This is a genomic window from Bacillus sp. F2HM, assembly GCF_019266135.1.
Taxonomy (GTDB): domain Bacteria; phylum Bacillota; class Bacilli; order Bacillales; family Bacillaceae; genus Bacillus; species Bacillus safensis.
Genome location: NZ_LRMO01000001.1, coordinates 115344 through 173014, shown reverse-complemented (window position 1 = coordinate 173014; position 57671 = coordinate 115344). Strand labels below are relative to the sequence as shown.

General features: G+C 42.7%; 58 protein-coding genes and 1 pseudogene (2 of these 59 cut by a window edge). 49 read left to right on the top strand and 10 right to left on the bottom strand.

Translation table 11 applies throughout. The annotated features are described in order from the left end of the window. Together AWT60_RS00860 and hemQ are read right to left on the bottom strand one after the other, a co-directional pair. On the bottom strand, nt 1-1070 hold the 5' portion of the coding sequence (locus AWT60_RS00860) for an MFS transporter (protein WP_056765498.1). 91 nt of this gene lie to the left of the window's left edge; only the first 1070 of its 1161 coding nucleotides appear in the window; the start codon lies at nt 1068-1070; its stop codon lies off the left edge, out of view. A gap of 67 nt (nt 1071-1137) precedes the next feature. After that, entirely contained in the window at nt 1138-1908 is a 771-nt protein-coding gene (gene hemQ, locus AWT60_RS00855) for a hydrogen peroxide-dependent heme synthase (RefSeq protein ID WP_024423793.1), read from the bottom strand. A 240-nt stretch (nt 1909-2148) separates the two neighbouring features. On the opposite strand from hemQ, the gene pta reads away from it, so the two are divergent. The 17 genes and pseudogenes from pta (at nt 2149) to AWT60_RS00770 (ending at nt 15876) form a co-directional block, all read left to right on the top strand. Then, the gene (gene pta, locus AWT60_RS00850) at nt 2149-3120 is read left to right on the top strand and encodes a phosphate acetyltransferase (protein ID WP_024423792.1); all 972 of its coding nucleotides are present in this window, start codon (nt 2149-2151) and stop codon (nt 3118-3120) included. A 130-nt stretch (nt 3121-3250) separates the two neighbouring features. Continuing rightward, nucleotides 3251-4102: a MurR/RpiR family transcriptional regulator gene (locus AWT60_RS00845; protein WP_218676735.1), complete on the top strand. Its 852-nt coding sequence runs from the start codon at nt 3251-3253 to the stop codon at nt 4100-4102. A 152-nt stretch (nt 4103-4254) separates the two neighbouring features. After that, entirely contained in the window at nt 4255-4926 is a 672-nt protein-coding gene (locus tag AWT60_RS00840) for an RraA family protein (protein WP_218676734.1), read from the top strand. 11 nt (nt 4927-4937) lie between these two features. Then, the gene (locus AWT60_RS00835; RefSeq protein ID WP_056765507.1) at nt 4938-5816 is read left to right on the top strand and encodes a prephenate dehydrogenase/arogenate dehydrogenase family protein; all 879 of its coding nucleotides are present in this window, start codon (nt 4938-4940) and stop codon (nt 5814-5816) included. A 42-nt stretch (nt 5817-5858) separates the two neighbouring features. Continuing rightward, nucleotides 5859-7193, top strand: coding sequence for a TRAP transporter large permease subunit (locus tag AWT60_RS00830; RefSeq protein WP_087976029.1), 1335 nt, complete (start codon nt 5859-5861; stop codon nt 7191-7193). A 13-nt stretch (nt 7194-7206) separates the two neighbouring features. Then, nucleotides 7207-7473, top strand: coding sequence for a hypothetical protein (locus tag AWT60_RS00825; protein WP_034281262.1), 267 nt, complete (start codon nt 7207-7209; stop codon nt 7471-7473). A gap of 175 nt (nt 7474-7648) precedes the next feature. Continuing rightward, a complete protein-coding gene (locus AWT60_RS00820) occupies nt 7649-8044 on the top strand; it encodes a YwqH-like family protein (protein WP_056765509.1) in 396 nt (131 codons plus the stop codon). Between the two features lie 4 nt (nt 8045-8048). Further along, a complete protein-coding gene (locus AWT60_RS00815) occupies nt 8049-8327 on the top strand; it encodes a YwqI/YxiC family protein (protein ID WP_056765510.1) in 279 nt (92 codons plus the stop codon). A gap of 11 nt (nt 8328-8338) precedes the next feature. Continuing rightward, nucleotides 8339-10033, top strand: a complete 1695-nt coding sequence (locus AWT60_RS00810) for a T7SS effector LXG polymorphic toxin (RefSeq protein ID WP_218676733.1) — start codon at nt 8339-8341, stop codon at nt 10031-10033. 22 nt (nt 10034-10055) lie between these two features. Then, nucleotides 10056-10388, top strand: a complete 333-nt coding sequence (locus AWT60_RS00805; RefSeq protein ID WP_041108221.1) for a hypothetical protein — start codon at nt 10056-10058, stop codon at nt 10386-10388. A gap of 220 nt (nt 10389-10608) precedes the next feature. Further along, nucleotides 10609-10881, top strand: a complete 273-nt coding sequence (locus tag AWT60_RS00800) for a hypothetical protein (protein WP_041108219.1) — start codon at nt 10609-10611, stop codon at nt 10879-10881. A 69-nt stretch (nt 10882-10950) separates the two neighbouring features. Then, nucleotides 10951-11220 (top strand): hypothetical protein, encoded by a 270-nt coding sequence (locus tag AWT60_RS00795; protein WP_041108217.1) that lies wholly within the window; start codon nt 10951-10953, stop codon nt 11218-11220. A 20-nt stretch (nt 11221-11240) separates the two neighbouring features. Continuing rightward, a complete protein-coding gene (locus AWT60_RS00790) occupies nt 11241-11636 on the top strand; it encodes an SMI1/KNR4 family protein (RefSeq protein ID WP_218676732.1) in 396 nt (131 codons plus the stop codon). A 242-nt stretch (nt 11637-11878) separates the two neighbouring features. Then, nucleotides 11879-12724 carry an octanoyl-[GcvH]:protein N-octanoyltransferase gene (gene lipL / locus AWT60_RS00785; RefSeq protein WP_218676731.1) on the top strand — a complete coding sequence of 282 codons (846 nt, stop codon included), beginning with the start codon at nt 11879-11881 and terminating at the stop codon, nt 12722-12724. A 40-nt stretch (nt 12725-12764) separates the two neighbouring features. Continuing rightward, nucleotides 12765-13251: pseudogene (locus tag AWT60_RS00780) on the top strand (tetratricopeptide repeat protein). Between the two features lie 118 nt (nt 13252-13369). Beyond that, entirely contained in the window at nt 13370-15646 is a 2277-nt protein-coding gene (locus tag AWT60_RS00775) for a glycosyltransferase (protein WP_218676730.1), read from the top strand. Beyond that, on the top strand, nt 15643-15876 hold the full coding sequence (locus AWT60_RS00770) for a DUF5970 family protein (protein WP_024426379.1): 234 nt from the start codon (nt 15643-15645) through the stop codon (nt 15874-15876). The genes AWT60_RS00775 and AWT60_RS00770 overlap by 4 nt, the downstream gene beginning before the upstream one ends. Before the next feature lie 33 nt (nt 15877-15909). On the opposite strand, the gene AWT60_RS00765 is transcribed toward AWT60_RS00770, so the two are convergent. Next, complete coding sequence (locus AWT60_RS00765) at nt 15910-16719, bottom strand: RsfA family transcriptional regulator (protein WP_024423774.1); 810 nt, start codon at nt 16717-16719, stop codon at nt 15910-15912. A gap of 242 nt (nt 16720-16961) precedes the next feature. On the opposite strand from AWT60_RS00765, the gene AWT60_RS00760 reads away from it, so the two are divergent. The 4 genes from AWT60_RS00760 to AWT60_RS00745 all read left to right on the top strand — a co-directional run bounded on the left by AWT60_RS00760 (nt 16962) and on the right by AWT60_RS00745 (nt 20223). After that, on the top strand, nt 16962-17183 hold the full coding sequence (locus AWT60_RS00760) for a YuzB family protein (RefSeq protein ID WP_003215259.1): 222 nt from the start codon (nt 16962-16964) through the stop codon (nt 17181-17183). Between the two features lie 170 nt (nt 17184-17353). Then, on the top strand, nt 17354-18655 hold the full coding sequence (locus AWT60_RS00755; protein WP_007497716.1) for an HD domain-containing protein: 1302 nt from the start codon (nt 17354-17356) through the stop codon (nt 18653-18655). A gap of 30 nt (nt 18656-18685) precedes the next feature. After that, entirely contained in the window at nt 18686-19186 is a 501-nt protein-coding gene (locus AWT60_RS00750; protein ID WP_087976037.1) for a YwgA family protein, read from the top strand. Nucleotides 19187-19410: 224 nt separating this feature from the next. Continuing rightward, on the top strand, nt 19411-20223 hold the full coding sequence (locus tag AWT60_RS00745; protein WP_025093861.1) for a zinc-dependent metalloprotease: 813 nt from the start codon (nt 19411-19413) through the stop codon (nt 20221-20223). Between the two features lie 50 nt (nt 20224-20273). Here the strand turns inward: AWT60_RS00745 and AWT60_RS00740 are convergent, their stop codons facing one another. After that, nucleotides 20274-20459 (bottom strand): 2-hydroxymuconate tautomerase, encoded by a 186-nt coding sequence (locus tag AWT60_RS00740; protein ID WP_003214939.1) that lies wholly within the window; start codon nt 20457-20459, stop codon nt 20274-20276. 113 nt (nt 20460-20572) lie between these two features. On the opposite strand from AWT60_RS00740, the gene AWT60_RS00735 reads away from it, so the two are divergent. Beyond that, complete coding sequence (locus AWT60_RS00735) at nt 20573-21229, top strand: site-2 protease family protein (protein ID WP_024423770.1); 657 nt, start codon at nt 20573-20575, stop codon at nt 21227-21229. A 12-nt stretch (nt 21230-21241) separates the two neighbouring features. Further along, the gene (locus AWT60_RS00730) at nt 21242-21760 is read left to right on the top strand and encodes a YwhD family protein (protein ID WP_024423769.1); all 519 of its coding nucleotides are present in this window, start codon (nt 21242-21244) and stop codon (nt 21758-21760) included. Between the two features lie 124 nt (nt 21761-21884). Here AWT60_RS00730 and AWT60_RS00725 read toward each other — a convergent pair whose 3' ends face one another. Beyond that, entirely contained in the window at nt 21885-23954 is a 2070-nt protein-coding gene (locus AWT60_RS00725; protein ID WP_056765528.1) for a transglycosylase domain-containing protein, read from the bottom strand. A 224-nt stretch (nt 23955-24178) separates the two neighbouring features. Here AWT60_RS00725 and speE point away from each other — a divergent pair, with 224 nt between their 5' ends. The 5 genes from speE to argS all read left to right on the top strand — a co-directional run bounded on the left by speE (nt 24179) and on the right by argS (nt 28594). Next, nucleotides 24179-25009 carry a spermidine synthase gene (speE, locus tag AWT60_RS00720; protein WP_056765530.1) on the top strand — a complete coding sequence of 277 codons (831 nt, stop codon included), beginning with the start codon at nt 24179-24181 and terminating at the stop codon, nt 25007-25009. Between the two features lie 69 nt (nt 25010-25078). Then, on the top strand, nt 25079-25951 hold the full coding sequence (speB, locus tag AWT60_RS00715) for an agmatinase (protein WP_041108199.1): 873 nt from the start codon (nt 25079-25081) through the stop codon (nt 25949-25951). A 78-nt stretch (nt 25952-26029) separates the two neighbouring features. Beyond that, on the top strand, nt 26030-26377 hold the full coding sequence (locus tag AWT60_RS00710; protein WP_056765535.1) for a hypothetical protein: 348 nt from the start codon (nt 26030-26032) through the stop codon (nt 26375-26377). Nucleotides 26378-26501: 124 nt separating this feature from the next. Beyond that, nucleotides 26502-26924, top strand: coding sequence for a YwiB family protein (locus tag AWT60_RS00705; protein WP_056765538.1), 423 nt, complete (start codon nt 26502-26504; stop codon nt 26922-26924). Further along, nucleotides 26921-28594 (top strand): arginine--tRNA ligase, encoded by a 1674-nt coding sequence (argS, locus tag AWT60_RS00700; protein ID WP_034281247.1) that lies wholly within the window; start codon nt 26921-26923, stop codon nt 28592-28594. The genes AWT60_RS00705 and argS overlap by 4 nt, the downstream gene beginning before the upstream one ends. 294 nt (nt 28595-28888) lie before the next feature. On the opposite strand, the gene AWT60_RS00695 is transcribed toward argS, so the two are convergent. Next, entirely contained in the window at nt 28889-29860 is a 972-nt protein-coding gene (locus AWT60_RS00695; RefSeq protein ID WP_076840487.1) for a S66 family peptidase, read from the bottom strand. Nucleotides 29861-29997: 137 nt separating this feature from the next. Here AWT60_RS00695 and cls (AWT60_RS00690) point away from each other — a divergent pair, with 137 nt between their 5' ends. The 3 genes from cls (AWT60_RS00690) to AWT60_RS00680 all read left to right on the top strand — a co-directional run bounded on the left by cls (AWT60_RS00690) (nt 29998) and on the right by AWT60_RS00680 (nt 34602). After that, nucleotides 29998-31515 carry a cardiolipin synthase gene (gene cls, locus AWT60_RS00690; protein WP_256928144.1) on the top strand — a complete coding sequence of 506 codons (1518 nt, stop codon included), beginning with the start codon at nt 29998-30000 and terminating at the stop codon, nt 31513-31515. A gap of 105 nt (nt 31516-31620) precedes the next feature. Further along, a complete protein-coding gene (locus tag AWT60_RS00685; RefSeq protein ID WP_041088614.1) occupies nt 31621-33336 on the top strand; it encodes an ABC transporter ATP-binding protein in 1716 nt (571 codons plus the stop codon). A 267-nt stretch (nt 33337-33603) separates the two neighbouring features. Continuing rightward, nucleotides 33604-34602, top strand: coding sequence for a S66 family peptidase (locus tag AWT60_RS00680; protein ID WP_218676729.1), 999 nt, complete (start codon nt 33604-33606; stop codon nt 34600-34602). Between the two features lie 229 nt (nt 34603-34831). Here AWT60_RS00680 and AWT60_RS00675 read toward each other — a convergent pair whose 3' ends face one another. From AWT60_RS00675 to cls (AWT60_RS00665), 3 genes are all read right to left on the bottom strand, one after another. After that, entirely contained in the window at nt 34832-35086 is a 255-nt protein-coding gene (locus tag AWT60_RS00675) for a hypothetical protein (RefSeq protein WP_041108190.1), read from the bottom strand. 73 nt (nt 35087-35159) lie between these two features. Then, the gene (uvsE, locus tag AWT60_RS00670; RefSeq protein WP_218676728.1) at nt 35160-36122 is read right to left on the bottom strand and encodes a UV DNA damage repair endonuclease UvsE; all 963 of its coding nucleotides are present in this window, start codon (nt 36120-36122) and stop codon (nt 35160-35162) included. Nucleotides 36123-36134: 12 nt separating this feature from the next. Further along, on the bottom strand, nt 36135-37331 hold the full coding sequence (cls, locus tag AWT60_RS00665) for a cardiolipin synthase (protein WP_041108186.1): 1197 nt from the start codon (nt 37329-37331) through the stop codon (nt 36135-36137). Between the two features lie 143 nt (nt 37332-37474). Here cls (AWT60_RS00665) and AWT60_RS00660 point away from each other — a divergent pair, with 143 nt between their 5' ends. From AWT60_RS00660 to AWT60_RS00625, 8 genes are all read left to right on the top strand, one after another. Next, a complete protein-coding gene (locus AWT60_RS00660; RefSeq protein WP_076840483.1) occupies nt 37475-39586 on the top strand; it encodes a heterodisulfide reductase-related iron-sulfur binding cluster in 2112 nt (703 codons plus the stop codon). A 103-nt stretch (nt 39587-39689) separates the two neighbouring features. After that, nucleotides 39690-40883, top strand: coding sequence for an acetyl-CoA C-acetyltransferase (locus AWT60_RS00655; RefSeq protein ID WP_076840482.1), 1194 nt, complete (start codon nt 39690-39692; stop codon nt 40881-40883). Beyond that, on the top strand, nt 40883-41746 hold the full coding sequence (locus tag AWT60_RS00650; RefSeq protein ID WP_076840481.1) for a 3-hydroxybutyryl-CoA dehydrogenase: 864 nt from the start codon (nt 40883-40885) through the stop codon (nt 41744-41746). Before AWT60_RS00655 ends, AWT60_RS00650 begins: the two co-directional genes overlap by 1 nt. 11 nt (nt 41747-41757) lie before the next feature. Next, nucleotides 41758-42870, top strand: a complete 1113-nt coding sequence (locus AWT60_RS00645) for an acyl-CoA dehydrogenase family protein (RefSeq protein WP_056765553.1) — start codon at nt 41758-41760, stop codon at nt 42868-42870. 16 nt (nt 42871-42886) lie between these two features. Then, nucleotides 42887-44029, top strand: a complete 1143-nt coding sequence (locus AWT60_RS00640) for an acyl-CoA dehydrogenase (RefSeq protein WP_076840480.1) — start codon at nt 42887-42889, stop codon at nt 44027-44029. Nucleotides 44030-44175: 146 nt separating this feature from the next. Continuing rightward, nucleotides 44176-44373, top strand: coding sequence for a hypothetical protein (locus tag AWT60_RS00635; RefSeq protein WP_080769525.1), 198 nt, complete (start codon nt 44176-44178; stop codon nt 44371-44373). A 216-nt stretch (nt 44374-44589) separates the two neighbouring features. Beyond that, a complete protein-coding gene (gene rpoE, locus AWT60_RS00630) occupies nt 44590-45129 on the top strand; it encodes a DNA-directed RNA polymerase subunit delta (protein WP_034281231.1) in 540 nt (179 codons plus the stop codon). A 239-nt stretch (nt 45130-45368) separates the two neighbouring features. Next, entirely contained in the window at nt 45369-46976 is a 1608-nt protein-coding gene (locus AWT60_RS00625) for a CTP synthase (protein ID WP_087976048.1), read from the top strand. 40 nt (nt 46977-47016) lie between these two features. On the opposite strand, the gene AWT60_RS00620 is transcribed toward AWT60_RS00625, so the two are convergent. Continuing rightward, entirely contained in the window at nt 47017-47547 is a 531-nt protein-coding gene (locus AWT60_RS00620) for a DUF2529 domain-containing protein (protein ID WP_202738518.1), read from the bottom strand. Between the two features lie 180 nt (nt 47548-47727). Here AWT60_RS00620 and AWT60_RS00615 point away from each other — a divergent pair, with 180 nt between their 5' ends. The 10 genes from AWT60_RS00615 to AWT60_RS00570 all read left to right on the top strand — a co-directional run. Further along, nucleotides 47728-48102, top strand: coding sequence for a response regulator (locus AWT60_RS00615; RefSeq protein WP_003214681.1), 375 nt, complete (start codon nt 47728-47730; stop codon nt 48100-48102). 178 nt (nt 48103-48280) lie between these two features. Next, nucleotides 48281-49138 (top strand): class II fructose-bisphosphate aldolase, encoded by an 858-nt coding sequence (locus tag AWT60_RS00610; RefSeq protein ID WP_024423748.1) that lies wholly within the window; start codon nt 48281-48283, stop codon nt 49136-49138. Nucleotides 49139-49250: 112 nt separating this feature from the next. Further along, nucleotides 49251-49889, top strand: a complete 639-nt coding sequence (gene fsa, locus AWT60_RS00605; protein ID WP_003215343.1) for a fructose-6-phosphate aldolase — start codon at nt 49251-49253, stop codon at nt 49887-49889. Between the two features lie 247 nt (nt 49890-50136). Further along, a complete protein-coding gene (locus AWT60_RS00600; RefSeq protein ID WP_024423746.1) occupies nt 50137-51426 on the top strand; it encodes a UDP-N-acetylglucosamine 1-carboxyvinyltransferase in 1290 nt (429 codons plus the stop codon). Nucleotides 51427-51458: 32 nt separating this feature from the next. Continuing rightward, nucleotides 51459-52424 (top strand): class II fructose-bisphosphatase, encoded by a 966-nt coding sequence (gene glpX / locus AWT60_RS00595; protein ID WP_012011567.1) that lies wholly within the window; start codon nt 51459-51461, stop codon nt 52422-52424. 366 nt (nt 52425-52790) lie between these two features. Further along, nucleotides 52791-54074: a transcription termination factor Rho gene (gene rho / locus AWT60_RS00590; RefSeq protein ID WP_008354975.1), complete on the top strand. Its 1284-nt coding sequence runs from the start codon at nt 52791-52793 to the stop codon at nt 54072-54074. Between the two features lie 132 nt (nt 54075-54206). Then, entirely contained in the window at nt 54207-54407 is a 201-nt protein-coding gene (rpmE, locus tag AWT60_RS00585; RefSeq protein ID WP_003215407.1) for a 50S ribosomal protein L31, read from the top strand. An 87-nt stretch (nt 54408-54494) separates the two neighbouring features. Further along, a complete protein-coding gene (locus tag AWT60_RS00580) occupies nt 54495-55097 on the top strand; it encodes a thymidine kinase (RefSeq protein WP_024426350.1) in 603 nt (200 codons plus the stop codon). 279 nt (nt 55098-55376) lie between these two features. Further along, nucleotides 55377-57077, top strand: coding sequence for an oxaloacetate-decarboxylating malate dehydrogenase (gene malS, locus AWT60_RS00575; RefSeq protein ID WP_024423744.1), 1701 nt, complete (start codon nt 55377-55379; stop codon nt 57075-57077). Nucleotides 57078-57167: 90 nt separating this feature from the next. Next, on the top strand, nt 57168-57671 hold the 5' portion of the coding sequence (locus AWT60_RS00570; protein WP_041108169.1) for an AEC family transporter. 453 nt of this gene lie beyond the right edge of the window; the window shows 504 of its 957 coding nt (coding positions 1-504); its start codon is at nt 57168-57170; its stop codon lies off the right edge, out of view.

The following is a 57671-nucleotide window of genomic DNA, read 5'->3' as shown; positions in this document are numbered from 1 at the left end:
AGCTGTAAATGTGTGATTTCGATAGCAAGACCGCCAAGCGCTGCACCGCCGGCATTCCCAATATTAAAGGCAGAATGGCTGAGCGTCGATGCGAGTGTCGGTGCTTCATGTGCCATGTTCATCGTGCGGTATTGCAAGGTAGGAACAAGAATAAATGAAATGATTCCCCAAACAAAAATGGTCAGCACGGCAGGCACTTTGAATTCGGAAGTGACTGTAAACAATAACAGGACAGCAATGAGCAGGATCAGTGTCACCATAATACTTGGCATCAGCCTCCAGTCAGCAAGCTTTCCGCCAACTAAATTCCCGATGGTGACCCCAAGTCCAAATAGGACAAGGATGAGCGTCACCCCATTTTCCTGAAAGCCAGTGACTTGCAGCAAGATTGGGCTGATATACGTAAAGGCTGTAAATACACCAGCAAAACCAAAGATGGTCATTGCAAAGGAAACGAGTACTTGTGGTTTTTTCAAAACGGATACTTCATTTCGAATATCGAGTACTTCTTCTTTCGACTGATTTGGGACTAAGCTGATGATACCAATTAAGGAAATGAGACCAATGACGGCAATGACTAGAAAAGACATACGCCAGCCGAATTGATTTCCGATAAAGGTACCGAACGGCACACCGAGTACATTGGCAACTGTCAGTCCTGTAAACATGAAACTGATCGCGCTTGCGCTTTTCTCTTTAGGCACAAGCCGTGCAGCCATAATGGCTCCGACGCCAAAGAAGGTTCCATGAGCAAATGACGTTAAAATACGGGCGGCCATTAATAGACCATAAGAGGTCGAGACAGCGGCAGCAGCATTTCCCGCAACGAAAAGAATCATTAACAGAATGAGGAGACGTTTCCTCGACATTTTTCCAGTCGATAACGTTAAAATAGGTCCGCCAACTGCGACACCAAGTGCATATCCAGTAATCAGCTGTCCTGAAGCAGAAATTGATACATGAAGGTCGTTTGCTACATTTGGTAAAAGTCCCATGATGACAAATTCAGTCATGCCAATCGAAAACGCACCGAGCGTTAACGCAAAAATAGCGATGGGGAAGTTTTTCATGATGTGATCACCTTTCTAAACAAATACATAAAAAAGCTTCGGAGAGATCCGAAGCCTTAAGAGTTTATCATACATGGAAATAAGACGCCAGCTGCTCGTTTGCTAATCGGTTTCCAACAAAGAAGGAACCAAATTCGCCGTAGCGTGCACTGACTTCATCAAATCGCATTTCATAAACCAATTTTTTAAATTGAAGCACATCATCAGAGAAAAGGGTAACGCCCCACTCATAATCATCAAAACCAACAGAACCTGTAATGATCTGTTTTACTTTCCCAGCATAGCTTCGGCCAATTAAACCGTGGCTTCTCATAAGAGATTTACGCTCATCCATGGAAAGCATGTACCAGTTGTCATTGCCAGAACGTCTTTTATCCATTGGATAGAAGCACACGTATTGAGAAGAAGGAAGCTCTGGATATAAGCGAGCACGTACATGCGGGTTCTCGTAAGGATCTCCGCCATCGCCGCCTCCTGCTAAGTAGTTGCTGAGCTCAACAACTGAAACATAAGAATAAGCTGGAATCGTAAACTCTGCTAGTCGTGTCTTGTTGAATTCGAGTTCAATTTCACCTAGTTCTTCCATTGTCGGACGTAAAATCATAAGCATAATATCTGCTTTTTGGCCGACAATACTATAGATTGTTTGGCTTCCAGCTTTATCTTGCTCAGCTGTTTTCCATTTTTCCAATAGACCTGTGAACTCATGAATGATGGCTTGGCGCTCATCACTTGTCAGCAGCTTCCAAGCTGTCCAGTCGATCGTTCTAAAATCATGCAGCGCATACCAGCCATCTAGTGTTTGAGCTGCTTCATTTGTTGTATGTTGTTCGCTCATTTCTTTCACTCCTATTAACAGTTTTCCATCTGTTCCAACTATAACATAGTTTGTCCAAATGGAGATGTGATCAAAACTTGAACGAAGAAAACAGCTTTTATCGAATTTGATTAAATTAGTTTGAAAAATAAGAATTTAATTTGTAAGCGCTATAATATAAGTTGGTAGTTTGAATTTAGGTAGAAGAAGAGTATGCTTAAAAGAGAACGCTTTTTTTGTAAAATCAAGGAGGGTATTGAAGTGGCAGATATTTTTTCAACAGTTCAGGAAAAGGTTGCAGGTAAAGGAGTAAAGATCGTTTTTCCTGAGGGAATGGACGAACGCATTCTAACAGCCGTTCAAAAATTAGCAGATGGCAAAGTATTGCAGCCAATTGTGGTAGGAAAAAAACAAGAAGTTGAAGCTAAAGCAAAAGAATTAGGTCTTACACTTGATGGTGTTGACGTGTATGATCCTCATACATATGAAGGTTTTGAAGAGCTTGTACAAGCTTTCGTAGAAAGACGTAAAGGCAAAGCAACAGAAGAGCAAGCAAGAAAAGCATTACTAGATGAAAACTACTTCGGTACAATGCTTGTGTATAAAGGTCTTGCAGACGGACTTGTGAGCGGTGCGGCACACTCAACTGCTGACACAGTGCGTCCAGCACTTCAAATCATTAAAACAAAAGAAGGCGTAAAGAAAACATCTGGCGTCTTCATCATGGCTCGCGGCGAAGAGCAATATGTGTTTGCTGATTGCGCAATCAACATTGCACCAGACAGCCAAGATCTAGCTGAAATTGCGATTGAAAGTGCAAATACAGCCAAAATGTTTGATATCGAACCACGTGTGGCAATGCTTAGCTTCTCTACAAAAGGCTCAGCAAAATCAGACGAAACAGAAAAAGTATCTGAAGCAGTTCGCATTGCAAAAGAAAAGGCACCTGAGCTTGTACTTGATGGAGAATTCCAATTCGATGCAGCTTTCGTTCCTTCAGTAGCAGCGAAAAAAGCGCCAGATTCCGTCATCAAAGGCGACGCCAGCGTATTTGTTTTCCCTAGCCTCGAAGCTGGAAACATTGGCTACAAAATTGCACAGCGCTTAGGTAACTTTGAAGCTGTAGGTCCAATCCTGCAAGGCTTAAACCAGCCAGTGAACGATCTTTCAAGAGGCTGTAATGCCGAAGACGTTTACAATCTTGCACTTATCACAGCAGCTCAAGCACTATAATGATTTCGACAAAGGCAGCCAGTACGATAGATTCGTGCTGGCTGTTTTTTTGATGACAAATGTGTACAATATAGGGAGAAAAGAAAAAATCTGATCGTAGATAAAGCCGATAGAATGGGCAGGTGCTATAATGGACGATTTAATACATAAGCTTCAGCATAAGGTCTCGGGATTAACCGAGGCACAAAGGAGAATTGCAGATTATATCGTGCAAAATCCAATGGAGGTTGCGTTTTTAACTGTAGATAAATTGGCGTCAAAAGTAGGGACGAGTACAGCGACCATCATGAGATTCTCTGCTGCTGTAGGGTATTCCGGTTTCTCCGAGCTTCAAAAAGAGCTTCAATCAAATATGAAGCATAAAGCTGCCCCTCAAACGAGACTTGAAGCGAACCTCAAGCATTCAAATAAAAGTAAGCTCCTGCATAATCATGTCGAGCTGCAATTTCAAAATATCCAGTACGCTTTAGACAATATCACGGAAGAAACTTTTCAGCATATTGTTGAAAAAATAGCCAGCTCCCGTCAGGTTCTGTGTACAAGTGTTCGAAGCGGAAGACCTGTCGGTGAGTATCTGTCACTCGGAATCAATCGGCTGTTGGGGAACTGTCAATATATTGATGCAGACAAAAGTGACTGGGTGGATGACCTCGTTCATTTTCAATCTGATGATTTCATTATAGCGGTCAGCTATCCCCGCTATGCAAAGCGTATGAAGGATTTGCTGGAGGCAGCGAAGTCATATGGGGTGGAAGTGCTTTTAATTACAGACAGCTACAGCTCTCCACTAACCAAGTATGCACAATATGTATTACCATGTTCCTCAGCAAGTGCGGGCTCTCATAACTCTGTCGTATCTGCTATCTTTATCGTAGATTACATTTTAAGTGCCTTAGCCATTAATGACCCTGAAAGGACAAAACCTCGTTTAGATCAAATCAATCATATGTTAACGAAAATGAGTTATCACACAACACATTAGTCGTGTGGTGACTCATTTTTTTATTTTAAAATTTTATGAAAGCGCTTTACTAAATAAAAATGAGATGGTATGATCTTATCACAAAAGTAATATATATTACTTTATATAATATTAAATGTAATGAATATAACTAAAAGGGGATGAAGGAAACAATGAGTACTGTTCAATTCGTGTCAAATGATCTAATAGATCGGGCAAGAAAGCTTAACTCAACTTTGCTGTCAGACGTGATGGGATGCACCGGTGCGATGGATCATCAAATCAAACCAGTTGCAAGAGGCATGAATGTAGCAGGTACAGCTTTTACCGTTAGCTTACGGCCAGGGGATAATTTATTTCTTCATCAAGCGATCTACTCTGCAAAAGAAGGAGATGTACTGATTGTTGATGGAAAAGACCATAAGGGTCATGCATATTTAGGGGAATTGATGGCAGGTGCTGCAAAGGCTGTAGGAATAGAAGGAATCGTGATTGACGGGCTTGTTCGCGACAAACTCGCTTTAGAGGAACTAGCGTTTCCGATCTACAGTAAAGGGTTTATGCCAAATGGACCTTTTAAAGATGGTCCTGGGGAATTGAATCAAACCATCTCGTGCGGCGGTGTCAAAGTAGCACCAGGTGATTTAGTCATTGCAGACGATGATGGAGTCGTCATCGTTCCAAAGGAAAAGGCGGAACACCTGCTGACACTAGCGGAAGAGAAACAAGCGTATGAAAATCAAAGATTAAAAACGATTCAACAGTATATGAACGAAGGAAAGCAAGACATCGGTCTTTTAGCACCGCCATGGCTGGAAGGCAGAATGAAAAAATATCAGGGATAGGGGAATTTGTGATGATGATAGGCTTTATTGGATATGGAGAAGCTGCATACGAGTTGTCAACGGGATTGAAATCAGAAGGATTAGACCAATTTTATGCGTATGATGTACTTTTACAAAATGAGAAATTGGCTGGAGCGATAAAAGAAAAAGCAGCCCGTACAGGAGTGGAATTGACAAGCAGTATCAGCGAAGTCATTGAGAAATCTGATATTGTGATTGCTGCTGTGCCGGCAAATAAAACCTTAGAAGTGGTCCAATCCGTATCGGGAAGTTTGAAAGAGAATCAAGTATATGTAGATGTATCGGCATCAACCCCAGACATCAAAAAACAAGTGGCAAACGAAATTGAAAAGCAAAAAGCTCTATTCGTAGATGCTGCCATGCTAGGGCCTCTTCCAGTCAACAAACACAAGGTTCCGATCACGGCAAGCGGCAGTGGAACTGACCAATTCATGAAAGTAATGAATGCTTATGGCATGAATATCACAAAAATCAGTGACCAGCCAGGAGATGCTTCGGCCTTGAAGCTGATCAGAAGCGTTTATATGAAGGGGATCGTTGGTCTCATGATTGAATTTTTGGAAATTTCCAAAAAATATAATGTGGAACAACAAGTGATTTCTTCACTAAGCGATACAATGGATAGCAAAAGTTTTGAAGAGACTATGAACCGTCTTGTGACAGGGAGTGCACTTCATGCAAAAAGGCGAGCGATCGAGCTTCTTGGCTCTATTGAAATGCTAGATGAAGCAGAGGTTGATGCCAGTATGTCTCGGGCAGCACAACAAAAGCTTGAGAGATTAGCAGACTTTCAATTCGTTGAACGGTTTAATGGGAAAAAGCCGGCGAGCTGGGAAGAAGTCATTGACGTGATGCAGCAGGGGCAATAAATTGTAAGCGTTTTATTTAACGAAGGGGAGGCGAAAAACGATATGGGTTTTATTGCGTTGATTGTATTCATAGCTGTCATCATTATATGGAATGTCTTCGTGAAACGGAATATGGGAGAAGCCATGCTATTAGGCTTTATTGCAACCACATTATTTGGCGGATTGGATGCATTAAGACTTTTCTGGGATGGATTAAAATTTGCATCCACATATGAGGTGCTCTATGCAGCTGTTGCATTTGTATTCATGGCCTATTTAATCGAAAAGCTGGAATTAATTCATGCACTCTTGCGAATCTTAAATTCGGTTGTAGGAAAACTTCCTGGTGGGGCGGCTTATATGAGTACGTTAGGTTCAGCAGTCTTAGGTGCTCTTTCAGGTTCAAATTCTGCAAACACAGCGGCCACTGGCTCTATCACAGCTTCTTGGATGATTAAATCAGGCTGGAGCCGAACCCATACAGCCACGATTTTAGCAGGGAATGGCGGACTTGGGGCAGCACTGCCTCCGAACTCTTCCATGTTTATCATGCTGGGGTTTGCACCAATTGCAGCCCTTGTATCTGAGGGAGATTTATATATTGCCCTGTTAATAGGAGGACTGTATCAAGTCGTATACCGATTTATTCTTGTGTATATTCTGGTGAAAAAGAATAAAATTCAAGCCATGCCGCCAGATGATATTCTTCCTTTTAGGGAAGCTGTGAAACAAGGGTGGAAGTCGATCTTTATTTTTTTCGGTGCCTTGATTCCTATCATTATCACAATAGGTCCGCTGGCAAACTACTTAAAAAGTAATCCGAACATTGGCCCAGAGGCAATGGATCAAATTTCTTTAATTACGTGGATTCCGATTCTCATGATGTTAATTAGTTTAACAATTGGAAGGAAAAAGGCGTCTGCACTAGATTGGTCTCAGTTTTTCAAGTCGGCCATTCCTAAGTTTACAACGATCGGTGCCTTGATGCTGTTTGCTGTTGCTGCTAGTCAGGTGCTTGCTGAATTAGGATTGGCAGAAGATTTGACGCAAATCACATCAGTACTTACCATTCCGAAGTGGCTTATGGTGCTCATTGTGGGAATTCTTGTCACGCTGGTGGCTGGGCCATTATCTTCTACAGCCACGTTAACAGCTGTTGGACTTGTCTCATTTTCAGCTCTAGTCTCAGTCGGAGTGGACCCAGTTGTGGCTGTTGTCGCCATTCTTGCTTTTTCATCGACAGAAGGTGCTTCCCCGCCGGCATCAGGATCGATTTTCATTGCTTCTGGTCTTGCAGGGGCCAGACCGGAGAAAACATTTATACCACTGATTCTCTACTATATGCTGCCGATCGTAGGAATTGGCTGGCTCATCGGAATGGGAATACTTCCAGTATAGAAAGGAGAAACACATGAGAGCATTGATGGAATTTTTATTTAAAGTGCTGCTTGTCCTGTTCTTAACGTCAGGAGCCCTGTTGGTATTCGGTCAAATACTAGGGATTCTTTTGCAAAAGGGAGATATGATCATTGCAAGTACGAACCTATTCAAAAACCCAACATTGGTGTTAAGTGCCTTTTTCAGTCTTGTCGGTTTCTCTCTCCATTATATTCCTGAAAAGAAAGACACCTCATTTAGCGATCATCCATCAGCAACAGCAGGTGATTCGCTCAAATAAGCAATAAGAAGCTGGATTCAGTAAATGAATCCAGCTTTTTTGTGCGCGAGAAATAGGTATTAAAACCCAATACGTACGATTCATTTTTTGGTAAATTCACTTTCAATCATATGCCTCTTGTGCTAGTAAATGGTAACATAACGGAGGACTATTTAAGGAATAGAGGTGTTTAACCATATCTGGAGCAATCATCGGTTATAAAGCAGCCTTGTATTCGTTAAAGGCAGATATATCTATTAAAAAAGAACAAATCATCGAACTTAATATGTGCCGAAAAGAAATCAAAGAGGCAAAATGGGCCCTGTCAGATGCCAGCAAAAAAATCACTCATCCAGATCTGACATCACATACATGGTTTGGCCATTTGGCAGACACGTTTGATGACATTCGAGATGGAATGGCTTCCGCCAGTCAGGAAATAAAAGGTGTACAGCTGACCAATCTATTAAATCGAATCGATGAGAAAATCAATGATTTCACATCGGAGATCCATTCGTTAGAACATGAAATTCATTCGGTTGAAAGAAAAATAGAGAAAGAAAAGCAGCAACAACTGGAAAAAAGAGGGTAGTCACATGAGCAGAGAAATTAAAATAGATGCCAGTCAGGTCAAACGAGTATTACAGCATGCAAAACAATCAGGCGCTCAAATGAATGCAGCCCTTCCAACAACCGTCAAAGGAAGAAATCAGCTCCTGACGGTAGACACAATAGAAAAGATCAATCAGCAGCTGAACGAATTAAGTACATCCTATATAGGCATTCTTCAGAAACAGCTTGTACAAACAGAACAAGCGGTGAACACCATGATTGAAACGGACAAGGCGCTTGCTTCCAGCAGTAAAAGAAAATAAAGGAGAACGCAATGAAAACCCTTGACGCCTTTGCGCTAATAAATGGAATAGATCAAACGCTGAATGCGTTAAAGCAGCAGTCGCAGCAAATCAGCTCCCTAGAAAAACAAATCAATCACATCATCTCACTCGATGGCGCACTAAAGGGAGAGGCGGGACAAGCCATCCGCGCCTTTTATACAGAATGCCATATTCCCTTCCTGCAATTCTTTCAGGTCGTCATTGAGGAATATAGCGCTGCATTAAAAAACACAAAGCAGGCTCTTCACGCATTAGAATCAAATGAGCACGGATTTATATCACAAGCATTTATCGAACATGATCTTGATCAAGGCTTAAAAAAAGCTGAACGAACGATTTCTGAAATCGTATCAGAGGTAAACCATGCCATCGGCAGAGTTGGTCATATTGTTCATTTGCCAAATGTAGACGAATCAGTGTTTCAGCAAAACTATCAAAAGGCATGGCTCGAGACATCAAGAACCATTGGTCTGCTTCATGCATTTGACCGGGAGCAGACAAGTGCTTTACATGAAACCAAAAGCTCCCTTCAAACAATGAAGCAATACATCGACACCTTAAGTACCATGTTCACCGGCCCAAAAATCGACATCACGAGCTATCAAAAGGGATCTATTTTCAAAGATGGAAAAGAAGAGAAAATAAGCAGCACCATCAGTGGATTAAAAGATAAAATAGACAACCCAAAAGACAACCCATTGATGATTATGCTGAAGAAACTTAGAGAGAAACAACAGGCGAATGTGGAGACGGTTGTTCGAAATGACACCCATAAAAACATCAGTAAACAAGTCACAGCAAACGATCCATCGCTTACGACATTGCAAAGGGAAGCAGTGAACGGGAAAAACAAGATTCATAGAGACATCAGGGTCATAAATGGTAAACTATTCAACGTAAAAGGCATTAAAAAGTTAAAAGAATTCGACATCGCAGATGAAGTCGTCACTGATCCGTCGGATATTGATTTTATTGGCGGACGATACACCGTTTACGCCAATAAACAAATCATCCGAACGTATATCGCAAACGGCGAAATAAGAATAGAAGAAGTCGACAAAATTCCAGAAAGCCGCAGCCGTGGCAACGCTAAACGCATAATAGACGGTGAAGTCGTCTCAACCACCGAAAACATCATCCTAGAATACAGCGGCATCTACGACGGCTACCGAGCCGTTACTGGCAAAGACCCAGAAACCAGCCAAAACATCAGCAGCACAGACCAAGCTCTATCCGCAGCCTCTATCATCCCAATAACGAAAATAGTGAAGGTTGGGAAATATGTTTTTAGGTTGGATCAAGGGAAGAATGTGAAGAGGGTTAAAACACCTACTTATGGTAAACAATCCGTACCAAAAGGACCGTACCGTGAAGTAAATGGTTTCCCTGCAAAAATAAAATCAGGAGCTCAAGAAAAACATATTCCAGAAACACCAAATTATAAGCAAGAAGTAGCAAATGGAAAAAAGAAAAGCATTTTTTACGGAGATAATAAAAAGGCACAAGAATTGCTGGATAAATATGCAGGGACAGGAAAAGAATTGGGTAAGAATAAAGAAAGGATAGACTTTGGCCAAGCGATAGGAAAATACTATAATATTGATACTGGAAAGTATGAAGAGACTACTAAGGGAATGATACATTATGGAAAAGATGGTGCTCACATCGTACCAGCGAGGCCTTAAAATGATAAATCGGAGGTAAAAAATGGGTTATGATTCTTTGATTGGAACATTAATAAAGTATGAAAAAAAAAATATGATTTTGGAATGGAATAGTGGATTGAAAATCTTAGGAAAACTAGATACAGTTTTTGAAACAAGTAATATGTTAGATGAAGATGATATTAATTTTACAGAATATATTGCTGCTGCTTTCCAAGTAAATGATATTCTATCTCATCCTAATGAAAGCAGTGGCAGTGTATACGATTGGTTAATTCAAGAGAAAAGCTCTTTAGTTGAGATATCTCTTTATGATGATCCACCAAATAAGATTTTGGTAGATGGTCAAATAGTATGGGAATTGGCAGATGAGTAACAATTGACAAGCCCTCGGTAAGAGGGCCTTTTTATATTTATGAGTTAGCGAAATATGCTTCAAGTTGATCGTTGGCAAAACCGGTTTCTGTAGGTTCATAACTGGGGCAGTTTGGGCTGAAATATGATAGCGCATGTGTATCATCAAAGCTCAATAAATATTATTAACAGTAAAGTACCATTGAATGATTTAAATAAAACCTTGAAAATAGGAGCGTTCAATGAACAAAAAACAAAAACTAACGAAACAAATCCAAACAGTCATCAACATCCTAGAAAAAGAATATCCACAAGAAATCAATCAAGGTGTTCTCCAATTAATATACAAAAGATATAAAAATGCACAAAGGATCATTCAGAACAATGAAGATCTCCAAAAGATTTTGATCATTGGCGGGGTGAGAGCTTATTTGGATAGTTATAATGACTATCTAAACCCCTTTCTAGATGAATTACATAAAGCAGAGAGTTTGCTTAAAGAAATGCTGTCATAGATAGGACGGTTGTCTGTAGTACTGGAATCAAGTCTTGTATCGGGCAGCAAAACAGAGAAAGGAATGCCTATGGAACATAAACAATACAAAAACAAAAAAACATCCAACTGGCTATTAAGTATCAGTGTTCTGATTGTTATAGGAACAGCTTTGCTGAGAGGAGTTTCTTACTCAGATGCTGATTATCGCGGTTTCCCTATTGATTGGCTAGTTCTGCACGGACATCATACTTTTGAATTTCTAGTGTGGGGTTTTATACTTGACGTGGTCATTTTCTATTTTCTTTTAAAAATGCTCCTTCGTTTGTATAAAAGGGTGATGAAAAAATCAGCGGCTTAACATAGAGGAGGCTCTTAAAAATGATCAATTTACCCCAAATCCCACATTTGCACGTGAACAAACCAGCCAGTGACATACATATCACAGAGGCAGAATCACAGCTAAACATGCTGCTGCCTTGTGCTTATAAGGCTTTGCTGAAACAGACAAATGGATGTTCCATTGGCGGTGAGGTGCTTCTATACGGTACGGAGGACATGGCGGAACGCAATGCAACATGGGAGGTTCAGCAATATGCAAGCGGTTATGTAGCAATTGGCGACGATGGCGGCGGACAAGTATTTCTCATGCGGCTGGCTGAAGAGGAGAAAAAGGTATGGATCGTGGATGCTGGTGTAATGGACCCTCAGCATGCAGAGCTCCTAACCGACAATTTTCTGAAATGGGTGAGTGAGGGCTGTAATATAGAAGCTTGATCCAATAAAGGAGATGATCACATTGCCTTGGAATACATGGATCACTGCTTGTCTCGTAGTTGTGATACCCATCGTTTTTAGTTTTCTCTGTATATTTCATCATGAAAAGCAAGAACAAGAAAACCAAATCATCCAACTGAAACGCTCTGTGACGCCAAATGTTATGGAGCTTTTTTGCATTCTCCCCCCATTCATCCCATGTTATAATAAACACAGTTTATGAACGAGAGGATATGCAGGAGATGAAAAATGAACCTATTGAGTTACTGACACAGCCAAAATGGCGAATCATCGATCAGTCGAGTCTTGGTCTCTATGTGGACCCGAAGCGATCCTTTGCGATGGATGATACGCTTTGCGCGTCGGTGGGGAAGGGCCTATCACCAGCGACAGCCCGTTCTTGGGTGCATCACAATACGATTGTGCTTGGGATTCAGGATACAAGACTTCCATTTCTCCAAGATGGCGTAAAGCTGCTTGAGGAAGAGGGATATCGTGTGATTGTGCGAAACTCAGGCGGTCTTGCTGTGGTGCTGGATGAAGGTGTACTGAATGTGTCCTTAATTTTTGCGGAACAAAAGAAGGGCATTGATATTGACCGCGGGTATGATGCGATGGTGGAATTGATCCGCCGGATGCTGTCGATGTATGATGTGGACATTGAAGCCTATGAAATAGTCGGCTCTTATTGTCCAGGCAGCTACGATTTAAGTATCAATGGAAAGAAATTTGCAGGCATTTCTCAGCGTAGATTACGCGGTGGGGTCGCTGTGCAAATTTATTTGTGTGCAGATGGAAGCGGGCGTGAACGTGCCGACTTGATCCGCCGTTTTTATGACGCCGCCTTAAAGGATAAACGGCAAGAAGTGAAGGCAGTATTTCCTGATATACAGCCGGATACGATGGCATCTTTATCAGAATTAATCGGTGAACCGATTGATTGTACGCTTCTCATGCGTTTATTACTAGAGGAGCTTCAAAAGCTCAGTGATCAGCTGACAGCTTCGGGCCTGAATGCAGAAGAACAGCTGGAATTTGAGAAAAACATGACGCGGATGATTGAGCGGAATGAAAAGGTGTTTTCGTGAATATCAGTCTTTTTATCTTGAAAAGAGTAGAGGTGAAGTGATGGAAACAAAGCTTGAAAAAGCCATTGAACTTCGAAAAAGTGGACATCTTCAAGAATCAAATGAAATGCTGTCTCATCTTGCAGAGGAGTATCCAGACGATGCCTCTATTCATTATCAATGTGCCTGGAGTTATGACTTGTTAGGAGAGGAAAGGCAAGCTGTCTTTTTTTTATGAAAGGGCCATTGAGTTAGGATTGTCTTCAGAAGAACTAGAAGACGCTTTACTAGGGTTAGGAAGTACATACAGAACTTTAGGAGAATACGAAAAGTCAAAACAGATATTCCTAAAAGGGATGGAAACTTATCCGGACAACAAAGCCATTCAAACGTTCTATGCCATGACTTTGTATAATTTAAAGGAACATAGCAAAGCGATGGAAATATTACTGAACTGTTTTACTGAAACGACAAAAGATCCTGCTATTTTAAGTTATCGAAAGGCGATTGATTTTTATTCAAATCAGTTAGATAGGTTATGGAAATAATAGTTGATTTGGCTACTTGAATAGATTTGGAGGGGCAGTGTTATGCAAAAATCCCCTCCTTTGTTATGAAATTTTATATGTGATAGTCATTTATGGCGTAAGAAAGAAGGTAAATTTGTTGTCATTATTCACCACGTATTACCCGCTGTTTATGCTTTGTGTTTTGTCTGTGTTGTATGTGATGTATCGTATTCAGCCGATGGCCTCTACTGTTAAAAAAATCATCATTGTGCTCTGTGTGTTAACAAATGCCGCCTATATTTGCTGGCGTCTCTTCTTTACACTGCCGCATGAAGGTACATTTAATATAATAATGGGCATCTTGCTTGTTGCCTGTGAATGTATTGGATTTTTACAGCTGCTTGTGTTTTATACACTTGTTTGGAAGCCTTCAAATCGAAAACAAGTCACGATCAGTGATCTGGACAGGCTGCCAACAGTTGATATTTTCATAGCTACATATAATGAACCAATTGAAGTGCTGAAACGCACGGTGGCAGGCTGTTTGAATCTGTCTTATCCAAAAGGCAGCGTCCACATTTATTTATGTGATGATGGCAAGAGGGAGTCTGTGGAGCAGCTTGCATCTGAGTTTGGCGTTCATTATCTGACAAGAACAGATAACAAGTTTGCTAAGGCGGGGAATTTAAACCATGCGATGTCTCAAACGAATGGGGAGCTAATTCTCACACTTGATGCTGATATGGTCCCCCTTCCTGCCTTTTTAGAAAAGACAGTGCCTTACTTTCATGATGGAGCGACTGCGTTTGTTCAAGTTCCACAGGCGTTTTATAACGAAGACCCTTTCCAATATAATATGTTCTCGAAGGATCGAATTCCAAATGAACAGGACTTCTTTATGCAAACCCTCCAAGCTGGTAAGGATCGATTCAATGCGGTGATGTATGTCGGGAGTAATACTGTATTTAGAAGAACGGCCTTAGAGGAAATTGGCGGATTTGCTACTGGAGTGATTACAGAAGACATGGCGACCGGAATGCTTCTCCAAGGGAAGTTCAAATCTGTGTCTGTCGGAGAAGTATTAGCCGTCGGTCTGGCACCTGAAAGCTGGCTTGATTTGTTAAAGCAGAGAGACCGGTGGTCGAGAGGGAACATTCAGTGCGCCCGTAAGTTTAATCCATTGAAGGTTCGCGGCTTAACACTTATGCAGCGAGTTCTTTATTTAGATGGCATTGTGTATTGGTTTAACGGTTTGTTTAAAATGATTTACATTCTTACACCGATTTTGTTTTTATTGTTTGGTATTCAAAGTTTCTGGGCCGATTTCCAGTCCATTTTCATGTTTTGGCTGCCGGCGTTCTTTAGTTCGTATTTAGCGTTTAAATTGGTGTCGAATCAAAAAAGAAGTATGTTCTGGAGTCATATTTACGAAAGTTCTATGGCATTCCACTTGGCTGGTGTAGCTTTAAGTGAGCTGTTTTTGAAGAAGAGGGTTGAATTCCTTGTCACACCGAAAGGAATTCAAACGGACAAGAGACATTTTCATTTGAAAACGATGATTCCTCATTTGGTCTTCTTGCTGCTCTCATTGCTTGTCCTTGTGAAAATAGGATACGATGTGAAGGTAAATGGGACGATGAATGCTGACCTCACGTTTATTAATATTTTTTGGGTGCTTTATAACGGTGCAGGTCTATTCATGGCACTCATTGTGGCGTTTGATCGTCCGCGTTATCGAAAATCAGAGCGGTTTGTCATTGAAAAAGAGGGGCAGCTCCGTTCTGATCATCAAGATGAGCCGATTGCTTGTTTTCTACTAGATATGAGTGATTCAGGTGCGCGTCTATCCATTCCATTGGATCAAGCTTCTTCTTTAAATCAAGGACAAATGCAATTGTTCTTTTCAGAGGATCAAAGTGTGGCGTGTGATGTGGTTTGGAGCCATCCAGATGGAGACAAGCTGATGGTTGGTGTTGCTTTTACTGATACAGAAAAATCAGAGTATCTATCACTGATCCGCTTCTTATTCACACGAGAACATGTATCGATAACGGATCGCGAGAAAAAATCCTATGCTGTTCGGACATTTCTCCGCTTTGTAAGAGAAACGAAGAAGGTACCAAAGGCCTTGCAGCGCAAATGGATGAGAAGGCCTTTGCAAGGTGTGGCAGGTACGCTGTCCTATGAGGGCCGGTTAGAAGAGAAGGTGCCGGTGAACATACATGATATTAGTGTATCTGGGTGCAAAATCGAGTCTGAAGCTTCAATTGAATTACATGAGAAAGTGCTGATCACCATTGACACAGAATCTCTCACAGATCAGCCGGCGATTGCGGTCTGGACATCACAAAAACGCGGCCGCACAATGGCCGGACTCAAGTTTGTTCAGCCTGAAATCAAGCAGATAGAAGAAAGAGAGGGAGTGGTTTCTTGAAATCCAAAAACGGCGGTTACCTCTATTTACTATGGCTTCCTGTCATCATGGGAGCCGGCTACGGCATTTCGCTTTTAGTGCCATTTCTTCAACCTGTCCTGACACTTGGCATCGCAGGTCTTTATATTTTTATGTTTGGTGATTTTCAGGTAAGGCAGGTCAGATATATTTTTATGTTTGTGTTTTTGATCAATGTCCTTTTTAGTGTGATGCTATTTTTGGGCATTTAAAAAAGTGCTTCCCGAGGCGGGGAGCACTTTTTGTTATTCTGCCATTTTTTCGAGGTTGCCGTTCCGGTCCATTTTAAAGGTTGGTGCGGCACTATCGTCCTCTTCAAACAAAACTAGTTTTCTTGCACGGTTCATGATTTTGACGAGTGTTTCATAATCTTCTTGAATCGTGAGCTGGTCCTTTTCAAGCTTTTTCACTTCAGCTTCTAGCTGCGAGACTTTATGAGAAAGCTCATTGTTTTCACGTTTTAAGCGGCTGTTTTCCATACGTAAGGCAGTGGATTGCTGACCATCGCCTTCATAACGGCGTAAGAAATCAATGATATCGTCGATGGTTAATTCTTGATGCTGCCTAAATGGATTTGCTTCCGGCTTTTTCTCTGCGGTATTTGGGGCAGGAGCAGCCTGTGACAATAAATGTGATAAACTAGCTAACTCTTCATTGTAGCTTTGATCCACAAACTGAAGCTGTTCAGCAGTTTCAGCTGCTGGTGCAAATGTTTCTTCCTTTGCTGGCTCCAGTTCCTGTGAGAATTCCTCTTGAGTCACCGTTTCTTCTACTTGCGGCTGATAAAGTAATCGTTTTTTCGCTGGCTGGCCATTACCAAGTGCACGCATCCGTTGTTTTCGCTGTTTTTTGGCAAGTGCCAACGCTTTTTCATATTGATGTCTGACGACAGCGTTCCATCTAAATCCGCATGCCGCTGAGGTGCGGTTCAGCTTGTCTCCAACTTCTTCAAACGCATTTAGCTGCGTGCTGCCCTCTCTGACGTGACGTAAGACGGTTTCTGCCAGGAGGAGATCATTTTCCTCTGACCAAGCATCTTGTCTTTGTTTTGACATGTGTTTAAACCCCCATATGATTTGATGGTATTAGATTAGCCAAGTTCAAGAAGGTTTATACAAGTTTGCTAAAAGGATAGTGGAAAATACTAGCTTTTATGTAAGCTCGGGATTGGTGCGGCAAAGCGTCTTGCAAGTCCAGCCGCTTCGATGTACAATGTTGGGTGGTATATTATTCATGATTGGCTGTCCAACTGTTTCATATAGAATGAAGTATCATCATTGAAAGGAAGCGTAAGACCATGGCTAATGAGTTTCGCGTATGTGACGATTGTGATGCGACGAACCTAAAGACGTTATTGCCTCGACTCAAATCGGTTGACCCTGATGCAAAAATTGAGATCGGCTGTCAATCCTATTGTGGTCCAGGACGAAAAAAGGCTTTTGCGTTTGTGAACAATCGCCCATTATCCGCACCAACAGAAGATGAATTACTTGAAAAGGTTCAAAAAAAAGTCAAATAAATGTCACTGAATGTGTTCAGTCGACCTAAAAAGAGGTCCGTCCCTGTCAGGTCGGGCTTTTTACGTCCGTGCAATCTTTGAGAACACATTCATCAGCAAATTCAAGGATGTTTTCGGGAAAAGTTACCCGATATAATAGAAACACGTCTTAAAAAAAGAGGGACGAAACGATGGCGTATCCAAAAGGGAAATTATCTGAGGAAAAGGTATTTAAAGATCCTGTGCACCGTTATGTTCACGTAAGGGATGCATTAATATGGGACTTAATAGGAACAAGAGAGTTTCAGCGCCTGAGACGAATTAAACAGCTAGGAACTACTTATTTGACGTTTCATGGTGCAGAACACAGCCGATTCAATCATTCACTCGGTGTATACGAGATTGTGAGACGAATTGTGGATGATGTGTTTAAAGGGCGGCCTGAATGGGATGAAGGGGAGCGCGAGCTTGTACTTAGTGCAGCCTTGCTTCATGACCTCGGACATGGTCCATTTTCTCATTCCTTTGAAAAGGTCTTCCACTTAGACCATGAATCGTTTACAAGAGATATTATTTTAGGGCAGACGGAAGTCAATGAAGTGCTCCGCCGGGTGAGTGATGATTTCCCGAAGCATGTGGCTGAAGTCATTGCCAAAACGTATCAAAACAAACAGGTGGTCAGTTTGATCTCAAGTCAAATTGATGCCGACCGAATGGACTATTTGCAGCGTGATGCTTACTATACAGGCGTCAGCTACGGCCACTTTGATATGGAACGTATTTTACGTGTGATGCGCCCGAGAGAAGATCAGATTGTGATGAAGCAGAGCGGGATGCATGCGGTTGAAGATTATATTATGAGCCGCTATCAAATGTACTGGCAAGTCTATTTCCACCCAGTGACACGCAGTGCGGAAGTCATTTTAACGAAAATCCTTCATCGGGCAAAAGAGCTGCATGAAACGGGTTATATTTTTACACATGCCCCCGTTCACTTTTATTCAATCTTTGAGGGGAATGTCACCACAGAGGACTATATTAAGCTGGATGAATCCATTGTCTTATTTTATTTTCAGGCGTGGGAAGATGAAGAAGATCACGTGCTGGCTGATTTGTGCCGCCGTTTTATGAACCGCCGATTGTTCCAATATACAGAGTTTAATCCAAATGAAGAAATGACGAAATATTTCAAGCTGACCGCCTTGTTCAAGGAGGCAGGAATTGATCCTGACTATTATTTAGTGGTCGATTCTTCCTCTGACTTGCCCTATGACTTCTACAGACCAGGGGAGGAAGAAGAGAGGCTGCCAATCCACCTTTTGACGCAAAGCGGTCATATTAAAGAACTGTCGAGACAGTCAGATATTGTTGACGCCATTTCCGGTAAACGAAGAACCGATCATAAACTTTATTTCCCGATGGACTTAATTGTAGATATGTCGGAAAAAGCTGAAGAAAAAAAGGCGATCATGAAGCTGCTTGGTTTGGGATAAGGAAGTACTGAAAAAGGAGATGTCGGGAATTTGTTGAAAGAGCATGCAAAGTTGATGAAGGTATTCTCTGAATCAGGGGAAATCGTTGGACGGAAGAAGCTGCAAAAAATGATTTACATAGCAAAAAAGCTAGATTTGCCTTTTTACGAGAAATACGATTTTCATTTTTATGGCCCCTATTCAGAGGAGTTGACGCTCAGAATTGAAGAGCTGTGCAACCTTGGATTCTTGGACGAAATGAAGGAAAAAAAGGGCGGATACTATCAATATCGCTATTCGCTGACGGACAATGGGAAAGAGTTTCTCGATCAGTGTGAAGTGGACATGCCTGATCTCAAAGCGCTGACGCAGCAGATGAACGAGCAATCGTCCCGTTTCCTAGAGCTTGTCTCAACGATTTTATATTTTGATAACCTGCCAGAAGATGAGGTAAAGGAAAAGGTCTTTACCATTAAAAGCAAGCAGCGCTATACGGACGAAGAATTTGGGGCGGCCCTTGCTTATATTGATCAGTTGAAGGAATTGAACTAGTTGAACAAAAGCCCGACTTTTAGGGCTTTTTTTGTTTTGTAAGACACAGACCAAAAGCGCTATTTTTCGATGAAATGTGTGTCAAAATATCCGAAAAATTAGTGAAAATGACGTAATTCGACTTTCTTCCTGTGCATCTAATTCCCTGTTTTTGACTGAATAGAAGGAAAATGGTGAATTTTCAGTGAATATATAACCTTGTGAAAAACAAAGGAGGGATAGGAATGAAAAAGCGTTCAGTCTTTTTGTCATTTTTATTGGTAGGTAGTTTGTTACCGGGGGTAAGTTCAGCTTCAGCACCAGTAGCGAGTGCAGGTCATGGGCATGATCATGGTCATGCGCCGTTCGAAACCCATATTAGTGAGGGGTTGCCAAAAGCAAAAGATTTTAAAGATTTGAAGACAGCACCTCCAATTGAACGAGATGTGACAACAAAGGTATTAGATGAGTCTGGTAAGCAGGTAGGCTCAAGAACCTTTAAGGCCAATACAGGAGATTCTATTTCAACAAAAGCAAGTACAGGCAGTCAGAAGGTCACTGTTTATGCGGTCGCTGATGCGCAGTATCGCGCGAAATATAGTGACTGGCAAACACGGATTGTCAGCATCATCGAGCAAGCAGATGTCACATTTAACCGTGATCATGATGTGGACTTTGTCGTACAAGCAGTAGGATCATGGACGTCTTCGGGATCAAATGCAGAGCAAATTTTGTCTAACCTTGCGCGCAGCTTTGATGGCAGAGGATATGACTTTGTCACTGGATTTACAGCAAATCCAAACTTTGATGCTGGCGGAATCGCTTATGTCTACAATAGTGCACCAAGCGGAAGTGCATTCGCCGTTAACCTTGATCAAGGAACAGCGAACACTGCAAAAGCGGCTACGCATGAATACGGTCATAACTTTGGCTTACCGCACGACCCTCAAGGAAGCGGCATTGTCTGCCTAATGAATTATGATTATTCTTACACAGTTGACTTCTTTGATGCGGCTCATAAAAATCAAGTGAACCGTAATAAAGCTTGGTACAGATAAGAATGCAGACAAAAGGACAAACACTCTATGTGCTTGTCCTTTTTATATGCTTACAGATCGCTCATTCGCTTTCCTGCTACGGCATAGTGTTCCTTTTTCATTTCTTCAATAATGACAGAGACTTTTTCTGCACCTGCGCCTGTTGTTTCTACAACGGCATCAGTGACTTTCTCCACAAGAGCTCTTTTCTGCTCGTCTGTTCTTCCTTCAAGCATTTGAACGGTGACAATCGGCATGGCGAAAACCTCCTTTTTCCTTTAATGCTACGCTTCCCTTTAGTTTAAGGGACTTCTTATAGTATACTGAATGAAGTAAATCATTGTATAGAAAGAAAGAGGGATTCATGCCTTTGAACCAATTTCTTGTTTATCCATTAGAACTTATTCCATATGTCGCCATTACGCTTGTTGTTGCATTTACGATGCACGAGCTGGCGCATGCATATGTTGCGTACCGTTTCGGAGACCCGACGGCTAAGAATCAAGGGAGACTGACGCTCAATCCACTGAAGCATCTCGATGTATTCGGGACGATTTTGATCTTTGTGGCCGGGTTTGGCTGGGCGAGACCTGTACCGGTGAATCGTTACCATTTTAAAAAACCGCGCTTAGCAGGGATTTGTGTCTCCATTGCTGGGCCATTAAGTAACTTGGTGCTGGCGTTTTTGGGCTTTTTTGTGTATGTGCTTCTTCAGAAATTTGGCGGGGAGTGGATCATGCGCTTTGAGCCGGGAGTCGATAATTTCTTTTTAATCTTTATTAACTTAAACGTCATCTTGTTCCTATTTAACTTATTACCACTTCCGCCGCTGGATGGGTATCGGATTATTGAGGACGTCGTCAGCCCCCGTATCCGGGCGAAAATGACGCAGTTTGAACAATATGGGATCATTATTTTTCTCATATTCGTGATCACACCGCTGGGACAGTTTGTGTTTGGTCCATTGATCGGAATGCGGGATCAAATCATACACTGGTTTAATCTTATTTTGAAGCCGCTGCTTTAGGAGGTTTAATAAATGGAAGGTAAAAAGAAGAAACCAATTGGTTTTAACATCATTAAAAAAACAGATGCAACCGACGGACATGGAGGCTTTGGGGCAGGTGCCCTCAGCCTTGATAATATCTCGCCAGTCATCATTGATGTAGAGGAAAAGGAAGCTGTCATTGATATTGGTGCCATGCATGCAAGAAGTGCCGTCGAAAAAGGAATTAAATTTTTGAAAACAAAAGAAGAAGTGCCGAACGGAAAACCGTATTGGCTCGTATGGGTGACGATTGACCGCAGAGAAGAAGGGCCTTATTATGCAGGTGTGACGGCTTGTGAAATGACCGTTGACCGTTCGATCCGCCGCGGGTATAAGTCACTTCCAGAGCATGTGAATTTAATGGATAAATCGATGAAGCGAAAAATTGTCGTGAGTCATATGGATGACGTATCCAAAAAGGTGCTGGCTGATTTCTTAAAAGGTCATAATCAAGCGCTATGGGACGCATCAACAGATGAATTAAAAGAAGGATTGGCTGTCCCTGAATAATTGTGAAATTTTTGTGAAGATTGGCGGATGTCTACCAATTCTCTTCGGTTTTTGAGTAAACTGGTGTTAAAGCTAGGACATGGAGAATCCCGAGATGCAGATCTCGGGGTTTTTCATGCCTTTTTTAACGTTTCAGCCACTTTTCCCACCATTTCTTTGGCTTTTGATCTTGAACTGGTTCCTGCTCAGAGGCTTTGTCCTCAGCACCATAGCAGACACCTGTCGGCTCCGTTCCTTCTATAAAATAGGTGAATACCTTTGATTCACATCCTGGACCTGCGAGGTCGCCGGTTTTTGGATTAATATATACCCCTTTGACACCGTCTGGCGGCATGAAGGAGGAGGCTGGCTGCTTCGAGAGGGCTGATTCCATAAAGGAAGCCCATATTTTTTTCGCATAGGCCGTTTCTTCGACTGAGTCAATGGTGCGGCCTTTATCATAGCCTGTCCATACACCTGTGACGAGCTGAGGAGAGAAGCCGATCATCCAGCTGTCGGCGCCTGTAGTCCCGGACTTTCCTCCGTACGTTCTTGTAAGGTCCTTCATAATAGTGCGGCCAGTGACACTTGTATAGCCGTTTAATTGATCATTGAACATGCCTGACATCATGTCGGTGGTGACAAATGCTGCTTTTTCATCGAGGATTTGTTCTCGTTTTTGTTTCTCTTCAAAAAGCACATTGCCTTTTGCGTCGGTTACTTTCGTAATAAAGGTTGGTTTGACGCGTTTTCCGCCATTGACCAGCATGGCGTAAGCATTGGTCATTTCAATGGGTTTCACAGGAGACGTGCCCAGAGCAAGAGAGGGTACTTGATCTAGTTTCTCCTTGATTCCAAATGTCTTGCCAGCACGTACAAGCTGCTCCATTCCTAAAAATAGATGAGTTTTCACAGCGTAAATATTATCAGACAGTGCTAAAGCTTGAAGCATTGTAATGCCGTCATTGGCGTAATAGCCGTGATAATTGCTTGGTGAATAAGCGGCATCGCTGCCTTGATCATCCAATTCAAACACCGTTTCCTCACTGCGCATGACGGTTGCGGGTGTAAACCCATTTTGCAAGGCAATGTAATAAAGAAGGGGTTTCATGGTTGAACCGGGCTGCCTTTTTGCTTGTGTCACCCGATTAAATGGACTTTTCTCATAATCTCTCCCGCCTATGAGGGCAAGTACATGCCCTGTTTGGGGATGGATGGCAGCAAAGCCGATTTGGATTTCTGATTTGGAATTCATCGTATTTTTTAACGTCTTTTCTGCGATTTTCTGTAATTCTGGATTGAGAGTCGTTTGGATATGAAGCCCATAGGTTTCAATCTGTTCCTCAGTTAACCCCAAGCTTTGTTTCAACTCTCGAATCACATCGTCATAAAAATACGGGGCTTGCTTTGCTTGCAGCTGCTTCTTTCGCAAAGGGCGATAGGACAGTTTTTCTTTCGCAGCGTCATCAGCTGCTTTTTTCGTAATCATGCCATCCTCTTGCATTTGCCTCAGAATCATATTCTTTCTTGCGCTGGCTTTCTCCTCATTCACATAAGGGGAATAGAGCGAAGGCCCCTTTGGGATACCGGCAAGCAGGGCAGATTCAGCGAGGGTTAAATTTTTCGCCTTTTTCCCAAAATACAGACGGGACGCTGCTTCCACGCCGTACGCTCCGTGACCATAATAAATGGTGTTCAAGTATCCTTCTAAAATCTCATCTTTTGTATAGTTTTGTTCTAAACGAATCGTGTAAAAGGCTTCATTCCACTTCCGCTTCCACGTTTTATCATGATCTAAATAAAGGTTTCGTGCATATTGCTGGGTGATCGTGCTGGCACCTTGCACTTTTGCCATGGCACGAATATCGGCCACCGCAGCACCTGCCATCCGTTTCACATCAAAGCCATGATGCTCATAAAAGGTTTTATCTTCAACAGCGACAACTGCCTGTCTGATATGAGGAGACATCTCCTTTAATGGCACCCAATATCTCTTTTCTCCAAAGCTGGATTCTCCAAGCTTTGAGCCATCGGCTGCATAAATGGTCGTGGATTGGGGAACTTGAACAGAAGGGGCACCTTGCCATTTAGCTATTAATAGAATCGTCAAAAAGACGGTGCCTGCAAATAGAAACGCGAGCAAGCCGATAAAAAAACAGGCTCGAATCGTTTTCACGGTCATGCGGATTTTTTTATTACTCATGATTGTGTCCATGCAAAGCCCCCATTTTGACGGTTTTTTATCAGTATGGAACAAAGAAAACCGTTTTAAACAAGCGATTGCAGGAGCGCTTTAAAAAATGAAGAGAACTCATGCGGTTCTTTACAATTTGATATGAATCCACTATACTTTTTTCTTGGACAATCGATATAGTCAAAGCCGATAAAAGGCGCTAACAATAGATGTTTGTTTATTATTGGATGAGAGGAAGATGAACAATGAGCGAACTTTGGTATACAGAGAAGCAAACGAAGAATTTTGGTATTACATTGAAGGTGAACAAAACCCTTCACACAGAACAAACAGACTTTCAGCATTTAGAAATGGTGGAAACAGAAGAGTTTGGTAATATGCTGTTTTTAGACGGCATGGTGATGACGTCTGAGAAAGATGAGTTTGTATACCACGAAATGGTGGCACATGTTCCTCTTTTCACTCATCCAAACCCGGAAAATGTTCTTGTTGTAGGCGGAGGAGACGGCGGTGTCATTCGTGAAATCCTCAAACACTCAAGTGTGAAAAAAGCGACACTTGTTGATATTGACGGAAAGGTCATCGAATACTCGAAGAAATTCCTTCCTTCTATCGCTGGAAAACTAGACGATCCTCGTGTAGATGTCAAAGTCGGAGACGGTTTTATGCACATTGCTGAAGCTGACAACGAGTATGATGTCATCATGGTTGACTCTACTGAGCCAGTTGGACCAGCCGTGAACCTGTTCTCTAAAGGATTTTACGCAGGAATTGCAAAAGCACTCAAAGAAGACGGTATTTTCGTTGCACAAACGGACAACCCTTGGTTCACACCTGAGCTGATTACAAATGTACAGCGTGATGTAAAAGAAATTTTCCCAATTACAAAGCTTTACACAGCGAATATTCCAACGTATCCAAGCGGTCTTTGGACATTCACCATCGGTTCTAAAAAATATGATCCACTTGCTGTAGAAGACAGCCGTTTCTTTGATATTGAGACGAAATATTACACAAAAGAATTGCACAAAGCGGCATTCGTTCTGCCGAAATTTGTGAGCGACTTAATCAAATAAATCAAGCGAAATGGACATGCGCAAATGACGGTTTGCGCATTTTTTGAAGCGTAAAAGGAGGAATCTTGCATGAGATTCGATGAGGCTTATTCAGGAAAAGTGTTTATTGGAAGTCATCCGACATGGGAAGAGGCAAAGGTCATTTTATACGGCATGCCGATGGACTGGACAGTCAGTTACCGCCCAGGTTCACGTTTCGGTCCGAACCGCATTCGTGAAGTATCGATCGGTTTAGAGGAATACAGCCCTTATTTAGATCGTGAACTGCACGAGGTGCCATTCTTCGATGCGGGTGACATCCCACTTCCTTTTGGGAATGCACAAAAGAGCTTAGATTTAATTGAAGAGTATGTCGACAGCATTTTAGAAAAAGGAAAGTTTCCATTAGGAATGGGCGGCGAGCATCTCGTGTCTTGGCCGGTTTTCCGTGCGATGTATAAGAAATATCCTGATTTGGCAATTATCCATATGGACGCACATACGGATCTTCGTGAGGAATATGAGGGTGAGCCGCTTTCACATTCAACACCGATTCGTAAAGCTGCAGGACTGATTGGACCTGAAAATGTATTCTCTTTCGGTATCCGTTCTGGAATGAAAGAAGAATTTGAATGGGCAAAAGAAGCGGGTATGCATATTTCTAAATTTGAAGTGCTGGAGCCATTGAAGCAAGTATTGCCAAAGCTAAAAGGGCGTCCAGTATATGTGACGATCGATATTGATGTACTTGACCCAGCTCATGCACCTGGTACAGGAACGGTAGATGCTGGCGGTATTACATCAAAAGAGCTGCTTGCATCCATTCATGCGATTGCAGGATCTGACGTCAAAGTCGTCGGGGCAGACCTAGTCGAGGTAGCACCTGTATATGATCACTCTGACCAAACAGCGAATACAGCGAGTAAGCTTTTACGCGAAATGCTGCTTGGATTTGTGAAATAATCAGTTGATAGAGGAGCTTGTCATCTCATATGGACAAGCTCTTTTTTTACATTGGTCAAAAAATAAAGGAGGCAGCTCATGTTTTCTTCAATATTGATGGTGTTCCTCGCTTTATGTGTGTTAGCGGCAGGCTTTCTCACACTGAAACGAGAGCTCGCAGCTGATCCGCCTGTTTTTGCTTCGAAAAAGGAAGCAAAGGAAGAGATGCTGGGGCTGTTTCACGATCGAGGCTTTTTCTATCTGACGGCCATTGCGTTATTCATGCAGGTAGTATTTAAAAAGGATCAAATCGCACCATTTGATTTTTTTCAGGCATTTTTGGCAAGTTCAGGCATACAGGCTCTTTTTTACTTAATGAAAAGAAAAGACTTAGGTGTAAAGGCTGCACTTGTTGTAGTGGTTAGTTGTATTTTTCTTTTTTTCTAAAGGGATGGCTGAAGATGAAAAACGAAGTTTAATCGCCGTGAAGAAGAGAAATGATGGTATGATAGGCGATCATGATTATGGTATACTATTTTAGTTAAACGGGTCTTAGCAAAGGAAGTGCAAAATGACACAAAACCAAATTTCAATTCATGTAAAGTCAGTGATGAAACCAGAGACGGAGCCGGCTGAAACGATCGAATTCCGCACGACTGGAACGTACCAAGAGAAGAATGACAAAACGTATCTCACTTACCATGAAGAACATGAAATGGGTCAAGTAAAAACCGTTGTGAAAATGAGTGAAAAAGGAATTTTTGTGATGAGATCAGGGGCTATTCAAATGAAGCAGCGCTTTCTCATTGGAGAAACGACCGTCACACATTACACGATGCCATTCGGTACACTTCAGTTAGATGTGCACACACATGGTATTGATCTCGATGTGGACAAGGGACTGCTGCACATTACGTACGATATGCTGACAGGAGAAGATCAAAAGCATTTACATACATTATCGATTTCGTATAAGGAGGATTTACGTTCATGAATATCGCAGAACAGGTCAAAGATGCGTTAAAAGAAGAAATCATAGCGGCAGTCGTCAAAGCAGGACTTGCCGATGAAAGCCAGGTGCCAGATGTCCTTTTAGAAGTGCCGAAAGACAAAACACACGGTGATTACTCGACCAACATGGCGATGCAGCTTGCCCGCATTGCGAAAAAAGCACCTCGTCAAATCGCAGAGGACATCGTCAATGCGTTTGATAAAGGGAAAGCTTCCATTGAAAAACTGGATATCGCAGGTCCAGGGTTCATTAACTTTTATATGAACAATCAGTATTTAACAAAGCTCATTCCAGCTGTCCTTGAGGCAAAAGAAGCTTATGGCGAAACGAATACAGGCGGCGGTCAAAAGGTGCAAGTCGAATTCGTCTCAGCCAACCCAACAGGTGACCTTCACCTTGGACATGCCCGCGGAGCAGCTGTAGGAGATTCCCTTTGCAACATCCTTGATAAAGCAGGGTTCGATGTGAGCCGTGAATACTATATCAACGATGCAGGAAATCAAATCAATAACCTCGCTTTATCTGTAGAAGTACGTTATTTTGAGGCACTCGGTCTTGAAAAAGAAATGCCTGAAGACGGCTACAGAGGAGAGGACATCAAAGGCATCGGACAAAAGCTTGCGGATGAATTTGGTGACCGTTTCGTTCATGAGCCGGAAGAAGAGCGGATGAAGTTCTTCCGTGAATACGGCTTGAAATACGAATTAGAGAAATTACGTGTAGACCTTGAGAATTTCCGTGTGCCATTTGATGTATGGTATTCAGAAACCTCTTTATATGAAAACGGAAAAATCGAACCAGCGCTGGAAACACTTCGCGCTAAAGGCTATGTCTTTGAAGAAGACGGCGCAACATGGCTGCGTTCAACTGATTTTGGTGATGACAAGGACCGTGTGCTGATTAAAAAAGACGGCAGCTTCACTTACCTGCTTCCAGATATCGCATATCATAAAGACAAATTGGACAGAGGCTTTGACCAGCTCATTAACATTTGGGGAGCGGACCATCACGGCTATATTCCTCGGATGAAAGCGGCGATCCAAGCACTTGGATATCCAGCTGATAAGCTTGAAGTAGAAATCATTCAGCTTGTGCATCTTTACAAAAACGGCGAAAAGATGAAGATGAGTAAACGTACAGGAAAAGCCGTCACAATGCGTGATCTGATTGAAGAAGTCGGCTTAGATGCGACTCGTTATTTCTTTGCGATGAGAAGTGCGGCGACACATATGGACTTTGACCTAGACTTAGCGATTTCTACGTCTAACGAAAACCCTGTGTACTATGCACAATATGCGCATGCGAGAATTTGCAGCATGCTGCGTCAAGGTGAAGAAAAAGGCTATGAACCGAACCTTGAAAAAGCCGATTTCTCTCACATTCAATCGGAAAAAGAATACGATCTTTTGAAAATCATTGGCAGCTTCCCAGAAGTTGTAGCAGAAGCAGCTGAAAAGCGTATTCCGCACCGTGTGACGAACTATATTTATGACCTTGCATCAGCCCTTCACAGCTTCTACAATGCCGAGAAGGTCATTGACGCAGAAAACGAAACAAAAACAACAGCACGTCTTTCACTCATGAAAGCAACACAAATCACGCTTGCTAATGCATTAAAACTAATTGGTGTATCGGCACCGGAAAAGATGTAATGAAATGAAAGAAAGCCCCACTCTATTGAATGAGTGGGGCTTTTTCGTATAAAAAACCTGCTATCCTCAAGAGACAGCGGGTTTTGAAAATTATCCAAGCGTATTAATCATGTTAGAAATAGAATCGAATAATTGGCTAAGTACATCAGAAAACATATTTTTGCCTCCTCTCTTTTCTTTTTACATCTACTTAACGAAGGGGATGGAGGGTTGGATCACTTTTTCTAAAAAATTTCAAAAAAGATGGCGGCATAGAAAAAAGCACCGCCTATTTGGGTGCTTTTTGGCCTTTAGTCATGAATGAATGCGCAGCTTCACGTCTCCATTTGTACACGCTAGCTGAACGTTTCCGCCAATCGGGAGGGTGAAGACGGGCTGTGTATGTCCGAGATCGACATCGTAAATCACTGGGATGTGTTTGAGCATTGGGTGCTTATCTAGGATGAATCTTAAATGTTCCTCTGTCATCTTGGATTTCTTCTGAAAGCGTCCGATGATCAACCCTTTGATTGATTGTGCATGCTGTAAGAGGGAGGTAAGGTCTCTGGCGAACATTTCAGGGAACACCAGCTCATCATCCTCGACAAATAAGACCGCATCCTTTACATTCGGCATAAATGATGTCCCTTGCAGTAAGTTCAGTGTACAAAGGTTTCCGCCAAACAAGGTGCCTTCAGCTGTTCCTGCCTGATATATGTTCCATTTCGTCGGATGAAACTGCCTGTTCGCTTGATCGAGATACCACGCGTCATCACTCCATTTTGTCGAAGGAATCACATCAAACGGTTCGCCTCCGTTCATCAAGCAAGCTTGAAACATAGCGGTCTGCTCCTCCTGTCCCTGCTCCATTTGAAAGCTTGAGAAATGGGGGCCAGAATATGTTACCATATCACATTTCGCTGTAATGGCGCTTGCAAGTGCTGTAATGTCACTATAGCCGCAAAGGACTTTAGGATGCTGACGGACCAAGTCGTAATCAATATAAGGCAAAAGCTCATTGGAGTTGAAGCCTCCGATGGCTGTCAAAATACCATCGACCTCATCATCTGTGAAAGCCTCATGCAGATCAGACAAGCGGTGTTCAATAGACGATGAGGAATGAAGGTCACATTCAAAGACGTGCTGTCCAAAAGAGACAGTGAACCCTAAAGACTCCAGACGTTTTTTCGCTTGAGAAATTCCTTCTTTTGATAAAATGCTGGCACTTCGGCTTGGGGCAATGACACGAATATGGCTGCCTTTTTTTAAAGGTGGGGGTGTATGCATAAACAAATCTTCCTTTCCATCACGTATTTCTCCATTATATCGGATCAAATAGCGCAAGTCTGTAAAGGCTAGGAAAAAGGAATGGGTCGTGCGTTTCATACAAGCTGTGTAAAGGGTATGGAAGAGAAAAAGACAGAATGAGGGCGGAGAATGTGAAAAAGAGAAGACTGGAATTTTTATTTTTATATTTTATGATCTTCGGGGCATATGTGGTGTATTGGTGGACTGTGCCGGCGTGGAGCGTTCAGCTGTACGCAGCGATTTATATCGCCATTATTTTATTTAGTATCATCTCACTCATGCTGGAGAACCGTACATCTCAGCACACGCTGTTATGGATATATGTGCTGATTTTTTTCCCGATCATTGGCTATATGTTCTATCTGTTCTCAGGGCAGCTCTATGTAAAGGGTCATTTATTCAAATCAAAGAGAATGTATAACCGCGAGAAATTACGCAGAATCTCTGAGCTTGAGAGTAAGCCGAATGAGTCACGTTTAACCGATAATCAGCGTGCTTTTTTTCATTACACAGAAAAAGCAACAGGCATGCATGTGAATACAAATAGTGATATGGAGATTTTAAAGAATGGGGAGGAGACGTTCCCCAGAATTTTTGAAGAGTTAAAAAAGGCAAAATCGTTCATTCATATTGAATATTACATGTTCAAATCTGATTTCCTTGGTCACCGGATGATGGAGATTTTGATTGAAAAAGTGAAAGAAGGGGTAGAGGTCCGCTTCATATATGATGCGGCAGGCAGCATCCGCTTCTCCCGAAAAGATATTAAACGCTTGAAGCTGGCAGGGGTCAAGGTCGCTCCTTTTCTGCCTTTAAAATATGGATTCTTTAATCAAAAATTTAATTTTCGAAATCACCGGAAAATCGTCATTATTGATGGAGAGACAGGGTTTGTCGGCGGGTTAAATGTCGGTAAGGAATACGTAGGACGGGATGAAAAGATCGGCTTTTGGCGTGATACGCATGCCATGTTAAAGGGTGAGGCTGTTCAGACCCTTCACTCCGTTTTTATGCTGGACTGGGAGTATGTATCAGATGAAGTATTAATTGATGATCCGAGGTATCATACGCCGCATTCTGTGACAGGCGAGGATGTCATTCAGGTTGTACCAACTGGACCTGATATGAAAGAAAGTATGAGTGATTTATATGATGCCCTCATTTCTAATGCGAAACAATTTGTCTGGATTGCCACACCTTACTTTGTACCAAACGAATCGATTCGCACTGCGCTCAAAATCGCCGCCACAAGAGGGGTGGATGTGCGGGTGATGGTACCGGAGATCAATGACGGATTTCTCACGCAATATGCCACACGATCCTATTTTTCTGAACTTCTAAAAGAGGGCATCAAGGTGTATCACTATCAAAAAGGGTTTATGCATCAAAAGGTGATGATCGCTGATGGAGAACTCGCTTCTGTCGGCACCGCGAATGTCGATATGAGAAGCTTTCAGCTCAATTTTGAGGTCAATGTCTTTACAGCCGCCAAAAAGCCAATTGAGCAATTGATGGCTCACTATGAGGAAGATATGAAGGAATGTGAACAAATGGGTCCTGTTCATTTTTATAAAAGAGGCTTAAAAGAGCGGTTGAAGGAATCATTTGCCCGGTTGTTTTCTGGCGTATTATGAGGATTTCCAGTCAAAGAAATCATTTCCTGATCTAGTATTTTGAAGAGGATTGCTCTATAATTGAAAATGATTATCAATTATAGAGGGAATGAGGTTCTTTTACATATGCTAAAACGCTTTTTCGCCTATTACAGGCCCTATCGCGGTCTGTTCTTTTTAGATTTCTTTTGTGCTGTCGCAGTTGGATTGATGGAACTTGGATTCCCGTTGATCGTGAACTACTTCATTGATACATTATTACCAACAGGGAATTGGACGGTCATTGCCTGGACCGCACTTGCTCTGTTTATCATTTATGCACTCAGCTCGGTTATGCAGTTTATTGTGTCGTACTGGGGGCACATGTTAGGTATCAATATTGAAACAGATATGAGGAAGAAGCTGTTTGATCATTTTCAGCGTCTCTCATTTAAGTTCTTTGATAACAACAAAACGGGTAAGCTTATGTCTCGGATGACAAATGACCTCATGTACATTGGTGAGGTGGCTCATCACGGACCTGAGGATTTGTTTATTGCAATTATGACGATTCTTGGCGCCTTTGCTGTCATGCTGATGATTAACTGGCAGCTTGCTATTTTAACCTTTCTGATCATGCCTGTCATCATTTGGCTTGCTCTTCATTTTAATAAGAAGATGACACAGGCGATTACACAGCTGAACAATGACATTGGAGACTTTCATGCAAGGGTTGAAAACAATATTGGCGGCATTCGTCTTGTTCAAGCTTTTGCCAACGAACATTTCGAGAAAAAGCGTTTTGCTGAAAACAACAACCGCTTTCGGAAAGCGAAGCTACTTTCATATAAAATCATGTCGGTGAACGGCTCAATCAGTTACATTCTCACACGTCTTGTGACACTGTTTGTCCTTCTGGCAGGGACATGGTTTGTTCTTCAGGGTCAATTAACGGCAGGTGGATTTATCGCGTTTGTTCTCATTACAAACGTCTTATTCAGACCGATTGATAAAATCAACACAGTGATTGAAATGTATCCTAAAGGAATTGCGGGCTTTAAAAGCTATGTCGATTTACTTGAAACAGAGCCAGATGTGAAGGATACAGAAGGAGCTCGTGATGTATTCGGATTGAAAGGTGAAATTGAATATCGAAACGTGACATTCGGCTACGATGAGCACAGCCACGTGTTAAAAGATATCGATTTGAAGATCAAACAAGGAGAAACCGTTGCGTTTGTCGGGCCTTCAGGAGCCGGGAAATCGACGATTTGCAGCCTGCTGCCACGTTTTTATGATGTGGATGAAGGGGAGATTACAATTGATGGTGTGAGTACAAAATCGATGACCCTGTCTTCTTTAAGACAGCAAATCGGCATTGTGCAGCAGGATGTCTTTTTATTCTCAGGCACCATTCGAGAAAACATTGCGTACGGCAACCTAGAAGCCAGCGATGCAGAGATTTGGGAGGCTGTACGTCGTGCGCATTTAGAGGAACTCGTTCAGCGTTTCCCAGAAGGATTAAATACAGTCATAGGCGAGCGCGGCGTCAAACTGTCGGGAGGTCAAAAGCAGCGTCTGTCGATTGCGCGGATGTTCCTAAAAAATCCTTCGATTCTTATTTTAGATGAAGCCACATCAGCACTTGATACAGAAACAGAAAAAGCTATACAGGATGCACTGAGCGAACTGGCTGTCGGCAGGACAACACTCGTCATTGCCCACCGCCTGGCAACAATTAAACACGCCGATCGCATCATCGTCGTGACAGAGGAAGGCATCCAAGAACAAGGCCGCCACCAAGACCTCATTCAAATGGGCGGCGTGTACAGCAGACTGCATGAAGCACAGTTTGGTCATTAAAGAGAAAGCCCTTTTGATAAAGGGCTCAGCGTGTAGACAAACCCTCGCATTCGGTGTCAGGCCTGCGTGCCGGTGCTCACGAATGTCAAATTCGCTCCGAGCCGGTACTCGTCCTTCCTAGGGCTGCAAAGGTTTTCTATCACGCTGAAATGAAGGCAAAGGCTAAAAGCAAAATCAATTTAGCCCTTTGTCGACAATCTGAGCCCTTTTGATAAAGGGCTTTTTTTGTTAGGATAGAAAAAACGTTTGTAGGAAGGATCTGATGGAATGAAGGGGCTTCGGCGATTACAAAAGGGCGATAAGATTGGTATTTTTTCACCTTCCAGTCCTGCATCAGCGACCTCGCCACTAAGGTATGAGCGGGCGAAGAAGTGGCTTGAGCAAAAAGGATTCATTGTGGTTCCAGGATCATTAACAGGGAAAGAGGATCACTACCGTTCAGGTACAATTCAAGAACGAGCAGATGAGCTGAATGAGCTGATGGCTAGAAAGGACTTGGCGTGCATCATGTCAATGATTGGCGGGACGAATTCAAATAGTTTGCTGCCTTATCTTGATTTTGACCTGCTGAAACAACATCCGAAAATCATGATCGGTTATTCAGATGCGACAGCAATTCTTTTAGCGGCATACGAAAAAACGGGACTGCCTGTTTTCTACGGGCCGGCGCTTGTTCCTTCTTTTGGCGAGTTTGAACCATTTGTCGATTATACATATCAGTCATTTGAGGACATCCTGATGTCCCAACAAACCATTCCTTATCAGATTGAAAAACCGCCTTTTTGGACAGATGAACGAATCAATTGGGAAGAAAAGACGCTTGACAAAAAGCAGCGTCCGAATGATTGGCTGTGCGTCATAGAGGGACAGGCAGAAGGCAGATTGATCGGTGGGAACTTGAATGCGATGTATGGCATATGGGGAAGTGAGTTCATGCCAGCCATCCAAAACGGAGACATCCTTCTCATTGAAGATTGTATGAAAACCGCGTCGGTTGTAGAAAAGAACTTCTCTTTATTGAAAGTAAATGGAGTGTTTGAACGGGTATCAGGGATTCTTTTAGGAAAACATGAGCTGTTTGATGATGAAGGAACGGGCAAAGAACCTTACGAGATTTTACTTGAGGTGCTCGGAGAGACAAAAAGACCACTCATCGCTGATTTTGACTGTGCCCATACGCACCCAATGCTTACGATGCCAATCGGGGCACAAGTGAAAATGGATGCATCCTCCAAACAAGTTTGGTTAACAAAAGAGTGGATATAGCAAAAGAGCAGCCCGCGGCTGCTCTCCCAGCATGTAGACAAACCCTCGCATTCTGTGTCAGGCCTGCGTGCCGGTGCTCACGAATGTCAAATTCGCTCCGCGCCGGTACTCGTCCTTCCTAGGCTGCAAAGGTTTTCTATCACGCTGAAAAGAAGACAAAGGGCTAAAATCAACATCATTTTAGCCCTTTGTCAATCAATTTGAAAGAGCAGCCCGCGGCTGCTCTTCTTTATGAAACCGTCTCTTTTTCAAACGGCTGAAGGAGATCTTGCGCTTTTTTCCCCTCTACGACAATTAAGTAATCAGATTCTAAATGAGTGAGCCTGAAGGTTTCAAGCTCTACGATGTTCTTAATGTTGCACATTGTTTTTTTAGAATACACATATATACGATGCTGAGCCTGCTGGCACTTTTCATAAAGAGAAATAAGCTTATGTAAATTCAACGCTTTTGCAGCGATTCGGATTGAATAAATTTGAGACATCTTCATATCCTCCTGTTAATTACTTTCTCACAATAGCTTTGTTACCCTCATTTGCATAAAGGTAAACCTTTCTCTATGATTTCCACTCAATGGTTCCTCCGCCCGTCCGCCGATTGCCCCTTATCGCAGACAGTTCTTCGACTAGACGGAGCAGAGCCTGATCCTTTAATTTTGCTTCAATCATGAAATCTACATCACGACCATACGGTTTTAATGTTTGAAAAAGCGGTAAGACAAAGTTCATATCTACTCCATCTGCATGACTGCGTATGGCTTTTTCTGATTTAGGTGAAGACAAATGGATTTTGGGCGGAATGTCAGTGTTTGTCCAAGTGTTGAACATTCTTGGCAGGATGTCATCGAGTGCGGCATCATCATCTTTATTTGCCACGTGATGATGGTAATCAAAAACAAACGGAATCTCATGCTTTTCACATACACTAAGCGTTTCCAGCGACGTATATGTTTTGTCATCGTTCTCAAGTGTCATTCTCGCCTTGATATGAGCCGGAAGCTGTTTGATATTTTCATCAAAGCGTTGAAGAGCCGATTCTTTATCGCCGTACGCCCCGCCTACATGAATGTTCATGTAGCCTTCCTTTTCGAGCTTCATCGCCTCAAGCATCTGATAATGGTACGTCATATCGATGACGGCATTTTCAGTTATCGAAGGTTTTGGACTAGTAAACAAGGTAAATTGATTGGGGTGAAAGCTCACCCGTAAGCCGTGCCGTTTCACCAGCTTGCCTATCTCAAGAAATTCTTTGCGAAAAGGTGTCACAAAGTCCCAGCGCACCTCGGGATGGGTCGCGAGCGGGACGATCGAGCTTGAAAAACGGTAAAGCGGGATATCATGAGCAATGGCGAAATAAAGCGTTCTTAATGTATTCACGAGATTGGCTTTTGTTGTTCGCAATAAAGCCTCCTTTCTTTCTTCCTTAGCGAGCTTGCTGTATCTAGCAAAGGTCAGCGACTTGGCAGGAGAAGCTTCCCACAAGGTGACGGCATTGGATACATAACCAAATCGATAACGCATAGGTCATCTCCTTTATAAAAAATACGAGAACATGGCGGCAACCCACTCAAGCGGCCGTGTGAAAAGCGGGCGCTTTGACAATGTTTCTTCTGTCAGGATTTCAGATACCTCCATATGCTCCCGAATCTTTTCCTCTACGTGTGCAGTAAAGTCGGGATCATCAATGGCCACATCTACTTCTTCGTTTAAAAACAAACTGCGTTTATCAAAATTCGCAGTGCTGATCATACAGCGGCTGCGATCAATCAAAATGGCTTTCGAATGATAAAATCCTTTATAAAAACGATAAACAAGGCATCCAGAGGCAATGAGGTCCTTCAAATAATGAAAGCCAGCCTCTTTGACAAGTGGATGATCCGCTTTCATTGGAATGATGATTTCAACTGTGACGCCGCGCTTTCGTGCATCAAGCAGCGCCTTCAGAAGAGGGGAAGATGGAATAAAATAAGGCGTACAGATGATGATCTGTTTCTTCGCCTGCTGAATATCTTTAAGAAATAAAGCTTCTAAAGAAAAGCCGGCAGTCGCGCGTGTTGTGCATTGTAATGTTCCCGGTTCCAATGCAGGGAAAACCTCATATTGCAGCTGATGAATGCCAGACGAACGGTACAAATCATTCAGAAACACATGCTGGAGATCTGCGACAACCTGTCCAGTCATCCGCAAATGATAATCCTTCCAAATGCCAAACCGGCCTTTCTTCCCAACATATTCATCACCTATATTAAATCCGCCAATATAGCCAATTTTCCCATCAATTACCGTGATTTTACGGTGATTTCTCATGTTTAAACGGTAAATCAAAAAAGGAAAACGAGGCTTATTTAAAAAGTAAAATTGAATGCCGCTTCTTTCTAGCATGTCAATCGCCTTTTGATCAAACGGATAGGAGCCCAATCGGTCGGTCAGCAAAAAGACGGAAACTCCTTGCTCCGCTTTGGCTTTCAATGCTTGTAAGACCCTTTGACCAATCTTGTCGTTCTTTACAATAAAGAACATCATATGAATAGAAGAAGAGGCCTGCTGTATATCGGTAAGCAGCTGATCGAAAAATGGTTCGCCATCATGATAAAAGACGGCATCGCCGCTTGTTTGGTCAAAAGACCGTTCAAATGCGTGAGTAGAAAAATATTTCCTTCCCATATAAAGGTCTAACATCACGAGCAAAACGATGGCAATGAGTACGAGTAGGATGATCAATGCGATCATGAAACTTCCTCCTTTTTTGCATATTTCAATAGTGTACCCAAACGTGTAAAAAATATTGACTGAATACTCATTCATTATTTATGATAGAGGTACAACATGGAAACGGAACAAAGTGGGTTTTGGGGAATGAAAGGGGGAGCAAGATGAATAGCCTTTTAATCATCAACTTGATCGCATTTGCGGCGGTGACCGCTTACGCAGTGTATTTGTTTGTTTATCTCATTCGAACACGAGCGGCGTATATTCGTCTTGGTAAAAAAGAAGAGTTTCAACAAGACATGAAGAAACGCTTAGAGCGTGTTTGGGTCAATGTATTTGGGCAAAAGAAGCTGTTAAAGGACAAGAAGAGCGGCATCATTCATGTGCTGTTTTTCTATGGATTTATCCTCGTACAGTTCGGAGCCCTTGATTTTATTCTGAAGGGGCTTATTCCAGACAGCGGGCTTCCTTTAGGTCCGGTGTACGGCGTCTTTACGTTTTTCCAAGAGGTGGTCACACTTCTCATTTTAGTGGCCGTTGTATGGGCGTTCCATAGAAGATACGTGGAGAAGCTTGTCCGTTTAAAACGAGGCTTCAAATCGGGTCTAGTGCTTTTATTTATTGGCGGCTTAATGCTGACAGTCTTACTTGGGAACGGCATGAACATGATCTGGCATGGACACTCTCTATCACCAACTGAGCCAATCGCTTCTGGTATTGCTTTCTTGCTGGGCGGAATTTCACCTCTTGCGGCTGCGATTGTTTTTTATGCCGCATGGTGGGTGCATCTTCTTATTTTGCTGACATTCTTAGTATATGTTCCGCAGTCAAAGCACGCCCATCTGATTGCAGGGCCTGTGAACGTATTTGTCAGCAGATTAGACCCGCCAGGCAAGCTGCAAAAAATCGATTTTGAAGATGAGTCACAAGAGACCTTCGGTGTGGGAAAAATTGAAGACTTCCGTCAGTCTCAGCTCATCGATCTTTACGCCTGTGTGGAATGCGGGCGCTGCACGAATATGTGCCCGGCAACAGGGACAGGGAAGATGCTGTCTCCGATGGATTTGATATTAAGGTTAAGAGATCATTTAACCAATAAAGGGGCCGCTATTACATCAAAGACACCTTGGGTCCCGCAGCTTGCCTTCAAGCAGACAACAGGAAACCAGCTGGCACTGCAGGCCAGAGGAGCAGGTGCGGAAGAGTCGGCTGCCAGCTCTATATATCATCCTTCTCTTATTGGAGAGGTCATTACAGAAGAAGAAATCTGGGCATGTACGACGTGCCGAAACTGTGAAGACCAATGCCCTGTCATGAATGAACACGTTGATAAGATTATTGATATGCGCAGATATCTTGTCTTGACTGAAGGAAAAATGGACGCAGATGCACAGCGTGCCATGACAAGCATTGAGCGCCAAGGGAACCCGTGGGGGCTGAACCGAAAAGAAAGAGAAAATTGGCGTGAACTGAGAGAAGATGTGCATGTGCCGACAGTGAAAGAGCTGAAAAAAGCAGAGCAAACCTTTGATTATTTATTCTGGGTTGGTTCAATGGGGGCTTATGACAATCGTAGCCAAAAGATTGCGCTTGCCTTTGCAAAGCTCCTCAATGAAGCTGGGGTCTCCTTTGCCATCCTAGGCAATAAAGAGAAGAACTCAGGCGATACGCCAAGAAGACTTGGAAACGAATTTTTATTCCAAGAGCTTGCTGCAAAAAACATTGAAGAATTCCAGAAAAACGGCGTCACAAAGATCGTCACGATTGATCCACACGCCTATAACTTATTTAAAAATGAATATCCAGACTTCGGACTTGAGGCAGAAGTTTATCATCATACAGAATTACTGGCAGAGTTAGTGAAAGAAGGGAAAATAACACCTGTACATGAAGTGAACGAAGTGATTACTTTCCACGACTCTTGTTACTTAGGCAGATATAACGAAGTGTACGACCCGCCAAGAGACATTTTAAAAGCCATTCCTGGTGTGACGCTGAAAGAAATGGAGCGCAACCGTGAAACTGGTATGTGCTGCGGTGCAGGCGGGGGCTTAATGTGGATGGAAGAAGAGACGGGTACCCGGATTAACACTGCACGAACGGAGCAGGCGTTACAGGTCCAGCCGTCCATCATCAGCTCAGGGTGTCCTTATTGCTTAACGATGCTGGGAGATGGGACGAAGGCGAAGGAAGTAGAGGAGCAGGTAGGCACATTTGATGTCGCCGAACTTCTTGAAAAATCAGTGTTTGGTGAGCCTGGAAAGCAGGTGTCGTAAACATGACTGGCCGATGAATAGGATGTTCATCGGCTTATCCATGGCGCTGTTTCATCAGCTGCCTAAATCATATGTAAGCGGTAACAAACGGGGAGGGGCATACATGAGTTCGACGGTCATTGTATCTGGAGCAAGAACACCATTTGGAAAACTAGGCGGTGCTCTCAGTGGTTTGACTGCCGCAGAACTAGGCGGTATAGCGATCAAGGCTGCACTGGAAAGAGTTTCGGGTTCTCATGAAATAGATGAGGTCATTATGGGATGTGTGTTACAAGGAGGGCAAGGGCAGATTGCTTCAAGGCAAGCAGCAAGATATGCTGATCTTCCTTGGTCTGTTCCAACACAAACCATCAATAAAGTCTGTGCATCCGGAATGCGCAGTGTGACTGCAGCAGATCAAATCATTCGAGCCGGAGATGCTGAGGTCATCGCAGCGGGCGGTATGGAATCTATGTCTCACGCTCCTTATGTGCTAAAAAAAGCGCGATGGGGCTACAAAATGGGAGATGGTGCAGTACAAGATGCGATGATTTTAGATGGGTTAACCTGTTCGTTTACAGGCGTTCATATGGGTGAGTATGGAAGTATGGCTGCAAAGGAGCTCGGCATCACGCGCGAAGAGCAGGATCTGTGGGCACTCAGAAGTCATGAACGGGCCATCGAAGCGCAAAAAAACGGCTTTTTTGAGCATGAAATCACCCCCGTCACCGTCAAAATAAAAACGGGAGAACGGCTGATCACAGAAGATGAGTCTCCGCGGCGTGATACGTCATATGAACGGCTGTCAAAGCTCATGCCTGTTTTTGATCAGAAGGGTACCATCACCGCTGGAAATGCACCAGGTGTCAATGATGGTGCAAGTGCGCTCCTTTTAATGAAAGACACGTATGCTGCACGGCATGACGTAAAGCCAATGGCAGTCGTTCTCGGTCATGCTCAGGTTGCTGTAGAGGCGAAGGATTTTCCGAAAACACCAGCCTTTGCTATCGAGAAGCTTTTAAAGAAAACAGGAAAGCGCCTAGAGGATATTGATTTGTTTGAAATCAATGAGGCCTTTTCAGCTGTGGCTTTGGCATGTGAAAAAATAACCGGGATCGACCGGCGGAAAATGAATATCAACGGGGGGGCTGTCGCACTCGGTCATCCGATTGGGGCAAGCGGAACACGCGTGATATTGACATTGATTCATGCATTAAGACAAAGAGGTGGAGGCATTGGCATTGCGGCGATTTGCAGCGGAGGCGGTCAAGGAGATGCCATCATGATAAAGGTAGATGAAAAGGGAGGCGTTTATTGATGAGTATAGAAGAGACCGTTATGGTCGTTGGGGCTGGTCAAATGGGATCAGGCATTGCCCAAGTGTTTGCTCAGTCAGGCTATACAGTCCTGCTCCATGATGTATCAGAAAAGCAGATTCATCGAGCGATTTCCTCCATGACCAAACAACTGACGAAGCGGGCAGAAAAAGGAAAGCTGGCACATCAGGCAGTCCGAGATATCACGCAGCGGCTTGCCGTTTCCACAGATTTAAAAGACGTCAAGCAGGCTCATTTAGTCATAGAAGCCGCATCAGAACAAATGAGTGTGAAAAAACAAATCTTTGAAACACTTGATCAATTTGCAGAGGCTGAGGCCATATTTGCGACAAACACGTCTTCCTTGTCGATCACAGAATTAGCAGCTGTGACGAGCAGACCGGAGAAAGTGATTGGCATGCATTTTATGAATCCGGTTCCTGTCATGAAACTGGTTGAAGTCATTCGAGCGCTGCAAACAAGTGATGACACATATCAAGTTGTTTATGAAACAGCGAAGACATTAAACAAAACCCCAATTGAAGTGGAAGATTTCCCAGGGTTTGTATCAAATCGCATATTGATGCCAATGATCAATGAAGCCATTTACACCTTATATGAAGGCGTAGCAGATGCAGAAAGTATTGATGGCGTGATGACACTTGGGATGAATCATCCAATGGGGCCGCTTCGTCTAGCTGATTTCATCGGACTGGATACATGTTTATTTATTATGAATACCCTTCACGAGGGACTTGGAGACAGCAAATATCGACCTTGTCCTCTTTTGAAAAAATACGTGAATGCAGGCTGGCTGGGCAAAAAGACAAAGAGAGGTTTTTACACATACCACGACCACTTATAGGGGGAGTCAAGATGGATGTTTTGCTTACGGATCAACAGCGTCTCTGGAGAGAACAGACAGCAGAATTTGCACGCCAGCGTATATTCCCTGAAGTAGAAGCCATGGAACAAGGCCGGTTTCCAAAAAACCTTTTAAGTGAAATGGGACGGCAAGGCTATCTTGGGATTCCAATACCAGCTTCGTATCAAGGCTTAGGAGCAGATTTTACAACGTATATCATCGCAATCCATGAATTATCGAAAGTGAGTGCGACCATCGGTGTCATTGTGTCCGTTCATACATCTGTTGTGACGATGCCTATTTTGACTTTTGGAACGAAGGAACAAAAAGAAACTTATGTGCCGCCGCTTGCATCCGGGGAGAAGCTGGGCGCCTTTTGTCTGACTGAACCAAAGGCCGGATCAGATGCCTCCAGTATTCAGTTAAGAGCAGAGCGGATGGGCGGCGATTATGTATTAAATGGGACGAAAATCTTTATCACAAGCGGTGGGGAAGCAGAACTGTATCTTGTTTTCGCAGTGACCAATCCGGCTTCTGCGAGAAAAAATATATCGGCGTTCATTGTCGAGAAAGATACGCCGGGATTTACGATTGGAAAAGATGAGAAAAAGATGGGACTGCACGGTTCAAAAACAGTCACGCTTCATTTTGATGGCGTGCGGATTCCAAAAGATCAGCTGCTCGGTGCAGAAGGAGAGGGTTTTCAAATTGCCATGTCCAGCCTAAATGCAGGGAGAATCGGAATTGCGGCTCAAAGCCTTGGCATTGCAGAAGCCGCTTTAACCGAGGCAGTGGTCTATTTAAAGCAGCATCCAGCAGGTCTTGAAACGACCATTCGACTGGGCGATTTGGCGGCGAAGCTTGAGGCGGCCAAACTGCTTGTCTATCAAGCGGCTTCTTTCAAAGAGGCAAATCGACCGGTCACAAAGGAAGCATCAATGGCAAAGCTATTTGCGTCAAAAACGGCGGTGGAGATCAGTACAGAAGCGATCCATTTGCTAGGCATGGATGGTTATACGAATCGCTATCAAGCAGAACGTTACTTTCGTGATGCGAAAATTTGTGAAATCTATGAAGGAACAAGTGAAATTCAAAGGCTGGTCATCTGTAAACAGCTAATATGAAACGAGGTGGCTCACGATGCAGTTCCAATTAAGTGATGAACATGAAATGATTCAAAAAATGGTGAGAGACTTTGCGAAAAATGAAGTGGAGCCAACAGCAGCAGATCGAGACGAAACAGAGACATATGATCCATCTATTTTTCGCAAAATGGCGGAGCTCGGTTTAACAGGTATTCCTTGGCCGGAAGACGTGGGCGGAATCGGCAGTGACTATTTAGCCTACGTCATAGCAGTTGAGGAGCTTTCAAGAGTGTGCGCCTCTACAGGTGTCACCCTGTCCGCTCATACATCTCTTGCTTCATGGCCAATCTATACATTTGGAACAAAGGAACAAAAAGAGAACTACTTAAAGCCGCTTGCAGAAGGGCAGAAGATAGGAGCATATGCGCTCACTGAGAGCGGTTCTGGTTCAGATGCAGGCGGGATGAAGACAACGGCCGTCAAGGCAGGCAGTGAATATGTCCTGAACGGGGCGAAAATTTTTATTACAAATGGAGGCATTGCAGATTATTATATTGTGTTTGCCGTAACAGACCAAGAAGCTTCGTCTCGAAATACAACTGCTTTTATTGTAGAAAAAGAGACACCTGGTTTTTCCGTTGGCAAAAAGGAAAGCAAACTGGGCATACGTTCTTCGCCAACAACTGAAATTCGATTTGAAGATTGCCGAATTCATGAAAGGAACCGGCTCGGTCAAGAAGGAGAAGGGTTCAAAATAGCCATGATGACACTCGATGGCGGCAGAAACGGCATTGCTGCACAGGCGGTTGGGATTGCGCAAGGCGCTCTTGATGCGGCGGTTGATTATGCCAAGGAGCGTAAACAATTTGGCAAACCAATCATTCAGCAGCAAGGGATCGCCTTTAAGCTGGCTGATATGGCAACAGCGATTGAAGCATCAAGGCTGCTTACTTACCAGGCGGCATGGCTCGAAACAAAAGGCCTCCCGTATGGAAAGGAATCAGCCATGTCCAAGCTCTTTGCCGGTGATACAGCGATGAAGGTGACGACAGAAGCGGTTCAAATCTTCGGCGGATACGGCTACACAAAGGATTACCCAGTCGAACGATACATGCGTGATGCGAAAATCACTCAAATTTATGAAGGAACTCAGGAAATCCAGCGCCTGGTCATCTCAAGGAAACTGCTAGATATGTAGAAAACAAGCAAAGACCGCCTGAACGTGAGGTGGTCTGTTTTCGTTCGTCATGCAGTTTTCAAATGTAAGCGCATTGTCAATGTTCATCCATATCACCAGCGTGTTATGTTAAAATTAGGGAAAATATCAATATGGAGGTTATGATGATGAACTCAACAATTATGGGCATTTTGGCAATCGTCACGATGGTGATCTGGATCATGGTGTCCGCGGAGCTTTCGAAATCTCCAAAGAAGCAGGAAGAAAAAGAAAACAGCCGCAGAAAACTAATCGTACTCATGTCTGCTGGAATGTTATTCACGATTCCTATCGTTGTCTCATTCATTCAGAACATCCAATTTTAAAACAGACGAGAAAAAACTGAACGACAAAAAGCATGCCGTACACACTCTAGGTGCTCCCCGTGAGAAAAATCAAAAATTAACATCAATAAAGGTGGCATAAACTCCCCTAATTTGTTTATAATGAGAGGTATGGTTTGTCGTAAGAATAAGGTATAAATACTTATTATTTCACTGATAAATGGATACATACATGTAATAGAAAGGGAGTGTCTGACCTTGAGTTTGAAAGAATACTCACAGGAACAGCTCAAACAAATGTCTTTAGTTGAACTTGCTTATGAAATTTTCAGAGACAGCAAAACACCAATTACGTTTTCCGAGTTAATAGATGAAATTATCCGTTTGCAAGGAATACAAAAATCCGATCTTGATGATCGACTTGCTCAATTTTATACAGACTTAAATATAGATGGCCGCTTTATTTCGTTAGGTGATCAGAGATGGGGACTTCGCAGCTGGTATCCAGTTGATCAAATCGAAGAAGAAGTTCAGCCAGCTGTGAAAACAAAAGCGAAAAAGAAAAAATCAAAAGCAGCTGTCGTTGAAGACGACTTCGATGAGATCGAAGAGGAAGAAGAAATCGACGAGCTTGAAGAAGACCTTGATCTTGTTGAAGACGACGATGATCTCGACCTAGACGATGATGAAGAAATTGAAGAAGATCTTGAAGACTTCGACGAAGATGACGATGAAGATGATGACGGCTTAACGGAGATTGATGAAGACGATTTAGACGATGATGAGGAAGACAAATAACCCTCTCAAACCGGTCTTCAAAACAGGACAAAACCGTCTTGACTTTCGAGAGCGAACTATGTAGTATGTATTTTGGGCTCTCTAAAAAAGAGTACGTAAAGATACGTTCATTTACGCTCCCTTTCATTTATTTGAAAGGGAGCTTTCTTATTTTTCAAGAGATTTAGGGATACACTCTAAAAAGGATGAAGCTGTGCATGTGTAGACATGCAAGGGTAAAAAAGAGAGGAGCATACGAAATGACAAAGTATATTTTTGTAACAGGAGGAGTTGTTTCCTCACTTGGAAAAGGAATCACGGCTGCATCGTTAGGCCGCCTTCTGAAAAATAGAGGGATGGATGTCACCATTCAAAAATTCGATCCATACATCAACGTAGACCCAGGGACAATGAGTCCATACCAGCACGGTGAGGTTTTTGTCACAGATGATGGCGCTGAAACAGACCTTGACTTAGGTCACTACGAGCGTTTCATTGATATTAACTTAAATAAGTACAGCAACGTCACAACTGGTAAAATCTACTCTACTGTTCTGAAGAAAGAGCGCCGCGGTGATTACTTAGGTGGAACAGTACAGGTCATTCCCCACATTACGAATGAAATCAAAGACCGCGTGTACCGTGCCGGAAAAGAAACGGGTGCAGATGTGGTCATTACAGAAATCGGCGGAACAGTAGGAGATATCGAATCCCTTCCATTCCTTGAAGCCATTCGTCAAATGAAGAGTGACATCGGCCGTGAAAACGTGATGTACATTCATTGTACCCTTGTTCCTTACATCCGTGCAGCGGGTGAATTGAAAACAAAACCAACACAGCATAGTGTAAAAGAACTTCGCAGTCTTGGTATTCAGCCAAACGTCATCGTGGTCAGAACGGAAATGCCAATGACGCAAGATATGAAGGACAAAATTGCGCTATTTTGTGATATTGATACAAAAGCTGTTATCGAATGTCAGGATGCAGACACGCTATACTCCATTCCGCTTGATTTACAAAAACAAGGGCTGGACAAGCTAGTATGTGAACATATGAAACTTGACTGCCAAGATGCGGACATGACGGAGTGGACAGCGCTTGTTGATAAAGTGCAAAACCTTTCGAAACAAGTCACAATTGGTCTTGTAGGGAAGTATGTTGAGCTGCAAGATGCTTATATTTCTGTCGTTGAATCACTTCGTCATGCTGGTTATGCGTTTGATGCAGATGTTCAGATTAAATGGATCAATGCAGAAGAAGTGACAGCAGGGAATATCGCTGATTTCGTACAAGATGTGGACGGCATTATTGTTCCTGGAGGCTTCGGAGACCGCGGAGTAGAAGGGAAAATCATTGCTACACAATATGCCCGTGAAAACAAAGTGCCATTCTTCGGAATCTGCTTAGGAATGCAAGTGGCATCTATCGAATACGCGAGAAACGTATTAGGCCTTGAGGGAGCTCATTCAGCGGAAATTGATCCTGAAACAGCATTCCCAATCATTGACCTTCTTCCAGAACAGAAGGATGTAGATGATCTAGGCGGAACACTTCGTCTCGGTCTATACCCTTGTAAATTAAATGAAGACTCAAAAGCATTTGCTGCATACAATGACGAAGTGGTCTACGAACGCCACCGTCATCGTTACGAGTTCAATAACGAATACAGACAGCAAATGGAAGCAGCAGGCTTTGTCTTCTCTGGTACAAGCCCAGATGGACGTCTTGTTGAAATTATCGAGCTGAAGGATCACCCTTGGTTCCTTGCTTCTCAGTTCCACCCAGAATTCGTTTCAAGACCGACAAGACCACAGCCATTATTTAGAGATTTCGTTGGTGCTTCACTTCAAGCATCTGAATCAAAATAAAACAAAAAACTGCCGAGAATATCACTTCTCGGCAGTTTTTTTATTCATATTCCTCGACGATTTCCTTCACAGTAAACGATAGAGCGTGGTAGACGTATAAGCAGGTCATTAAAGCAGGATAACCAAACCTTGTCCCATCTTCAGCAGGCACAAGCGGTTTCTTGAGCTGGAAATCAATGTGGACATCACAATGCTCTTCAATCGTAGACGGCTCCTTTTGTGCCGGCCCTACACCAACAACGGGCGTACCTTGTTCGTGCAGTTCTTTTGCAAGAGATTGAATTTCTGGATCTTCTGGGTCTGAATAAAATAGCAGCACCCTGTCACTTGGATGAAGTAAGCTGCGCTCCTTTTGATCGAGCGGCAGTACCTTCGCACCGGGAAATGGCTCCTTGCTTTCAGATGCCTCTAGGGCGACAGCAGCCAGTTCATTCTTTCCGTGAAAATAAACGGCATGTCCACTGACCACAGCCTGTGCAAGAAGGCGTGCACCATCCTCAATCGCTTCAGCCTGCTTTTCTCCAATACGTGAAAAAATACCTGATAACTGGGTCGTAAAAATTTTTAACAAGACTGATTTCCTCCTTCGGTCAGATCATTTTATAATAGAATATAAAGAGAATATTAGGAAAAATGCTCAGAAAATGTCGTAAAGTAAACTATTATAATTAAAGGAAATGTGAAAATCAAACAGAATTATTTAACAACAGCTCTTTTTATGGCGAAAAATGAAAGCAATGGGGTGTAACAGATGAATGAGAAAATTTTAATTGTCGATGATCAGTACGGTATTAGAATATTATTGAATGAAGTGTTTCATAAAGAAGGCTATCAAACCTTTCAAGCTGCCAATGGACTTCAGGCATTAGATATTGTGAAAAACCATAGACCGAACCTTGTCCTGCTTGATATGAAAATTCCCGGAATGGATGGTATTGAAATTTTAAAACGAATGAAATTAATTGATGAAGACATTCGTGTCATCATTATGACAGCCTATGGAGAATTAGATATGATCCAAGAATCCAAAGAACTCGGTGCATTGACGCACTTCGCTAAGCCTTTTGATATTGATGAAATCCGAGATGCTGTTAAAGAATACCTGCCGCTTGAAACAAATGGCTAGATGGAAATGATTGAATCGAGTCATTCTGTTGCCGATTTGTCGAATAATTGGTATTCTAGAAAAGAAGAAGAAAGCGATCTGACTTTGAAAGTTTACATATGGCGAGAAATTCTGGTCATGCTAGGGTGGAGAGCTTTTTTTAGCAAGCAAATTAGCTACATAGGGAGGATTTTTCATCATGCCTTTAGTTTCAATGACAGAAATGTTGAAAGACGCAAAGGAAAAAGGTTACGCTGTTGGACAGTTTAACTTAAATAACTTAGAATTCACGCAAGCGATTTTACAAGCTGCTGAAGAAGAGAAATCTCCTGTTATCTTAGGAGTATCTGAAGGAGCAGGACGCTACATGGGCGGCTTCAAAACAGTTGTCGCAATGGTTAAAGCGTTAATCGAAGAATATAATGTAACAGTTCCTGTTGCGATTCATTTAGATCACGGTTCAAGCTTTGAATCTTGTGCAAAAGCGATTCATGCAGGATTTACTTCTGTCATGATCGATGCTTCTCACCACCCATTCGATGAGAATGTGGAAACAACTGCGAAAGTCGTTGAACTTGCACATTTCCATGGTGTGTCTGTAGAAGCTGAACTTGGAACTGTTGGTGGGCAAGAAGATGACGTCATCGCTGAGGGCGTTATTTATGCTGATCCAAAAGAGTGCCAAGAGCTTGTAGAACGCACTGGTATTGACTGCCTTGCACCTGCATTAGGTTCAGTACATGGTCCATACAAAGGTGAACCAAACCTTGGTTTCGCTGAAATGGAAGAAATTGGTAAAACGACTGGTCTTCCACTTGTTCTTCACGGCGGAACAGGTATCCCAACTGCTGACATCAAGCGTGCAATTTCACTTGGTACAGCAAAAATCAATGTAAACACTGAAAACCAAATTGCTTCTGCGAAAGCAGTACGCGAAACACTTGCTGCAAAAACAGAAGAGTATGATCCACGTAAATATCTTGGACCAGCTCGTGACGCAATTAAAGCGACTGTTATCGGCAAAATGCGTGAATTTGGTTCTTCTAACCAAGCATAATTTGATGAGAACCGAAAGCCGCCTGAGTCACAGGCGGTTTTCTCCATATCTTGAGAAAGCGCAATCAAAATTTACATTTCAGACAATTTATTGATAGGAGAGTGGCACGATTATGTTATTTTTCGTAGATACAGCGAATATCGCAGACATCAAAGAGGCGCACGAGCTTGGCATTTTAGCAGGCGTCACAACAAACCCTAGTTTAGTAGCGAAAGAAAAGGACGTATCATTTCACGACCGTCTTCGCGAAATCACTGACGTGGTATCAGGTTCTGTCAGTGCAGAAGTCATTTCCCTCAAAGCTGAAGAAATGATTGAAGAAGGAAAAGAGCTTGCTGCTATTGCACCAAATATCACGGTTAAAATTCCAATGACAACAGATGGTCTTAAAGCTGTCAAAGCGTTAACAGACCTTGGAATTAAAACAAACGTCACTTTGATTTTTAGTGCAAACCAGGCACTTCTTGCAGCTAGAGCTGGTGCGACGTATGTTTCTCCATTCCTTGGCCGCTTAGATGACATTGGCCAAAATGGACTTGATCTCATCAGCGAAGTGAAAACTATTTTTGATGTTCATGGATTAGATACACAAATCATTGCTGCATCTATTCGTCATCCGCAGCATGTGACAGAAGCTGCGCTTAGAGGTGCTCATATCGGCACAATGCCGCTGAAAGTCATCAAGCAGCTGACGAAACACCCATTAACGGATGCAGGCATTGAGCAATTTTTAGCAGACTGGAATAAATAAATGATTGTGGCAGGCGGGATCGTCTCTCGTTTGCCGCAGTTTTCCTTATAAACGCTAAGAAATGTTTTGTGCAAAGAAGAGAACATCACAGCCTCGCAAAGCTTCGATTATTTTTCTTCCGACAAATTTCGTTTAACCTGTATTCTTTCTCTTGATATTGGCTAAATTTTGGACAAGACCTTTTAAAGCGCGACATCCACAAACAGTATAACTCCAACAGTGATCTTCTTTAAGAAGGGAGACAAATATGGAAAAGTTAAACATTGCCGGCGGTGATCCCTTGCGCGGGACCGTACATATTAGTGGTGCGAAAAATAGTGCTGTGGCACTGATTCCTGCCACGATTCTCGCTGATTCTCCAGTAACCATTGAAGGCCTTCCGCATATATCAGATATCGACACATTACGGGATCTGTTAGAAGAAATTGGCGGAAAGGTCACTTTTGAAAAAGGTGAAATGGTTGTTAATCCTGTTTCCATGATCAGTATGCCGCTTCCTAATGGAAAAGTGAAGAAACTCCGTGCATCCTATTATTTAATGGGCGCCATGCTGGGCAGATTTAAGCAGGCTGTCATCGGACTGCCAGGAGGATGCCACTTAGGACCTAGGCCGATCGATCAGCATATCAAAGGCTTTGAAGCACTTGGAGCCGAGGTGACAAACGAGCAGGGTGCGATTTATTTGCGCGCTGAAAAATTAGTCGGAGCCCGGATTTATCTTGATGTTGTCAGTGTAGGTGCGACGATCAACATCATGCTGGCAGCCGTACTGGCTGAAGGAAAAACCGTGATTGAAAATGCTGCAAAGGAACCCGAAATTATTGATGTAGCAACACTGCTTGCAAGCATGGGAGCCAAAATCAAAGGTGCGGGTACCGATGTCATTCGAATCGAAGGTGTAGAATCTCTTCATGGCTGTAAGCATTCGATCATCCCTGACCGCATCGAAGCAGGAACATTTTTAATAGCTGGTGCAGCGATGGGAGATGAAGTTGTACTTGATAATGTGATCCCAACTCATTTAGAATCAATTACGGCGAAACTTAGAGAAATGGGGTTCACCATTGAAACGAGCAACGATCAGATGCTGATCGTTGGCAGAAACGAAGGACTCAAGCCTGTCGATATCAAAACCCTTGTGTATCCGGGCTTTCCGACTGATCTTCAGCAGCCGATGACGGCGCTGTTAACAAAAGCGAAAGGCACGAGTGTGGTCACAGATACGATCTACTCAGCCCGCTTTAAGCACATTGACGAATTGCGTCGAATGGGTGCAAACATGAAGGTCGAAGGAAGATCTGCTATTATTACCGGACAAACGCAGCTCCAAGGAGCAAAGGTCAAAGCAAGTGATCTGCGTGCAGGCGCTTGTCTTGTTGTCGCAGGGTTAATGGCAGACGGTGTGACCGAAATCACAGGGCTTGAACATATAGACAGAGGATATAGTTTGCTTGAGAAGAAGCTTGAAGGCTTGGGTGCAACCATCTGGCGTGAAAAGCTGAATGACCAAGAAATAGAAGAACTTCAAAATTCATAAGGCTTTGACTGTGAGAGGAGATTTGGACAAAAATGGAAAGAAGTTTATCGATGGAACTAGTACGGGTGACAGAAGCAGCTGCATTAAAATCTGCCCGTTGGATGGGAAGAGGATTAAAAGACGAAGCGGATGATGCTGCAACAAGTGCAATGCGTGATGTATTTGACACCATTCCGATGAAGGGAACAGTGGTCATTGGCGAAGGAGAAATGGACGAAGCACCAATGCTTTATATTGGGGAAAAGCTTGGGAACGGATATGGACCTCGCGTGGATGTCGCTGTTGATCCATTAGAAGGAACAAACATTGTGGCAAGCGGCGGCTGGAATGCCTTAGCTGTCATTGCAGTTGCAGATCATGGCAACCTGCTGAATGCACCTGATATGTACATGGATAAGATCGCAGTAGGTCCAGAAGCGGTAGGCTGCATCGACATTGAAGCGCCTGTCATTGATAATCTTCGCGCTGTTGCAAAAGCAAAAAACAAAGATATTGAAGATGTGGTTGCAACGATTTTAAACAGAGATCGACATGAGAAAATTATTGCTGAGCTGAGAGAAGCAGGAGCAAGAATTAAACTGATCGACGATGGTGACGTTGCAGGAGCCATTAATACAGCATTTGATCACACAGGTGTTGATATTCTATTTGGTTCAGGCGGAGCGCCTGAGGGTGTCCTTTCTGCTGTTGCGTTAAAGGCACTTGGTGGTGAAATTCATGGTAAGCTTCTTCCTCAAAGTGAAGAAGAACTAAGACGCTGTGAGAAAATGGGGCTGGATGTTGGGAAAGTCCTCAGAATGGAAGATCTCGTAAAAGGAGATGACGCCATTTTTGCAGCGACAGGTGTAACGGACGGCGAATTACTTAAAGGTGTTCAATTCAAAGGCTCTGTGGGAACAACACATAGTGTTGTCATGCGTGCGAAATCAGGTACGGTTCGTTTCGTAGACGGCAGACACAGCTTAAAGAAAAAACCGAATCTTGTCATTCGTCCGTAATCTGAAAGCGGGTATTCATTACCCGCTTTTCATATAGGTGTCAAATGTATATCATTTTCTTTTAAAAGTTGAATATTCTCTGCAAATGAGGTAAAACTAAAGAGTGCTGCGAAATTTTCTGCGAATTTACTTCTTTTAAGCTTCAACAAAGTTTAAATACTGCCGCATCATGACGATATACTCATTATCCTTCTCTATGTTGACAAAGCTCTATTTCACATTGTTCCTATCTTTCACGATAAAACGAGTGGGAGCGTTACCATCAGAGCGAGGTCATTCCAACAACAACGGAATTAAAAGCTAATCAAATACAATGGTCATGCATTTGTAAAGAAATACATTGACTAGAAAAGTGTGGTGTCCATATTGAAAGATGTATCGATTTCATCTTTGGAAAATATGAAATTAAAAGAGCTGTATGAGTTAGCAAAGCGATACAAAATCTCTTATTACAGCAAACTAACAAAAAAAGAATTAATTTTTGCCATCTTAAAGGCGAACGCTGAGCAAGAGGATCTCTTATTTATGGAAGGGGTTCTTGAAATTATTCAGTCTGAGGGATTTGGTTTCTTAAGACCGATTAACTACTCACCAAGTTCTGAAGACATTTATATTTCAGCTTCACAAATCAGACGCTTTGATTTACGAAATGGAGATAAAGTGTCTGGAAAGGTAAGACCTCCAAAAGAGAATGAACGCTACTATGGCCTCCTTCATGTAGAAGCGGTAAATGGGGACGACCCAGAATCAGCAAAGGAACGTGTTCACTTTCCTGCTCTCACACCGCTATTTCCTGACCGTCAAATGATTCTTGAAACACAGCCTAATCACCTGTCTACTAGAATTATGGACATGATGGCGCCAGTTGGATTTGGACAGCGTGGTTTAATCGTTGCACCGCCTAAGGCTGGGAAAACCATTTTGCTTAAAGAAATTGCCAACAGCATCTCTGAAAATCACCCAGAGGCAGAGCTGATTGTCCTTTTGATTGACGAACGTCCAGAAGAAGTAACAGATATCGAACGTTCTGTTGCAGGGGATGTTGTTAGTTCAACCTTTGACGAAGTACCGGAAAACCACATTAAAGTAGCAGAGCTTGTCTTAGAGCGTGCGATGCGTCTTGTTGAACATAAAAAGGATGTCATCATCTTAATGGACAGCATCACAAGACTTGCTCGTGCATACAACCTTGTGATTCCGCCAAGCGGCCGAACGCTTTCAGGCGGTATTGATCCGGCGGCTTTCCATCGTCCAAAACGCTTCTTTGGTGCTGCGCGTAACATTGAAGAAGGCGGAAGCTTGACGATTTTAGCCACTGCACTTGTTGATACAGGATCACGTATGGATGACGTGATTTATGAAGAGTTTAAAGGAACTGGAAACATGGAGCTTCATTTGGACCGTTCTTTGGCCGAAAGAAGAATTTTCCCTGCGATCGACATTCGCCGTTCTGGTACGAGAAAAGAAGAACTGCTTGTGCCAAAAGAGCATCTTGATCGTCTATGGGCGATGAGAAAATCGATGTCAGATACACCTGACTTCGCTGAGAAGTTCATGCGCAAAATGAGAAAAACAAAGACAAACCAAGAATTTTTCGATATTTTAACGCAAGAATGGAAACAAGCCAATATGTCTGCATCAAGAAGATAGCTTTCCTGAAAAAATACATTTGCAATCATAGACTCACACTGTTATAATTTTATCATGTGCGTTTCAGAATTTATTTCTGAGATATTAACTCTGTTTCCGAATTGGATTCAGGGCGGAAGGAGATGACAGTAGATGAAAACAGGAATTCATCCTAACTACAAAAAAGCTACAGTCAAATGCGCTTGTGGAAATGAGTTTGAAACTGGATCAGTAAAAGAAGAGGTACGCATCGAGATTTGCTCTGAGTGCCATCCTTTCTATACAGGCCGTCAAAAATTCGCTTCTGCTGATGGACGTGTTGACCGCTTTAACAAAAAATACGGTCTTAAGTAATAATAGATACAATAAACAGGCAGGAATCCGTTCTTGCCTGTTTTTTTACGTGGATTGATGGAACTTTAAAACGGGGGAGAAGACCTTATGTATGTGATGAAACAAAGCGGTTGGCTTGAAGTCATCTGCGGCAGTATGTTTTCTGGAAAGTCGGAAGAATTGATTCGGAGAGCCAAAAGGGCCACCTTTGCCAAACAAGAAGTAAAAATATTCAAACCATCGATTGATAACCGATATAGTACAAGCTCAGTTGTGTCACATAACGGTTCATCATTAGATGGGATTGCAGTAGCCTCACCAAAAGACATAATAACGCACATATCAGAAAGAACCGATGTCATTGGCATTGATGAGGTGCAATTTTTTGATGAGACAATCATTGACATTGTCACTCAATTGGCTGACCAAGGCTATCGAGTCATTGTTGCAGGCCTGGATCAAGACTTCAGAGGAGAGCCATTTGGTGTTGTTCCGCATTTAATGGCATGTGCAGAGCTTGTAACAAAACTTCAAGCAGTTTGTTCGGTATGCGGCTCCCCAGCGAGTAGAACACAACGCTTGATCGACGGTAAACCCGCATCCTATGATGATCCTATTATTTTAGTAGGTGCGCAGGAATCATACGAAGCACGATGCAGACATCACCATGAAGTACCAAGACTTGATGTTGGTACAACACTTGACAAATAAAAAAATAGCAAATGCCGCTGTGTTTCGTTTTTAGAAATTTTGGCTGAACACCCATCATTTGTACTTAAATAAATTAAATAACACTACGATTAAATTATCTAATTTTCAACGCTTGCGTTTTGTCATAAGCAGGCATAAAATGACTAACTGTAGTGTAAAGCATTTAAACGAAAAGTTCGATTTCTTGTCATAATTTTTTTGATTAAGGATTTTTCTCCTTAATCGTTCTTTGGATTAATAGTTCACTTTATTTATATTTTAGAAAGAGGGTAGTTTTTGATGAACAACGTGAAGAAAACAAAAGAAGGGTACCTCGAAACCACTTTGACAGGTAAAGATGTATTATCGATTCCAACGTTGAACAAAGGCGTTGCTTTCTCTGAAGAAGAAAGACAAGAGCTTGGACTAGAAGGCTTACTTCCTCCAACGGTTCTAACTTTAGAACAGCAAGCGGAAAGAGCGTACAAGCAGTTTCTAGCTCAGCCGGATCGTCTTCGTCAAAACGTATACTTAAGTGATTTGCAAAACCGTAACGAAGTATTGTTCTACAAGCTTCTAACAGAAAAGCTTCGTGAAATGCTTCCAGTTGTGTACACACCAACTGTTGGTGAAGCGATTCAAGAATACAGCCATGAATACAGAAGGCCTCATGGTGTTTATCTTTCAATCGACGACATTGACGGAATCGAGAAAGCATTTGAAAACTTGCACGCAACTGCTGGAGATATTGACCTCATCGTTGCAACTGACTCTGAGAGTATTCTTGGAATTGGTGACTGGGGTGTTGGTGGTATCAACATCGCAATCGGTAAATTAGCTGTTTACACGGCTGCAGCAGGTATTGATCCTAGCCGCGTGATTCCAGTTGTATTAGATGTTGGAACAAACAATGAAAAATTATTGAATGATCCATTATACATTGGGAACCATCACAAACGTGTACAAGGTGAAAAATACGAAGAATTCATTGATGCTTATGTGAAAGCAGCACTTAAATTCTTCCCGAAAGCATTGCTTCACTGGGAAGACCTTGGAAACAAAAATGCGCGTAACATCATGAAAAAATACAACGATAACATCTTAACGTTCAACGATGATATTCAAGGTACTGGTGCCATTACTTTAGCGGGTGTTCTTGCAGCTGTCAAGAAAACTGGTACTCAATTGAAAGATCACCGTGTTGTCATCTTCGGAGCTGGATCAGCTGGTATCGGAATCGCAGATCAAATGCGTGACACAATGGTTCTTGAAGGTCTAACAGAAGAAGAAGCAAACAATGCATTCTGGACATTAGACTACAGAGGATTGCTAACAGATCAATTTGAAGATGAAGTGCTTGATTTCCAAAAACCATACCTGCGTACTTCTGATGAAGTAGAAGGCTGGGCACGCGATGAAAAAGGACAAATCTCATTTGCTGAAACTGTTCGCAGGGTGAAGCCTACCATCCTTATTGGTACATCAGGTCAAGGCGGCGCATTCACTGAAGAAATCATTAAAGAAATGGCAGCTCATACAGAGCGTCCAGTGATCATGCCAATGTCTAACCCAACACCGCTTGCTGAAGCAGTGCCAGAGGATCTATTCAAATGGACTGACGGCCGTGCGCTTGTTGCAACAGGAAGCCCGTTCGAAAACGTTGAGTATAACGGAATTGAACATGAAATCGGACAATCAAACAATGCGTTCGTTTTCCCTGGACTTGGTCTTGGTTCAATCGTAACAGAATCAAAAATCATCACAAAAGGCATGTTCGTTGCTTCTGCGAATGCAATTGCTGAAATGGTTGATCATGAGAAACCAGGTGCTGGTCTTCTTCCAAGTATTGATAAATTGCAAGAAGTGTCAATTCATGTAGCTGTTGAAGTAGCGAAAGCAGCAATTGAAGATGGTGTCGCAAGAAAAACGCCTGACAACATCGAACAAGCTGTGAAAGACGCAATGTGGATTCCTGAATATAAAAAAATTGTAAGAGCATAATAAAATGTGTAACGCGGCATTGCTTCGGGTAATCTAAGCAATGCCGCAATAAATAAGAAACATGTAAAGGATTTAAGGAGGAAGAGTAAGATGGACTTTTTAAATATTTTGATCCTCCTAGCACCGATTTTTTTCGTTATCGCGCTGGGTTGGTTCGCAGGGAACTTCGGCAGCTATGACGCTAAATCTGCAAAAGGTGTAAGTACACTTGTTACAAAGTATGCTTTACCAGCGCACTTTATCGCCAGTATTCTGTCAACACCAAAAGATAAATTCTATAGTCAAATTCCATTTTTCGTTGCATTGATTTTCGGAATCGTTGGTTTTTATATCATTATCCTTTTAGTTACGAAATTTGCTTTTAAATATGATTTAACAGATTCTTCTGTTTTCTCGTTAAACTCAGCACAACCGACCTTTGCATTTATGGGGATTCCGGTCTTGGGCAGTTTATTTGGGGCTCAAGAGGTTGCAATTCCGATTGCGATTACCGGAATAGTTGTAAATGCACTGCTTGATCCAATTGCAATTATTGTATCAACTGTCGGTGAAAAAACAAAAGGAAAAACAAAAGACGGCGAAAGCTTCCTAAAA

Excerpts from the sequence above, each read along its gene's own strand:
- AWT60_RS00830 (WP_087976029.1), top strand. The coding sequence starts at position 5,859 with ATGGGTTTTATTGCGTTGATTGTATTCATAGCTGTCATCATTATATGG.
- AWT60_RS00800 (WP_041108219.1), top strand. The coding sequence starts at position 10,609 with ATGAACAAAAAACAAAAACTAACGAAACAAATCCAAACAGTCATCAAC.
- AWT60_RS00655 (WP_076840482.1), top strand. The coding sequence starts at position 39,690 with ATGAGTTCGACGGTCATTGTATCTGGAGCAAGAACACCATTTGGAAAA.
- AWT60_RS00795 (WP_041108217.1), top strand. The coding sequence starts at position 10,951 with ATGGAACATAAACAATACAAAAACAAAAAAACATCCAACTGGCTATTA.
- hemQ (WP_024423793.1), bottom strand. The coding sequence starts at position 1,908 with ATGAGCGAACAACATACAACAAATGAAGCAGCTCAAACACTAGATGGC.
- cls (WP_041108186.1), bottom strand. The coding sequence starts at position 37,331 with ATGATCGCATTGATCATCCTACTCGTACTCATTGCCATCGTTTTGCTC.
- rpmE (WP_003215407.1), top strand. The coding sequence starts at position 54,207 with ATGAAAACAGGAATTCATCCTAACTACAAAAAAGCTACAGTCAAATGC.
- lipL (WP_218676731.1), top strand. The coding sequence starts at position 11,879 with ATGAAAAATGAACCTATTGAGTTACTGACACAGCCAAAATGGCGAATC.
- speB (WP_041108199.1), top strand. The coding sequence starts at position 25,079 with ATGAGATTCGATGAGGCTTATTCAGGAAAAGTGTTTATTGGAAGTCAT.
- AWT60_RS00645 (WP_056765553.1), top strand. The coding sequence starts at position 41,758 with ATGGATGTTTTGCTTACGGATCAACAGCGTCTCTGGAGAGAACAGACA.
- AWT60_RS00685 (WP_041088614.1), top strand. The coding sequence starts at position 31,621 with ATGCTAAAACGCTTTTTCGCCTATTACAGGCCCTATCGCGGTCTGTTC.
- AWT60_RS00825 (WP_034281262.1), top strand. The coding sequence starts at position 7,207 with ATGAGAGCATTGATGGAATTTTTATTTAAAGTGCTGCTTGTCCTGTTC.
- AWT60_RS00635 (WP_080769525.1), top strand. The coding sequence starts at position 44,176 with ATGAACTCAACAATTATGGGCATTTTGGCAATCGTCACGATGGTGATC.
- AWT60_RS00805 (WP_041108221.1), top strand. The coding sequence starts at position 10,056 with ATGGGTTATGATTCTTTGATTGGAACATTAATAAAGTATGAAAAAAAA.
- cls (WP_256928144.1), top strand. The coding sequence starts at position 29,998 with ATGAGGGCGGAGAATGTGAAAAAGAGAAGACTGGAATTTTTATTTTTA.
- fsa (WP_003215343.1), top strand. The coding sequence starts at position 49,251 with ATGTTATTTTTCGTAGATACAGCGAATATCGCAGACATCAAAGAGGCG.
- AWT60_RS00790 (WP_218676732.1), top strand. The coding sequence starts at position 11,241 with ATGATCAATTTACCCCAAATCCCACATTTGCACGTGAACAAACCAGCC.
- AWT60_RS00810 (WP_218676733.1), top strand. The coding sequence starts at position 8,339 with ATGAAAACCCTTGACGCCTTTGCGCTAATAAATGGAATAGATCAAACG.
- AWT60_RS00680 (WP_218676729.1), top strand. The coding sequence starts at position 33,604 with ATGAAGGGGCTTCGGCGATTACAAAAGGGCGATAAGATTGGTATTTTT.
- argS (WP_034281247.1), top strand. The coding sequence starts at position 26,921 with ATGAATATCGCAGAACAGGTCAAAGATGCGTTAAAAGAAGAAATCATA.
- AWT60_RS00815 (WP_056765510.1), top strand. The coding sequence starts at position 8,049 with ATGAGCAGAGAAATTAAAATAGATGCCAGTCAGGTCAAACGAGTATTA.
- AWT60_RS00615 (WP_003214681.1), top strand. The coding sequence starts at position 47,728 with ATGAATGAGAAAATTTTAATTGTCGATGATCAGTACGGTATTAGAATA.
- AWT60_RS00610 (WP_024423748.1), top strand. The coding sequence starts at position 48,281 with ATGCCTTTAGTTTCAATGACAGAAATGTTGAAAGACGCAAAGGAAAAA.
- AWT60_RS00760 (WP_003215259.1), top strand. The coding sequence starts at position 16,962 with ATGGCTAATGAGTTTCGCGTATGTGACGATTGTGATGCGACGAACCTA.
- AWT60_RS00835 (WP_056765507.1), top strand. The coding sequence starts at position 4,938 with ATGATGATAGGCTTTATTGGATATGGAGAAGCTGCATACGAGTTGTCA.
- speE (WP_056765530.1), top strand. The coding sequence starts at position 24,179 with ATGAGCGAACTTTGGTATACAGAGAAGCAAACGAAGAATTTTGGTATT.
- AWT60_RS00745 (WP_025093861.1), top strand. The coding sequence starts at position 19,411 with ATGAAAAAGCGTTCAGTCTTTTTGTCATTTTTATTGGTAGGTAGTTTG.
- AWT60_RS00765 (WP_024423774.1), bottom strand. The coding sequence starts at position 16,719 with ATGTCAAAACAAAGACAAGATGCTTGGTCAGAGGAAAATGATCTCCTC.
- AWT60_RS00730 (WP_024423769.1), top strand. The coding sequence starts at position 21,242 with ATGGAAGGTAAAAAGAAGAAACCAATTGGTTTTAACATCATTAAAAAA.
- AWT60_RS00580 (WP_024426350.1), top strand. The coding sequence starts at position 54,495 with ATGTATGTGATGAAACAAAGCGGTTGGCTTGAAGTCATCTGCGGCAGT.
- AWT60_RS00600 (WP_024423746.1), top strand. The coding sequence starts at position 50,137 with ATGGAAAAGTTAAACATTGCCGGCGGTGATCCCTTGCGCGGGACCGTA.
- AWT60_RS00625 (WP_087976048.1), top strand. The coding sequence starts at position 45,369 with ATGACAAAGTATATTTTTGTAACAGGAGGAGTTGTTTCCTCACTTGGA.
- uvsE (WP_218676728.1), bottom strand. The coding sequence starts at position 36,122 with ATGCGTTATCGATTTGGTTATGTATCCAATGCCGTCACCTTGTGGGAA.
- AWT60_RS00725 (WP_056765528.1), bottom strand. The coding sequence starts at position 23,954 with ATGGACACAATCATGAGTAATAAAAAAATCCGCATGACCGTGAAAACG.
- AWT60_RS00845 (WP_218676735.1), top strand. The coding sequence starts at position 3,251 with ATGGACGATTTAATACATAAGCTTCAGCATAAGGTCTCGGGATTAACC.
- AWT60_RS00705 (WP_056765538.1), top strand. The coding sequence starts at position 26,502 with ATGACACAAAACCAAATTTCAATTCATGTAAAGTCAGTGATGAAACCA.
- AWT60_RS00650 (WP_076840481.1), top strand. The coding sequence starts at position 40,883 with ATGAGTATAGAAGAGACCGTTATGGTCGTTGGGGCTGGTCAAATGGGA.
- AWT60_RS00755 (WP_007497716.1), top strand. The coding sequence starts at position 17,354 with ATGGCGTATCCAAAAGGGAAATTATCTGAGGAAAAGGTATTTAAAGAT.
- AWT60_RS00675 (WP_041108190.1), bottom strand. The coding sequence starts at position 35,086 with ATGTCTCAAATTTATTCAATCCGAATCGCTGCAAAAGCGTTGAATTTA.
- AWT60_RS00710 (WP_056765535.1), top strand. The coding sequence starts at position 26,030 with ATGTTTTCTTCAATATTGATGGTGTTCCTCGCTTTATGTGTGTTAGCG.
- AWT60_RS00640 (WP_076840480.1), top strand. The coding sequence starts at position 42,887 with ATGCAGTTCCAATTAAGTGATGAACATGAAATGATTCAAAAAATGGTG.
- AWT60_RS00695 (WP_076840487.1), bottom strand. The coding sequence starts at position 29,860 with ATGCATACACCCCCACCTTTAAAAAAAGGCAGCCATATTCGTGTCATT.
- AWT60_RS00840 (WP_218676734.1), top strand. The coding sequence starts at position 4,255 with ATGAGTACTGTTCAATTCGTGTCAAATGATCTAATAGATCGGGCAAGA.
- malS (WP_024423744.1), top strand. The coding sequence starts at position 55,377 with ATGAACAACGTGAAGAAAACAAAAGAAGGGTACCTCGAAACCACTTTG.
- AWT60_RS00740 (WP_003214939.1), bottom strand. The coding sequence starts at position 20,459 with ATGCCGATTGTCACCGTTCAAATGCTTGAAGGAAGAACAGACGAGCAG.
- AWT60_RS00660 (WP_076840483.1), top strand. The coding sequence starts at position 37,475 with ATGAATAGCCTTTTAATCATCAACTTGATCGCATTTGCGGCGGTGACC.
- glpX (WP_012011567.1), top strand. The coding sequence starts at position 51,459 with ATGGAAAGAAGTTTATCGATGGAACTAGTACGGGTGACAGAAGCAGCT.